The 46,806-nt window shown below is 31.8% G+C and carries 39 protein-coding genes and 1 riboswitch; of the genes, 38 read left to right on the plus strand and 1 reads right to left on the minus strand.

Annotated features, from left to right (window positions below):
* Nucleotides 1–321 precede the first annotated feature (321 nt).
* From DWW96_RS12780 to pfkB, 26 genes are all read left to right on the plus strand, one after another.
* The gene (locus tag DWW96_RS12780; RefSeq protein WP_022089129.1) at nt 322–1,272 is read left to right on the plus strand and encodes a restriction endonuclease; all 951 of its coding nucleotides are present in this window, start codon (nt 322–324) and stop codon (nt 1,270–1,272) included.
* Nucleotides 1,273–1,274: 2 nt separating this feature from the next.
* Complete coding sequence (locus tag DWW96_RS12785) at nt 1,275–2,699, plus strand: aminotransferase class V-fold PLP-dependent enzyme (protein WP_117910681.1); 1,425 nt, start codon at nt 1,275–1,277, stop codon at nt 2,697–2,699.
* Between the two features lie 139 nt (nt 2,700–2,838).
* On the plus strand, nt 2,839–3,429 hold the full coding sequence (locus DWW96_RS12790) for a hypothetical protein (protein WP_022089131.1): 591 nt from the start codon (nt 2,839–2,841) through the stop codon (nt 3,427–3,429).
* A 43-nt stretch (nt 3,430–3,472) separates the two neighbouring features.
* Nucleotides 3,473–4,486, plus strand: a complete 1,014-nt coding sequence (locus DWW96_RS12795; protein WP_022089132.1) for a DNA polymerase III subunit — start codon at nt 3,473–3,475, stop codon at nt 4,484–4,486.
* The gene (locus tag DWW96_RS12800; protein ID WP_022089133.1) at nt 4,483–5,379 is read left to right on the plus strand and encodes a stage 0 sporulation family protein; all 897 of its coding nucleotides are present in this window, start codon (nt 4,483–4,485) and stop codon (nt 5,377–5,379) included. Before DWW96_RS12795 ends, DWW96_RS12800 begins: the two co-directional genes overlap by 4 nt.
* Nucleotides 5,372–6,118, plus strand: coding sequence for a tRNA1(Val) (adenine(37)-N6)-methyltransferase (locus DWW96_RS12805; RefSeq protein WP_117910682.1), 747 nt, complete (start codon nt 5,372–5,374; stop codon nt 6,116–6,118). Before DWW96_RS12800 ends, DWW96_RS12805 begins: the two co-directional genes overlap by 8 nt.
* 44 nt (nt 6,119–6,162) lie before the next feature.
* Complete coding sequence (gene rsmI, locus DWW96_RS12810) at nt 6,163–7,020, plus strand: 16S rRNA (cytidine(1402)-2'-O)-methyltransferase (protein WP_022089135.1); 858 nt, start codon at nt 6,163–6,165, stop codon at nt 7,018–7,020.
* A 438-nt stretch (nt 7,021–7,458) separates the two neighbouring features.
* On the plus strand, nt 7,459–9,021 hold the full coding sequence (locus DWW96_RS12815; protein WP_022089136.1) for a hypothetical protein: 1,563 nt from the start codon (nt 7,459–7,461) through the stop codon (nt 9,019–9,021).
* 5 nt (nt 9,022–9,026) lie between these two features.
* Complete coding sequence (locus tag DWW96_RS12820) at nt 9,027–10,640, plus strand: MBOAT family O-acyltransferase (RefSeq protein WP_117910683.1); 1,614 nt, start codon at nt 9,027–9,029, stop codon at nt 10,638–10,640.
* Nucleotides 10,641–10,777: 137 nt separating this feature from the next.
* A complete protein-coding gene (locus tag DWW96_RS12825) occupies nt 10,778–12,262 on the plus strand; it encodes a class I adenylate-forming enzyme family protein (RefSeq protein WP_117910684.1) in 1,485 nt (494 codons plus the stop codon).
* 55 nt (nt 12,263–12,317) lie between these two features.
* Nucleotides 12,318–13,739: an SLC13 family permease gene (locus DWW96_RS12830; protein ID WP_022089139.1), complete on the plus strand. Its 1,422-nt coding sequence runs from the start codon at nt 12,318–12,320 to the stop codon at nt 13,737–13,739.
* A gap of 120 nt (nt 13,740–13,859) precedes the next feature.
* Nucleotides 13,860–15,557 carry a DUF4886 domain-containing protein gene (locus DWW96_RS12835; protein WP_117910685.1) on the plus strand — a complete coding sequence of 566 codons (1,698 nt, stop codon included), beginning with the start codon at nt 13,860–13,862 and terminating at the stop codon, nt 15,555–15,557.
* 213 nt (nt 15,558–15,770) lie between these two features.
* Nucleotides 15,771–15,927: riboswitch (FMN riboswitch) on the plus strand.
* A gap of 196 nt (nt 15,928–16,123) precedes the next feature.
* On the plus strand, nt 16,124–17,251 hold the full coding sequence (gene ribD / locus DWW96_RS12840; protein WP_347496385.1) for a bifunctional diaminohydroxyphosphoribosylaminopyrimidine deaminase/5-amino-6-(5-phosphoribosylamino)uracil reductase RibD: 1,128 nt from the start codon (nt 16,124–16,126) through the stop codon (nt 17,249–17,251).
* A complete protein-coding gene (gene ribE / locus DWW96_RS12845; protein WP_117910686.1) occupies nt 17,233–17,883 on the plus strand; it encodes a riboflavin synthase in 651 nt (216 codons plus the stop codon). The genes ribD and ribE (DWW96_RS12845) overlap by 19 nt, the downstream gene beginning before the upstream one ends.
* An 18-nt stretch (nt 17,884–17,901) precedes the next feature.
* Complete coding sequence (locus tag DWW96_RS12850) at nt 17,902–19,104, plus strand: bifunctional 3,4-dihydroxy-2-butanone-4-phosphate synthase/GTP cyclohydrolase II (protein ID WP_117910687.1); 1,203 nt, start codon at nt 17,902–17,904, stop codon at nt 19,102–19,104.
* A 288-nt stretch (nt 19,105–19,392) separates the two neighbouring features.
* The gene (gene ribE, locus DWW96_RS12855; protein ID WP_022089144.1) at nt 19,393–19,854 is read left to right on the plus strand and encodes a 6,7-dimethyl-8-ribityllumazine synthase; all 462 of its coding nucleotides are present in this window, start codon (nt 19,393–19,395) and stop codon (nt 19,852–19,854) included.
* Between the two features lie 69 nt (nt 19,855–19,923).
* Entirely contained in the window at nt 19,924–20,568 is a 645-nt protein-coding gene (locus DWW96_RS12860) for a nucleoside recognition domain-containing protein (protein ID WP_117910688.1), read from the plus strand.
* Nucleotides 20,569–20,639: 71 nt separating this feature from the next.
* Nucleotides 20,640–21,836 carry a hypothetical protein gene (locus tag DWW96_RS12865; RefSeq protein WP_117910689.1) on the plus strand — a complete coding sequence of 399 codons (1,197 nt, stop codon included), beginning with the start codon at nt 20,640–20,642 and terminating at the stop codon, nt 21,834–21,836.
* A gap of 30 nt (nt 21,837–21,866) precedes the next feature.
* The gene (locus DWW96_RS12870) at nt 21,867–23,375 is read left to right on the plus strand and encodes a prenyltransferase/squalene oxidase repeat-containing protein (RefSeq protein WP_117910690.1); all 1,509 of its coding nucleotides are present in this window, start codon (nt 21,867–21,869) and stop codon (nt 23,373–23,375) included.
* A complete protein-coding gene (locus DWW96_RS12875) occupies nt 23,362–23,865 on the plus strand; it encodes a DUF4430 domain-containing protein (RefSeq protein ID WP_117910691.1) in 504 nt (167 codons plus the stop codon). The genes DWW96_RS12870 and DWW96_RS12875 overlap by 14 nt, the downstream gene beginning before the upstream one ends.
* Nucleotides 23,862–24,758 carry an energy-coupling factor transporter transmembrane component T gene (locus tag DWW96_RS12880; protein ID WP_117910692.1) on the plus strand — a complete coding sequence of 299 codons (897 nt, stop codon included), beginning with the start codon at nt 23,862–23,864 and terminating at the stop codon, nt 24,756–24,758. The genes DWW96_RS12875 and DWW96_RS12880 overlap by 4 nt, the downstream gene beginning before the upstream one ends.
* Nucleotides 24,731–26,356, plus strand: a complete 1,626-nt coding sequence (locus DWW96_RS12885; protein ID WP_117910693.1) for an ABC transporter ATP-binding protein — start codon at nt 24,731–24,733, stop codon at nt 26,354–26,356. The genes DWW96_RS12880 and DWW96_RS12885 overlap by 28 nt, the downstream gene beginning before the upstream one ends.
* Nucleotides 26,323–26,964 carry an ECF transporter S component gene (locus DWW96_RS12890; protein ID WP_022089151.1) on the plus strand — a complete coding sequence of 214 codons (642 nt, stop codon included), beginning with the start codon at nt 26,323–26,325 and terminating at the stop codon, nt 26,962–26,964. Before DWW96_RS12885 ends, DWW96_RS12890 begins: the two co-directional genes overlap by 34 nt.
* A gap of 179 nt (nt 26,965–27,143) precedes the next feature.
* Nucleotides 27,144–28,409: a cation:proton antiporter gene (locus DWW96_RS12895; RefSeq protein WP_117910694.1), complete on the plus strand. Its 1,266-nt coding sequence runs from the start codon at nt 27,144–27,146 to the stop codon at nt 28,407–28,409.
* Between the two features lie 117 nt (nt 28,410–28,526).
* Nucleotides 28,527–29,048 carry a nucleoside recognition domain-containing protein gene (locus tag DWW96_RS12900; RefSeq protein WP_022089153.1) on the plus strand — a complete coding sequence of 174 codons (522 nt, stop codon included), beginning with the start codon at nt 28,527–28,529 and terminating at the stop codon, nt 29,046–29,048.
* 147 nt (nt 29,049–29,195) lie between these two features.
* A complete protein-coding gene (gene pfkB / locus DWW96_RS12905) occupies nt 29,196–30,104 on the plus strand; it encodes a 1-phosphofructokinase (protein ID WP_117910695.1) in 909 nt (302 codons plus the stop codon).
* A 307-nt stretch (nt 30,105–30,411) separates the two neighbouring features.
* Here pfkB and DWW96_RS12910 read toward each other — a convergent pair whose 3' ends face one another.
* Nucleotides 30,412–32,214 (minus strand): DUF885 domain-containing protein, encoded by a 1,803-nt coding sequence (locus DWW96_RS12910; RefSeq protein WP_117910696.1) that lies wholly within the window; start codon nt 32,212–32,214, stop codon nt 30,412–30,414.
* 199 nt (nt 32,215–32,413) lie between these two features.
* Here DWW96_RS12910 and manA point away from each other — a divergent pair, with 199 nt between their 5' ends.
* From manA to DWW96_RS12970, 12 genes are all read left to right on the plus strand, one after another.
* The gene (gene manA / locus DWW96_RS12915) at nt 32,414–33,340 is read left to right on the plus strand and encodes a mannose-6-phosphate isomerase, class I (protein ID WP_022089156.1); all 927 of its coding nucleotides are present in this window, start codon (nt 32,414–32,416) and stop codon (nt 33,338–33,340) included.
* A gap of 25 nt (nt 33,341–33,365) precedes the next feature.
* Complete coding sequence (locus DWW96_RS12920; RefSeq protein WP_117910697.1) at nt 33,366–35,324, plus strand: BglG family transcription antiterminator; 1,959 nt, start codon at nt 33,366–33,368, stop codon at nt 35,322–35,324.
* A 214-nt stretch (nt 35,325–35,538) separates the two neighbouring features.
* Nucleotides 35,539–35,982 carry a PTS sugar transporter subunit IIA gene (locus tag DWW96_RS12925; RefSeq protein WP_243003082.1) on the plus strand — a complete coding sequence of 148 codons (444 nt, stop codon included), beginning with the start codon at nt 35,539–35,541 and terminating at the stop codon, nt 35,980–35,982.
* 29 nt (nt 35,983–36,011) lie between these two features.
* A complete protein-coding gene (locus tag DWW96_RS12930; RefSeq protein WP_117910698.1) occupies nt 36,012–37,091 on the plus strand; it encodes a fructose-specific PTS transporter subunit EIIC in 1,080 nt (359 codons plus the stop codon).
* A 90-nt stretch (nt 37,092–37,181) separates the two neighbouring features.
* Nucleotides 37,182–37,490 carry a PTS fructose-like transporter subunit IIB gene (locus tag DWW96_RS12935; protein ID WP_117910699.1) on the plus strand — a complete coding sequence of 103 codons (309 nt, stop codon included), beginning with the start codon at nt 37,182–37,184 and terminating at the stop codon, nt 37,488–37,490.
* 275 nt (nt 37,491–37,765) lie between these two features.
* Nucleotides 37,766–38,029 (plus strand): HPr family phosphocarrier protein, encoded by a 264-nt coding sequence (locus DWW96_RS12940; protein WP_117910700.1) that lies wholly within the window; start codon nt 37,766–37,768, stop codon nt 38,027–38,029.
* Between the two features lie 22 nt (nt 38,030–38,051).
* A complete protein-coding gene (ptsP, locus tag DWW96_RS12945) occupies nt 38,052–39,746 on the plus strand; it encodes a phosphoenolpyruvate--protein phosphotransferase (protein ID WP_117910701.1) in 1,695 nt (564 codons plus the stop codon).
* Nucleotides 39,747–40,018: 272 nt separating this feature from the next.
* A complete protein-coding gene (locus DWW96_RS12950; RefSeq protein ID WP_117910702.1) occupies nt 40,019–40,855 on the plus strand; it encodes a Cof-type HAD-IIB family hydrolase in 837 nt (278 codons plus the stop codon).
* A gap of 58 nt (nt 40,856–40,913) precedes the next feature.
* Nucleotides 40,914–41,678: a DeoR/GlpR family DNA-binding transcription regulator gene (locus DWW96_RS12955; protein ID WP_117910703.1), complete on the plus strand. Its 765-nt coding sequence runs from the start codon at nt 40,914–40,916 to the stop codon at nt 41,676–41,678.
* A 385-nt stretch (nt 41,679–42,063) separates the two neighbouring features.
* Nucleotides 42,064–44,418, plus strand: coding sequence for a formate C-acetyltransferase/glycerol dehydratase family glycyl radical enzyme (locus DWW96_RS12960; RefSeq protein WP_117910704.1), 2,355 nt, complete (start codon nt 42,064–42,066; stop codon nt 44,416–44,418).
* A 149-nt stretch (nt 44,419–44,567) separates the two neighbouring features.
* Nucleotides 44,568–45,479: a glycyl-radical enzyme activating protein gene (locus tag DWW96_RS12965; RefSeq protein ID WP_117910705.1), complete on the plus strand. Its 912-nt coding sequence runs from the start codon at nt 44,568–44,570 to the stop codon at nt 45,477–45,479.
* Between the two features lie 79 nt (nt 45,480–45,558).
* Nucleotides 45,559–46,236: a transaldolase family protein gene (locus DWW96_RS12970; protein WP_022089167.1), complete on the plus strand. Its 678-nt coding sequence runs from the start codon at nt 45,559–45,561 to the stop codon at nt 46,234–46,236.
* Nucleotides 46,237–46,806: the final 570 nt, after the last annotated feature.

A 46,806-nucleotide genomic window follows, 5' to 3' on the forward strand; every position in this document is an offset into this window, starting at 1 on the left:
AAATCCTCGTGTCTCTGGTTCGATTCCGGAACTGGGCACTAACTATGTCCGAATGTCATTTGGTAAGAGAAGAACAAGAAAAACGGGACGGATAAGGGAACGTTAATAAGTAATGAAGTGATGGGAAGCAGGAATGCTTCTTTTTTTATTATATAAGTATATAATTTTTATACATATTTAGTGTTAGGTTGGTTTGAATAAATATAGAAATTAAATTAAAAAAATAATAATTATAGGAAATAATAAGATTTGATATAGTCTTGAAAAAATAGTAAAATATAAAAGGATGCACGCAAATAAACAAATGAGTAGGTGGTATATATGAAAGAACATCAGGCAAGAGAGTATATATTTGAGAAAAAAGTAAATAAATTATTAGAAGATAGTGGATATGTAACTATAAAAGAAAAAGAAATAAATGGAAATAGTTCACAACATGGAATATATAGTTATGGTATTTTAAATATGCCTTCAGCATTTACAACTCCAATAAGAATGATTTGCCAATATAAATTTTATGCAAAAAATAGAGTTGAATTGTCTCATATAAGAGATTTTTATGGAATTATTACAGATATTAATGAAAATAGATATTTAGGCGTGGATAAAAATGAAAATATATACAATAATGTAGGATGTTATTTTAGTGCGACAGGATTTAGTCGTGCTGCTCAGGAATATGCATGGGCACATAATATATTTCTTATTTCATTTGAAAAAATAGATGTTTTTAAACCTATATTAGAAAACATAAATGAATTTGTTAATGGATTAAATGAAAATGTAATAAATACGATTTCCAAAGAAGAATTATTAGTTGGATACGAAAATGCAGTAGATGAAACACATGTATTGCCTGATGCAATGGTTGGAATAGTCAATAACGTATATCCGATTATAATTTGTGGAAATGAAGGATGGTCTATTCCAGTTATTGAAGAGGCCGAAAAATCAGAAGTAGGAAGAGTTTATATAGAACAAGTTTATAGAACGGAAAATTTGTTTGAAGCCAAATTTGAATTAACATTTATGGAAAGTGTAGCTGAATTTTCTATACCATTGGCTATTGTAGAAAAATTGATGAAGCGAGAAGATAATCCGACAAAAGAAAATGTAATATTTAATATAGATGTACCTTATTTGATTAAAAAAGGCAGAAAAGAGTATGCGTCTATGGAAGTATTTTTAGAGGGATTTGAGAAAAATCAATACAATTACAAGCAGATTTCATTTGAAAATATGTTTGATAATGAGGAGTTAGAAGAAGAATAGTAATGTCAAAGGATTTATATGATAAATTAAAAGAATATAGTAAGTCTGATTTTTACCCATTTCATATGCCGGGACATAAGAGAAATGTAAATTTAATAAAAGAGCAGTATGGAATTGATATTGATATAACAGAAATAGATGGATTTGATATGCTCTACGAAGCAGATGACGTGCTTAAGGATGCGATGGAACGGGCAAAAAAATTTTGGGGGACGGAAAAAACATATTTTTTAGTAAATGGAAGCACAGTTGGCATTTTAACAGCAATGCATTCGTGTCTTACACAGGGGGATAGAATAATAATAGGAAGAAACTGTCACAAAGCAGTATATAATGCAAGTGAATTGCTTAAGTTAAATAATACATATTTGTATCCAAAGTATATACCTAAATATGGGATAAATGGGGGATATAGTGCAAAAGAATTAGAAAATTTATTTGAAAAAAATAGTAATATAAAAGCAGTTGTCATAACGTCGCCTACATATGATGGAATTGTGTCAGATATAAAAACTTTGGCAGATATTACGCATAAAAATGGAGCAGTGCTTATTGTTGATGAAGCTCATGGAGCGCATTTTGGAATATCAGATAAATTTCCAAAACCAGCATATGATATGGGAGCAGACTTAGTAATTGAGAGTATGCATAAAACTTTGCCGACTTTTACGCAGACTGCATTGTTACATTTATCTAAAGAAGGAAAAAAAAGAGTTGATGAGAAAAAAATAAAACATTTTTGGTCAATTTTTCAGACAAGCAGTCCTTCATATGTTTTTATGGCAAATATGGATAAATGCATATCATTTTTAGATAAAAATGGAAATGAAATATATGAAAAATTTAGCAATGACATAGAAGAATTTAGAAAAAAATGTGATAAATTACATGACATACATATTCCGGGAAAAGAACTTATTGGAACGAATGAAGTTTTTGATGTTGATTTAAGTAAATTAATAATTAACTCAAGTATGGGTGGAAAACCTATGAATGATATTTTACGTAAAAAATTTCATTTGGAAATGGAAATGGAAGCTGCAAAATATGTGTTGGCTATAACTACCTTTTGTGATAATAAAGAGGGATTTGATAGATTATATAAAGCATTAGATTATATTGATGCAGAACTCAAAAAAATTACAAACAAATCAGAAATAAAGAAAATTAAGAATACAAATTTTGAATTAGTAAGAAATATTCAGGAGATGAGTATTTCTAATGCAGTTAATAGTAATACAAAGTTGGTAAATATTGAAAATGCAATAAATAAAGTATCTGCGGAGTATCTTTATTTGTATCCACCGGGAATTCCATTAATTGTTCCAGGCGAAGTTGTTAATGTAAAGCTTGTTGAACAAATAAAGGAATACAAAAATAGAAATTATGAAATAGTTAGATATGATAAATTTAAAATTGTTGATTAATCTAATTATGTAATTAATATAAAAACAATTAAATTATTAATATTTAAATTCATAACATTTAAATTAATTTAATAATGACTAATAATATAATAAAAAATAGGTATGAACTATTTAAGTTGATTAAAGAAAAGGAAAGAAAATGGGAAAAATATTTTATATATTAGGAAAAAGTAGCTCCGGTAAGGATACAATTTTTCAGCAAATTAAAAATAATAGGCAATTGAATTTAAAGACAGTTGTCGGATATACAACAAGACCTATGAGAGTGGGCGAAAAAAATGGAGTAGAATATTATTTTGTTTCTCCTCAAAAATTAGAAGAAATGAAAGATAAGGGAAAAATAATTGAGTGCAGAGGCTATAATACTGTACACGGATTATGGAATTATTTTACAGCAGATGATGGACAAATAGATTTGGATAGTGACAATAATTACCTTTATATTGGAACTTTAGAGGCTTATAAAGGAATGAGAAAGTATTATGGAGAAGAAAATGTTATTCCGTTTTACATATATGTTGAACCAGGTGAAAGACTTTCTAGGGCGGTAGAAAGGGAAAGACGTCAGGAAAATCCAAAATATACAGAGTTGTGTCGTAGATTTATTGCCGATGAAGAAGATTTTTCAAGAGAAAAAATATTAGAAGTTGGAATTGATAAAATATATGAAAATGACAAATTATTTGAATGTGTAAATAATATTGAAAATGACATAAAGAAGTATTTATGATATATTTAATTAGTTAGTGTAAATAGATTATGAGGTTTGTTGTATGGCAAATGGAAAAGTTTTAGGTCAAAATCACATAACTCAACATTTTGAAAATGCAATAAAGATGGGAAAGATTTCTCATGCATATATAATCAATGGAGAAGCTGAGTCAGGTAAAATGGAGTTAGCGCTTCAATTTGCGAAAGCTTTACAGTGTGAGGATAATAACACTGTAGGAAAAACTCCGACAGGAGTTGCTTGTGGAAAATGTAAATCATGTCATCAGACAGATACCGGAAACCAACCGGATATAAGAATTGTGACATACGAGAAAAGTGGTATTGGTGTTGATGAGATAAGAGAACAGATTAACAATGATATTGTGATTAAACCGTATAGCAGTAAACATAAAATTTATATAGTTCCGGATTGTGAAAAAATGACAGAGGCAGCTCAAAATGCACTATTAAAAACTATAGAAGAACCGCCGGAATATGGAATAATTATTTTACTTACTACAAATGCAGATAAATTTTTGCAGACAATTTTATCAAGATGTGTTGTATTAAATATAAGAAGTGTAAAAGAAAGCACAATAAAGAATTATTTAATGAGTGAGTTTGGCATAGGTTCTTATGATGCAAGTGTTGCTGCGGCATTTGCTGAAGGAAATCCGGGAAAAGCTGTTAAACTTGCAACATCAGAAGAGTTTAAAGAACTAAAAAATTCTCTGGTTCAGACATTGATTGCAATGGAACATGGGGGAATAAATGTAATAACTCAGGCAGTAAAGACAGCGGGAGAACTAAAAAAGAATATAGATGAATTTTTTGATCTTATGTATGTGTGGTATAGAGATATGCTTGTGTATAAGGCATGTAAAGATTCAGAAAAGCTGATATTTCAGGATGATTATATGGCTATAGTTAATCAAAGTGAAAAACTAAGCTTTAGAGATATAAATATTATTTTAGAAGAAATAGATAATGCGGAGAAAAGGATTGGGTCAAATGTAAATTTTGATGCAACTTTAGAAGTATTGTTTTTGATTATTAGAGAAAGGATTCAAAAATGACAAAAGTAATCGGAGTAAGATTTAGACAGGCAGGAAGAATCTATAATTTTGCAGTAGGTGATATAGAAGTTGAAAATGGCCAGCATGTAATAGTAGAGACTGCAAGAGGAATAGAATATGGTGAAGTTGTTGGAAAGATAAAGGAAATTAATGAAGAAGAACTTTCAGCACCACTTAAGCCAATTATAAGAGTGGCTACTCCAGAAGATGATGAGAAAGAGTTAGAAAATAAAAAGAAAGAAAAAAAGGCATATAAAATCTGTCTCGAAAAAATAAAGAAACATGGATTGGAAATGAAACTTATTAATACAGAATATACATTTGATAATAATAAAGTTTTATTCTATTTTACAGCAGATGGAAGAATTGATTTTAGAGAGTTAGTTAAAGATTTGGCATCTGTTTTTAAAACAAGAATTGAATTAAGACAGGTTGGAGTTAGAGATGAAACTAAAATGCTTGGAGGAATAGGAGTGTGTGGAAGACCTTTATGTTGTCATACATTTTTACCGGAATTTGCACCGGTTTCAATTAAAATGGCAAAAGAACAAAGTCTTTCATTAAATCCAACGAAGATATCAGGTGTATGTGGACGTTTAATGTGTTGCTTAAAAAATGAGCAGGAAACATATGAATACTTAAATGCGAATCTTCCAAGTGTAGGTGAAAATGTAAAAACATTTGACGGATTACGAGGAGAAGTATACAGTGTAAATGTTCTTAGACAGAAAGTAAAAGTAATTGTAGAAGTAAATGACGAAAAGGAAATCAGAGAATATAATATTAAAGAATTAAAATTCAAGCCTAAGAAAAAGAAAATCAATTTGGCAGCAGATGAAATAAAGGCGCTAAAAGGGCTTGAAGATAAAGAGGAATCAAAATTAGATGATTAATTTAAAACAGGGAGAACGAATTGATGACCTTAATCGGAATGGATATAAAATAATTCAGAGTAAGGACAAGTTTTGTTTTGGAATGGATGCAGTATTATTGTCAGGATTTGCAGACGCTAAATCAGGGGAAAATGTACTAGACTTAGGAACAGGTACAGGAATAATTCCTATTTTAATGGAAGCAAAGACCAACGGAGAGCATTTTACAGGACTTGAGATTCAGCATGAAAGTGCTGAGATGGCTACAAGAAGTGTAGAAATGAATGAACTGCAGGATAAAATTAATATTGTGACAGGTGATATAAAAGAGGCTTCGGGAATTTTCGGCGGAGCCACTTTTCACGTTATTACTACAAATCCGCCATATATGAATGAAAATCATGGATTGAAAAATCCTGAAATGCCTAAGGCGATTGCAAGACATGAAGTTTTGTGCAATTTGGAAGATGTAATAAGAGAATCGGCAAAGATGTTAAAGCCGAAAGGAAGATTTTATATGGTACATAGACCACACAGGCTAGTTGACATAATATCACTAATGCGACAGTATAGAATTGAGCCTAAAAGAATAAGAATGGTTCATCCATTTGCAGATAAGGAAGCAAATATGGTTCTTATTGAAGGATGCCGTGGAGGTAAGTCCATGGTTAAGGTGGAAAAACCATTGATTGTATATAAAGAACAGGGCGTATATACAGATGAGATATATGATATATATGGTTATAATGAAGAAAAATGATTAATGTTTAAGTTGTGAATAGAAAATAAACATGGAGAAAGTCTATGAGTGAAGAAATTAAGCAGGGAAAATTGTATTTATGTGCAACACCAATTGGAAATTTGGAGGATATAACGTACAGAGTTGTAAGAATTTTGAAAGAAGTTGATATAATTGGTGCCGAAGATACAAGAAATAGTGTAAAATTATTAAATCATTTTGAAATAAAGACTCCAATGACAAGTTATCATGAATTTAATAAATATGATAAGGCAAAACAGTTGGTTCAAATGATGCTAAACGGGAAAAACGTAGCAATTATTACGGATGCCGGAACGCCTGGAATATCAGACCCCGGAGAAGAGGTGGTGAGACAGTGCTATGAAGCGGGAATAGAAGTTTCATCTCTTCCGGGAGCAGCAGCTTGCGTGACGGCACTTACAATGTCGGGACAAAAAACAAGAAGATTTTGTTTTGAGGCATTTTTACCTAGTGATAAAAAAGAAAAATCAACTGTGTTAGAAGAGTTGAAAAATGAAACAAGGACAATAGTAATTTATGAAGCACCACACCGCTTGGTAAGAACACTAAAGGAATTAAGAGATGCGTTAGGAAATAGAAGTATTACATTATGCCGCGAACTTACTAAGAAATATGAAGAAGCTGATAAAACAACAATTGATGGTGCAATAGAAAAATATAATGAAAAAGAACCAAAAGGAGAATTTGTTCTTGTAATAGAAGGAAAATCTCAGGAGGAGATTAAGGAAGAAAAAAGAAAACAGTGGGAAGATATGAGTATTGAAGAACATATGGAATATTATGTAAACCAAGGCAATGATAAAAAAGCTGCTATGAAATTGGTAGCAAAAGACAGAGGAGTTTCAAAAAGAGACATTTATAATACATTAATAAAAGAATAAGATGTCTGTTTTTATAAAAAATTATTACGAAATAAATAAAAATATGCTAATTAATAAAACTATTTGAATTAATTAAAAAGAGATATTTAATAGTAATAATAAAGGTAAAAGAATTTAGAAATAATTGTAATCAAAAAATTATAACAATTATGTTGTAATGATTAAATGATTTTGTTATAATTTTATGGTTTAATGAATTATAGTGTCAATTCTTAGAGAGTTTAATGAAAAAGTAAACATGTTAATTTAGTGAAAATGTGCTTTATGATGACATACAGTTAGACAGAAGTTTATGCAGAAATAGGTAGTAGTTTTTGGACAAGAGCATATCAAGTTTGGAAACTATTATTTTTTTGAGACTTAAAATTCTTATAATTTTATTAAATGTTATATAAGTTTATTTTAAAATACAAAAATTATTTACTAATGGAGAAAAAAATGAAACAGAAAATAGGAAGAATAGTAAAAATTATTTGTTTTTGTCTAGTGGCAGTATTAATGGTAAATGCTTTAGAAGGATTATTTAAACCAAAGTGGTTAGAAAATCGTTGGGCATCATCAAAAACAAATAAGAGCTTTTATGAATTGGAAAAAAACAGTACAGAAGTTTTATTCTTTGGAGCAAGCGTTATTGCTGCAACAGCAGATCCGTATCAGTTATATGAAGATTACGGTATTTCTTCATATAATTTAGGTGTTATGTCACAGCCGATGATAGGAACATTTTTTTGGTTCAAAGAGGCATTAGACACACAGGATATTAAAGTAGCAGTTGTCGAAATTAAATCTGCCGGAAAATCATCTGAAAAGGCAGAGGAAAAAGCAAGAAAATCATATGATTATATGAGAATTGGAAAAAACAAACTTCAATATGCAATTGAATACAATAGTGTTCAAAGAGACGAAGATGAAGTAAAACCGGATTTATTTTCATATTTATTCCCATTATCTTTATATCATTCAAGATGGTCAGAATTAAATTATGATGATTATGATTTCTTCTTAGGAAATAACAAAAGTTATACTAGAGGCTTTTCAGTATTATCAACACAATTTAAGGATATGAATACTTATATTGAAGAGGATGCACAAAAAGGCTTATATGATGGATTTGAAGTAGAGTCAGATAAAATTGAAAGTCCAAATGAAGTTAATGCTAAGTATGTGAGAAGAATAATTGAATTAGCTAAAGAAAGAAATGTTAAGTTATTATTCGTAAAGAGTCCTGACACAGGCTGGAAAGAAAAACAGCATAATTATATTCAAAAAATTGCGGATGAAAATGATATTCCGTTTATAGATATGAATCTTAAGAGCGTTAGAAAAGAACTTGATTTTAATTATAAAACAGATTTAGCTGATGCAATTCATTTAAATATAAAGGGAGCAAAAAAGACTTCAGAATTTTTGGGAAAATATTTAACTGAAAATTATGATCTTACTGATTACAGAGAAGGAAATAATAGCGTTAAGAAGAGTTTTGAAAAATATAAAAAATATTATGAAGCATCTATAAAAGAAGGTGAATTAAGTTTCCCGACAACTTTAGATGAATATTTAAAAGAAGTACAGGATAAGAGTAATGGAAATTATGAAGTCATTTTAGCAGCAGGTTCAAATGTTAATAATATTAAATTTACTGATGAACAGAAGAACACTCTTATAAATATGGGTGTTAGTAAAAAGATATTTGAAGATAGCGAATTTGGTACAAATATAGTAAGTGTTACAAATGATGGTAAGACATACAATGAAGTGGCTAAGCAGAGTGAAGACAGTGCAGTAAGTGTTTCATTAGGTGGAACATTTAGTGATGGAACAGACTATCTTGTGAAAGCTGATGCAACAGGAAGCACACTAAAGTTAAATGACAATGAATGTACAAGTTTAACATCTTATGGTTTTAATATTATAGTATACGATAAGCAACTAAAAAGAGTTGTAAGCACAGTTTATTTGTATTCAAATAATGGTGAAACTACATTGAACAGAGGAGAGTAGCTAAAATGGGCTTTAATACACTATCTTTTATCCCATTTCTATTAATAGTAATTTTATTGTATTTTACAGTTTTTAGAAAATGTCAGTGGATATTTTTATTAATTGCAAGTATTGCATTTTATTTATTTGCAGGACCTAAATATATTGTTTTTATAATTATTTCATCGCTAAGCACATATTTTTTCGCAAGAAAAATTCAGAAAATGCATGATGCTGAGGATAAAATTTTAAAGGAACGTGAATTCTCTTCAAAAGATGCAAAGAAGGCTTTTAAGAAAAGACGTACAAAACAAAGAAGAAGAGTCCTCGTAGTTGATTTTATTATTAATTTAGGATTGTTATGTGTAATTAAATATACAGATTTTATTTTATCAGGTGTATCCACAATCCTTTCAAAATTTGGAATGGATTGGAGTAAAGAGTTTAATTTCATACTTCCACTTGGAATATCTTTTTATACATTTATGCTTGTTGGATATATACTTGATGTTTATTGGAAGAGATATAGAGCAGAAACAAATTATTTTAAACTTGCCTTATTCTCAATGTATTTCCCTCATATTGTGCAGGGACCAATTGGAAGATATAACAGGTTAGCACCACAGTTTTTTGCAGATCATCCATTTGATTACAACAGAGTAACTAAAGGATTTCAATTAATCTTATGGGGTTACTTTGAAAAAATGGTAATATCTGACAGAATACAGGCATTTACAAATGGAGTATTAGCAAATTGGCAGCAGCTTACAGGTTTTCCACTTTTACTTGGAATATCATTATTCTCAATTCAGTTATATTTAGACTGGATGGGATGTATGGATATTGCCCATGGTGTTTCTGAAATATTTGGAATTAATCTTGATAGAAACTTCTGGCATCCGTTCTTCTCAAAGAATATGCCTGAGTTCTGGAGAAGATGGCATATTTCACTTGGTGCATGGTTCAAAGATTATTTATTGTATCAGGTTTCAATGTCAGGATTATGTAAGAAAATTAATAAATTCACAAGAAGAAAATGGGGAAACCAGGCTTCAAGAGCATTTTCAGCAGTTATACCGGCAGCAGTTGTATGGATTGTTACAGGTGTTTGGCATGGTGCCGCAAGTTGCTTTGTGCTTTGGGGCGTATACCATGGAATTTTAATTATAACAAGTTCGTTATTTGAAATTCCAATACAGAAACTGTGTAAATTCCTTCATATTGATACAGAATGCTTTAGTTTTAATTTATTTAGAATGATTAGAACATTTATGCTTTCGACAATAGGTAGAATTTTCTTTGCAGTTTCAGCAGGATTTACAACAATGATTGAATTTACAAAGAGAATGTTTGACTTTAGACAGTTTGGACTTCACACTCTTTGGGATGAAAGTTTATTCTCATACGGATTAGACAGACATGGATTTACATTAGCTATGCTTTTAGTTGTATTAGTATGGTGTGTAAGTATGTTACAGGAAAAATTCGATAAAGATAATAAGACAGTCAGAGATGTAATTGCAGAACAGAATATTGTTTTCAGATGGGTTTTATATTTAGGACTTATTGCGGGAATTCTTATTTTTGGAATGTACGGTTCAGGATATGATGCCGGCGCATTCTTCTATGGTAAATTCTAATCTGAAAATATAATGATGTCCGGAGTAAAGACGGTATGATAATTATTTTGTATAAATACAGAATAATTTTAGTCTTATAACTCCGGCATCTATAAATTTAGTAACATATGTTGAAGAGATAGTTTTAGGAGGATTTCATGAGTTACAATTCAATTTTGGAAGCGATAAAAACTAATTCAGAAATTAATCCCGGCAAATTATGTGTGGGAGACAAAAAGAATAAGGCAACATACGGGCAGTTTTGGAAAATGATAAATAAGGGAGCTGCTTATTTGGAAAAGAATGGTGTAAAAAAAGGTGACGTTGTAGTTTTAAGAGGCGCACAAAAGGTTGAATATTTATTTTCAATATTTTCAATTCAGCTTCTTGGAGCGATTGCATGCCCATTAGAAAAAGCTGTAAAAGAGGACAGAATTCTTGAAATTATGAATTTTGTAGAAACAAAGTATTTTCTTGATACTAAGAAATTAAAGGATACTTCTGCAGAATGCATTAGTTTAAAGGAAATGTTTAAAGAGGCAATGAATGATGAAACTGAATGTGATGTAAACAAGTATGAATTGCCTAAATCAGATGATTTATCAGAAATTTTGTTTACTACAGGTACTACAGGTAAGTCAAAAGGAATTAAGATAATCTGCAAAAACAATATAGCAATAGCGCAGAATGTAAGTGAAGCTATAGGAATAACTTCAGATGATGTTGAAATGGTTACAGCACCGTTAAATCATTCTATGGGACTTAGAAGAACATATTCCGTTTTTTATAAAGGTGGAACAGTTATAATGACTGACGGAGTAAAATTTGTTGAGGATTTCTTCAAATTATTGGACTTATACCATGTAACAGGACTCACATTTGCTCCTGCAATTCTTGAACAGTTATTGAAATTTGCAAAGGATAGATTTGGAACATATAGCGAACAGATTCATTATATACAGTTAGGTTCAGCACCTTTATCTGAAAAAGCAAAAGAAACATTAAAAGAAATGTTCCCAAATACAAAATTATTTAATATTTACGGCGCAACAGAATCTGGTTGTACTGTTAGTCTTGAATTTAGCAAATACGGAGATAAAAAAGGAAGTATTGGAATTCCAAACGTAAATGCAAATATAATTTTTGTAGATGACAATAGAAATATAGTTAATGCATCAGCAGAAAACCCGGGAAATCTTGCATTTAAGGGTGCAATGAACATGCCTGGTTATTTAAAAGAACCTGAAATTACTAAAGAGGTTTTAGACGATGAAGGTACTTTATATACAAACGATTTAGGTTATATGGGAGAAGACGGATTTGTATATTTACTTGGAAGAAAAGGCGATGTAATAAATATGGGTGGAATTAAGATTGCACCTTCAGAAATAGAAGAAGTTGTTGCACAGAACGAAATGATAAAAGAATGTGCATGTATTCCTATACCTGATGAAATTACAGGAGAAGCTCCTAAATTATTTATAGTTATAAATGAAGGATATGAATATGATGAAAAAGCATTACATAAATTTATGACTGATAAATTAGAAGCGATAAGAGTTCCAAAAGTTGTTCAGGTAATAGATGAACTCCCAAGAACTTTTAATGGAAAAGTAATTAAACGTAAATTAAAAGAAATGTAACTTATAAATAGAAAATCACAGTGATTTTAAGAGTATTTTGAGATGAGGAATTAAAATGACAAAGACAAAACAGCGTATTTATTTATTAATAGGACCGTTATTATTTGTTTTATGTTGTTTAGCAATACCGGAGAGTGCATTTCCGGCTTTAGCTGAAAGAGCAGCAATAGGAACGGTTGCATGGATGGCATTTTGGTGGGTAACAGCGCCTATCGATTATGCAGTAACAGCATTTTTACCAATAGCAATTAACGCTATTGTCACTATGTGCGATATGTCTGCAGTAATATCAAATTATGCATCTGAGACAATTTTATTATTACTTGGAGCATCAATATTGACTGTATCTTGGGAAGAAACAGGACTTGATAAAAGAATTGCAGCATCATTACTTGGATTAATTGGTGATAACTTAAGAATTCAGTTAATTTTCTGGTTTATGTTATCTACAGTATTATCTGCAATTTTACCAAATGCAGTAGTATGTGCAACAATTACACCTATTGCAGTTTCGATGTTAAAGTACATAGGTGAGGGTGATATTGAACATAGTAGAATTGGTTCAAAATTATTATTATACATAGCTTACGGTGCAGGACTTGGAGGATTGACATCACCACTTGGTGGAGCAATGAATCTTGTAACTGTTGATTATTTACAGCAGCTTACAGGAAAAGAATACATGTATATTTCATGGGTAATCCGTTTCTTACCAATTATGATTACATTACTTGTTATTAACATTGTTTTCATGATTAGGGATGTTAAAAAATCAGAAAGCCTTGGTGGATCAAAAGAATATTTTAGAAATGAATATAAAAAATTCCCACCAATGAGCATAGAAGAGAAGATTTCTCTTGGATTATTTGCAGTAGCAACAATACTTGCATTCACAAGACAGTTCTATCAGACATTATTACCGGGATTAAAACCGGCATATGTATTTATTATTTGTGCAATTTTATCATTCTTAATAACACGTTCTGATGGAGAAAGACTTATGCTCTGGAAATCAGTTCAGACAAAAATTATTTGGGAAATGATTTACATTTTTGCAGGTGGTCTTGCAGTAGGAACATTAATAAATGAATCAGGTGCAGCAGAAAGAATTGGTGAATTGGTTTCAGGAATGGGACTTACAGGTGGAGTTACAACAGTATTTGTAATTATAACAGTAACTTTACTTATGTCTGATGTAACATCAAATACAGCAACTGCAGCAGTTGCAATACCTATAGTTATATCTATAGTAAAGGGAATGAATTTAAATCCAATACCTTACGTTTACATTGCATCAGTAGGAGTAAATTTATCTTATATGTTACCAACATCAATCAGAGCAATACCTGTTGGATATGGTTTACAGCCAAAGTATATGCTTAAAGAGGGTTGGAAAATGACAGTAATCATTATAATAGCAATGACAATAGTATGCTCATTATTGTTAAAATATTGGCCGGCATTTAGTACAACGTAAATATTTACAGATTAACTTAAGATGGAAACTAAATTAATGAAGTTTATATTTAATAATGTTTCCAATAACTAGTCGCCGACTAGATAGAGAGGCAATACATGTTAGACGAGGAGCAACGAAATGAAAACCAGATTTAGAAAATATAGTAAAATATTGTTCGGTGTAATTATGATGTTATATTTTGTGGCAGTAAGTAATAACGTATACGCCGATGATGTTCAATTTACACAGAAAACATATAAAATATTGTTTGTAGGAAACAGTCATACATATTACAATGATATGCCAAAAATGTTTAAAGGACTTTGTGATGCAGATAAAATAAATTGTGAAGTTACATCTATTACATCAGCAGGATATAAACTTAGCCAGTTTGCAGATAAGACTAACATGTATGGAAGTCAGGTTTATCAGGCATTAACAAATAATACATGGGATTATGTAGTATTACAGGAAAACAGGGCAGTTTTAGTAGAAAAAGAAGAAGAGGCAGAAGTAGCAGTTAATACTCTATATACTTTAATACATAATGCCGGAGCAAAAATGGTTATATATGCAACACAGCCAAATAATATTGGAAGTACTTTTAAAGTTAATTCAATGTCATTATTTTTGAGCGACTTTCAGATTGAACAGATTTTAACAAGAAATAACTTTAAAATATCTGATGAATATGATGGACTTGTTGCAGCATCAGGAACTAACTTCATGAGAGTAATGCAGGATTATCCTAAAATTACAATGTATAAAACAGATAATCTTCATCCATCAGTAACAGGAAGTTATTTGGCAGCATGTACTATTTACAATACAATATTTGACAGAAGTCCATATGGAAATAAATATTTACCAAATAGTGAATATGATAAAGATAATTTAATATCAAAAGTTTCAATGGAAAATGCCCTTATAATGCAGAAAATTGCAGACAGCAGATTAAAAGTAGATAGTTATTATACAACCGTAAGTAAGGGACAAAATTCTAAATTGACAGCAACATTTACATCAACTCAGACAGATGAATCAGAGACTACAGAAGATACTACTAAAAAAACAGAAGATGTAACAAAAACCTCAGATGAAAAAGAGACAACAGTTACTGATAAGAAAGATACTACACCAACATATACAAATAAAATAATGTGGGATGCTGTTGATGCAAACAGTATTTCAATCAACAGAATTACAGGTGAATTTACTGCATTAAAGGCCGGAAAATATCAGGTAATGTCAACAACAGACAGCGGTTTAATATGCTATTCAACAATTGATGTAAAACAGCCATCAACAGCTTTTAACATTAATGAAAGCAAGATTTTAAAAGTTGTAAAGGGATATGTAGGAAAATATACTACTACGATAGCACCTGATGATACAACAGATACAATTACATGGAAGAGTAATTATCCGGATATAGTTTCTGTTGATGCACAGGGAAATATACAGGCCAAAAAAGTAGGCATAGCAAAAATAACTGCTGTAACTACAAGCGGAATTAAGTCAGAACGTTATGTGCGTGTAAAGTTAAAGACACCAGGTAATGTTAAGCTGACAAAAAAGGTAAAAAAAGTTAAGAAAAAGAAAGTATATCGTGTAAATGTAAAATGGAGTAAAAATAAAAATGCCACTAAATATTATGTATTCCGTAAAATGGAAGGCAAAAAGGTATTTAAAAGAGTCGCAACAACTACTCAGGCAAAATACATAGATAAAAATATTAAGAAAAATAAAACTTATTCTTACAAAATACAGGCAATATATTCAAATAGCAAACTTAATAGTGATAAAACAGCAGAGCATAGTATAAAAGTAAAATAATAAAGTTTTAAGAATATTTGCAAATTATAAAAATTAATTATAAAGACCTCTAAAATGTGCAGATTATATACAAAAATCTGTTATTTTAGAGGCTTTTTATGCCCAAAAAATTTAGCAAATATAAATTAAAAAAATATTTAATAAAAATAGTTTGTTGGAAATTTTGTTGACAAATAAAAAACAGGTGACTATACTTTAAGCAGAAATTAAATAGAAATTCTTCGGGGCAGGGTGATATGCATAACGCATAAATTCCCAACCGACGGTAAGTGTACAGAGCGTAAAGATGCACGAGTCCGTGACCTGCGAAAGCAGCTGATTTGGTGAGAATCCAAAACCGACAGTATAGTCTGGATGGGAGAAGAATAGATGATGTAATTAATCTTCATCAGTAATAAGGATTTAATCTGATTATAGATGGTTATCCGGTTAGATGTTTGTATGATTTACACAACAATTAATTATATAAATACAACTGATGATAATTTGCTAAAAACCATACGCGAATAGGAATTAGCGATGAATAGATTAATAGACATTTTGTATTTGTGCGAAAGCCCCTTTGAATGAAAGGAGGCTTTTTTTTGAACCCAAAATACATGAAAAGAGCAATTGAATTAGCAAAAAAAGGTATAGGTTATACAAATCCAAATCCTATTGTAGGATGTGTTGTGGTTAAGAATGACAAAATTATTGCGGAGGGTTATCACAAAAAAATAGGTGGATTTCACGCAGAACGAAATGCACTTACAAATTGCAAAGAAGATACAACAGGAGCAGAACTTTATGTAACGCTTGAACCGTGTTGTCATTATGGAAAAACACCACCATGTACGGAAATTATTATAGAAAAAAAGATAAAAAAAGTTTATGTGGGGAGTATGGATCCTAATAAACTTGTAGAAGGAAAGGGCGTGAAGATTTTAAAAGAACACGGAATTGAAGTTAAGTGTGGAATTTTAAAAGATGAATGTGACAAGTTAAACGAAGTATTTTTTCATTATATTACAAATAAAACACCTTATGTTGTAATGAAATATGCGATGACGATGGATGGAAAAATAGCGTGTGAAAATGGTGATTCAAAATGGGTTACAGGTGAAAAGGCAAGAGAAACCGTTCAAAATATGCGAAAAAAGTATATGGGAATAATGGTTGGAATTAATACTGTATTAGAAGATAATCCAATGTTAAATTGCAGAATAGAAGAAAATGTTAATCCAATAAGAATTATATGTGATTCAAATTTAAAAATACCATTTGAAAGTAATATTGTTAATACTGCTAATAAGATACAAACAATAGTTGTTTGCACAAATGAGGCTGATACAGATAAACAAAAATATTTAGAAGAATGTGGGGTTGAAGTCGTAAGGCAGAAAAGGAAAGGAAGAGTTGTTTTATCCGATCTTATGAAAATATTAGGGGAGAAAGGAATTGACAGCATATTGCTTGAAGGTGGTGGAACACTTAACGCGCAGGCATTAAAAGAAAATATTGTAAATAAAATCTGTTGTTTTATAGCACCTAAAATTGTAGGTGGAGCTGATGCTAAATCACCAATTGAAGGAAAAGGCGTAGAAAAAATGATGGAAGCTTACAACATAGAAAATATGGAAATTCAAAAATTAGGAAACGATATTATGTTAACCGGATATTTGAAAAGAGGTAGTCAATGTTTACAGGAATTATAGAGGAAACCGGTCAGATAGAATACGTTAACAGCAATAGTGAGAAATATCAGATTGGAATTAAATGTGAAAAGGTTTTAGAAAAAACAGTAGTTGGAGACAGCATAGCAGTTAACGGCATTTGCCTTACAGTCACAAAAATGTGGAAAAATGGATTTGAAGCGGATGTGATGTCAGAAACGTTAAAAAGAACCGGTTTAAATGGAAGCAAAAAAGGTACATGTGTAAATCTTGAAAGAGCTATGGCAGCAGATGGACGATTTGGAGGACACATCGTTAGTGGTCATATAGATGGAACCGGGATAATAGGAAGTATACGTGAAGATAAAAATGCAGTATGGTATGAAATTTTGACAGATAATGAAATTATAAAATATGTGGTTGAAAAAGGATCAATATCAATTGATGGAATAAGTCTTACAGTCGCTTATGTTGATAAAAAAGGATTTAAAGTATCCACAATACCACACACAAGGATAAGCACAAATTTAAAATACAGAAATGTTGGAGATACAGTAAATCTTGAGTGTGACATTATAGGAAAATATGTAGAAAAGTTATTGAATTTTTCTAACAATAATGAGCAAAAGAAGTCAAAAATTACAGAAAGCTATTTGATAGAAAATGGATTTTAAAGAAAGAAGGAATATAAAATGAGTAAAACAATAGGAACAATAGAAGAAGCAATTAAGGATATAAAAGAAGGAAAAGTTATTTTAGTAATAGATGATCCTGATAGAGAAAATGAGGGGGATTTGGTATGTGCAGCAGAATTTGCAACAACTGAAAATGTAAATTTTATGGCAAGTTATGCAAAAGGACTTATTTGCATGCCTATGGAAGAAGAACTTTGTGAAAAACTTGATTTGGAACAAATGGTAAAAGTAAATACTGATAATCATTGTACAGCGTTTACCGTTTCGATTGACCATGTATCAACCACGACAGGAATATCAGCGGTTGAAAGAGGTATTACGGCAAGAGCAATTGTAGATGATAATGCAAAACCTGAAGATTTTAGAAGACCGGGCCATATGTTTCCACTTAAAGCAAAAAAAGCAGGAGTATTAGAAAGAACAGGTCATACAGAAGCTACAGTTGACATTGTAAAATTAGCAGGACTTAAACCTTGTGGATTATGCTGTGAAATAATGAGAGAAGATGGAACAATGATGAGAACAACAGAACTTCTTGAATTTGCACAGGAACATAATCTTACGGTAATTACAATTGCTGATTTGGTTAAATACAGAATGGAAAGAGACAGTTCAGTAAAAAGAGAAGCAGTTGCAAAGATGCCAACGAAATATGGAAATTTTAATATCGTGGGTTATCAAAATAAAACAACAGGGGAACATCATGTTGCATTAACTATGGGAGATGTAGGAAATGGAGAGCCTGTTCTTTGCAGAGTACATTCGGAATGTCTTACAGGAGATGTATTTGGTTCTAAAAGATGCGATTGTGGACAACAGCTTGAGAAAGCAATGGAGATGGTTGCAAAAGAGGGAAGAGGAATAATACTTTACTTAAGACAGGAAGGAAGAGGAATAGGATTAATAAATAAACTTAAGGCATATGAGCTTCAGGAACAGGGACTAGATACAGTAGATGCAAATCTAAAACTAGGATTTCCGGCAGATATGAGAAGCTATGGAATGGGAGCACAGATTTTGGCAGACCTTGGAGCAAAAAAACTAAGAATTATGACAAATAATCCGGCAAAAATTACAGGCTTGTCAGGATATGGAATAGAAATAGTTGAAAGAGTTCCGATACAGATAGAAGCACAAAAATATGATGAATATTATTTGAGAACAAAGCAGTTAAGAATGGCACATATGACAACTTACTAAGATTATTTGCTGAACCCGATTTCTTAAATTTAACGAAATAACGCTCGCGCTGCTTGTCGCTCGTAGCGGTTCTAAAGTTTTAGCACACAGCCTGACTTTGTAACTTACAGTTTCAAGTCAGGCTATGCACCAAAGCTTTGAACCGACGGCCACAAATGCTATTTCTTTTAAATTTAAGAAATCTGGTATAAGCAATTTAGTGTTAAGTGTAATAATGTCAGAACTTATAATTTAAACCATACTTAAAAAAACTGACATCAAAATATATTATACAAGAGGAGATTTAAAATGAGAACTTTAGAAGGAAAATTAGTAGCAGAAGGATTAAAAATTGGTATTGTAGCAGCAAGATTTAATGAGTTTATTGTAAATAAACTTGTAAGCGGTGCAGAAGATGCATGCGTGCGACATGGAGTTAATGATGACGATATTACATTAGCGTGGGTTCCGGGTGCATTTGAAATTCCTATAGTAGCAAAGAAAATGGCTCAGTCAGGAAAATATGATGCCATTTTATGCTTAGGAGCAGTAATTAAAGGCTCGACAGATCATTATGATTATGTATGTGCAGAGGTAAGCAAAGGAATTGCAATGGTAGGAATGGAAACAGGAGTGCCTACAATGTTTGGAGTATTAACAACAGACAACATTGAACAGGCAATAGAAAGAGCAGGAACAAAAGCAGGAAATAAAGGATTTGATGTTGCATGCTCAGCAATTGAAATGGCAAATTTAAATCGCATGCTATAAATTATGTAATTATTATGTCTGACTTGCGTAAAATATAATAATTCATTTAATAATAAAAGGAAAAATTAAGTGCTAAATTATATTTGGGCAGGAATGATTATATTGTCAGTGCTTTATGGAATGGCAACAGGCAGGATGGAACAGGTAGGAAATGGAGCAATAGAATCCACAAAAGAGGCTGTGAGTATGTGCATTACAATGCTTGGAATTATGAGCATGTGGATGGGATTTATGAACGTGGCTTCTAAAAGTGGAATGATAAAAAAACTGGAAAAAATACTTGAACCGATTATTATGTGGCTGTTTCCGGGTCTGCCTCATAACCATAATGCAAGAGAACCGATAGTAACTAATATAATTGCAAATATATTAGGCTTGGGATGGGCGGCAACACCGGCAGGACTAAAAGCAATGGAGGCATTAGCAGAAAATCCATTAGAACAGAGTGGATACGTATTAAGTGAAAATAAATCAGAGATAAAGAGGCAAAGAAAAAGAAAGTGTACATTTCCAAAGCATATTGCAACTGATGAAATGTGCACTTTTTTAGTATTAAATATTTCTTCACTTCAAATTATTCCTGTAAACATTATTGCGTATAGAAGCCAATATGGTGCAGTAAATCCGTCAGCAGTTGTGCTTCCGGCAATTATTGCAACAAGTTTCAGCACAGGAGCAGGGATATTGTGGTGTAAAATAATGAGTAGAGAGTAATGTCAATCGTTTGACATAACTAATTGATTATTATAAAATTAGTTGATTAATTATACATGGAGGAAATGACAATGAGAAATACAGTAAAAAAAGCAATGGCGATAGCAATTGCAGTCTCAATGACAACAAGTATTGCAACAGTAGGTTATAACAAGATTCAGGCACAGGAAACAAATAAAACAGTAACTTTTTCAGTAGAAAAGTTTACAATTGGACAGGGTTATGTAGTTGAGCCTGTAAGCGTTGAAGTTAGTGACGATATGACAATATCTGATGTATTTGAGAAAGTAATGAATGAAAAAGAGATTAAATATACAGGTTCAAAAAACTATGGATATTTATATTTGCAAAGCATAGAGAATGCTGATACAGGAATTATTGACATACCGGAAGAAATAGCAAAAATGCCTTCTTATGAAAGTTCATATGAGTATGAAGGAGAAACTTATACAACATCATATTCAGCTCCGTCAAATGAAAAAAATGATGGTAATACACAGCCAAACAATGGTTTAGGAGAATATTCATATAATAGTATGGCTGGATGGATGATTTCTGTAAACGGAGATAATGATAATGGAAATCTTACACCGGCAGATATTGTAAAAGATGGTGATGTAATCAGATATCAGTTTTCAGTATATGGATGGGGAGCAGATGTTGGATTAAGCAATTATGCAGGAATGGAACCATTAAAGGTTGCCGATAAAACAACTCTGACAAAAGAATTAGCAAAAATTAATGGAAATAAAGCATTATGGATGAATAATGAAAATGTTAAAATTGCGTATAAAAATGCAATTAAAGTTGCAACAAAATTGATGGCAACTCAGGATGAAGTTGATGAGGTGATTGCAGAATTAAAGAAAGCTGAAAACGAAACAACTACAGCACAGGATGCAACAACAGTACAACCTACGACAACAATTCAGCCTACAACAGCAGAAACAACAGTGCAGGCTACAACAACAGAAATACAGACATTAGGAAAAGCAACTGTAAACTCAGTAAAGAAAGTAAAAGCAGGAAAAGCAAAAATTTCAATTAAGAAAATTGCAGGTGCAGAAGGATATCAGTACAAATACTCTTCAACAAAGAATTTCAAAAAAGGAACAGTAATTGTAAAGACTACTAAAAAGAATGTTTTAATAACAAAGAAATTTAAGAAAAATCAGAAATGCTACGTTAAAGTAAGAGCTTACAAAACAGTAAATAAAGTAAGGGTTTATGGAAAATGGAGCAAAGTTAAATCAGTAAAAATTAAGTAATAAATATTTATATTAAACAAGAGGAAACACATGAAAAAATTATTAGCAACAATTGCAATATTCTTTATGTGTGTCTCAACTTCAGTTATGGGAAGTCAGACACCGTCAAAGGATGATATAGAAAACACAATAAATAAAATTTCATATTATCAGATGAATACGGTAAAGAATCCGACGTATGGAAGCGTAGGCGGAGAATGGACGGTGTTTGGACTTGCCAGATGTGGAAATATTAATGATGAATATATAGAAAAATATGTAAGCAATGTATCAAAAGCAGTTACAGAGAACAAAGGAATTTTATCAACAAGAAAATATACTGAATATGCAAGAACAATTATTGCATTAACTGCAATTCAAAAAAATCCTCAGAATTTTTCAGGATATAATTTATTGCAACCTCTCGCAACATTTGAAAATATAATGATACAAGGTGTAAATGGAGCTGCTTACACACTTATGGCTTTTGATTGTGGCAATTATGAAATTCCGGACGCAACGACAGGAAAACAGACAACAAGAAATAAGTTAATTGATTTCTTAGTAAAACAACAACTGAACAATGGCGGATGGAATTATATGGGAACAGAAGCAGATGTTGATGTGACTGCCATGGTTATTCAGGCACTTGCTCCATACTATAATGAAAAACAAAATGTAAAAGAAAGCATTGATAAAGGACTTGCAATTCTTAGCACTTTACAGAAATCTGATGGTGCATATGGAAATACAAGTGACTCAAACTGTGAAAGTACAGCACAGGTTTTAACTGCATTATCTGAAATGAGAATAAAAATTGATGATAGCAGATTTGTGAAAAACGGCAAAACCGTATATGACGGTTTAATGACATTTTATAAAGATAATGGTGCTTTTTGCCATACGAAGGGAAAAGGCGCAAATCAAATGTCTACAGACCAGGCAATGTATGCAATAACAGCTTATTACAGAAGTATATCAGGAATGAACAGACTCTATGATATGAGTGATGGAATTATTAAAATAGAAAATACAAAGGTAGAAACAACTAAGGCAGATAATAAAGAAGAAATAAAAAGTAGTGCGTCTGATAAAAATAAGAATGATGCAAATAACAACGATAAAAACAATTCTACAAGTAAGAACACAAAAAAGAATGCATTATCAAATTCAAAAAATAATAGTAAATCAAATGGAAATACGTTAAATAATAGCGATGATACCGACAATAGAGAAAATAATGAATCTAAGAATAGAAAAGATAACAATGTAGAAACGGAAGAAAATACTAATACTACAGATAACTTAGAAAATGCTACAGATGTTTTAGAAAATAATGATGAAGAAAATAAGATAGCTACAGACAATAATAAAGAAGAAACAGAAAATAAAAATTCAGTTAATAATAAAGAAAATGTTACTAAAGAAACAAAACACAAAAATAGAAGACCTTATATTATACTTATTTTTGGAATATGTTGTGGTATAGCCGGGAAATTTGGATTTGATGTTTATAAATATAAGAAGAAAAGAGTGACAAATAAAGATGAACAAAACTAATTTGAGAAAATTAAGCATATGTATAATTACAATACTTATGACATTTTCCTTGTGGGGCTGTGGAAATAGTAAAAGTGTAAAATCTGAAAAGGCAACACAAAAATGTACTTTGTATGTGACTTGTATAAATGCAATAAATAGTAACAAATTACAGGATAATATACGAAAAGCACAACCAAAAGATGGCGTGATATATGAGACAAAGGAAGTTAAATTTACAGAAGGGGAATCCTGCTTTGATATTTTAGAGAGAGAATTGAAAAATGAAGGAATACTGATTGAAAGTAGCATAACGCCGGCAACAAAAAGCGTATATATAGAAGGAATTAATAATTTATACGAATTTGACTGTGGAAAACAGTCAGGTTGGATGTATACTGTAAATGGAGATGTACCAAATGTAAGTTGCAGTGAGTACAAGATTAAAGAAAATGATGAAATAAAATTTCAATATACATGTAATTTAGGAGAGGATATAGAAAAGAAATGAGAGAAGAATTCGGAAGATTTCACCCGGTAGTAAATATATTATTTTACGCATTTATATTGGGAATTACTATGTTTGTGAATCATCCGATTATGATATTCATTTCTTTTTTATTTGCCACGGTTTATTTTGTAATTGTATACAAAAACAAAAAAATAAAAAAGTTAACAGGGTTATTAGGCTTGTTTATTTTTGCAGGGCTGATAAACCCTCTTTTTTCTCATAGAGGAATGACGGTGCTATTCTTTTTGCCAACAGGAAATGCAGTCACTTTGGAATCTATTATATATGGAATGTTTGCAGCAGGAATTTTAGTTACGGTAATGATTTGGATTTTTACATTTCAAAAAATAGTAACGGAAGATAAAATTATAGCTGTATTTGGGAAGATAGTACCTACGCTTGCTTTAATTTTTTCAATGGTATTAAAATTTGTACCGGCATTTGTGGCTCATGCAAAAGAAACTTCGGATGTAAATAGAGTTATGGCAATTGCAAATGGAAGTGATATTAACAAAATGAATTTTATTCGAAAAGTAAAAATGCAGGTGAAAAATTTCTCAATTACAGCAACATGGGCATTGGAAAATTCAGTGGATACGGCTGATTCGATGGCATCAAGAGGCTACGGAGTAAAGAGAAGGACAAATTTTAATAATTATAAATTAACATTAAGGGACATAATCGCCTTGATATGGATTATATTTTTGGGCGGAATTGTAGTTTTAGGGTGTATATTTGGATGTGTCAAAACACACTACTATCCGATGTTCTATATAGAAGAAAATAAGTACGCAACGTTGGTTTACATAACATATTCAGCACTTTGCGCAACACCAATTTTAATAAATATTATGGAGGAGATAAGATGGCTCAGATTGAAATCAAAAATTTAACATTTAAATATGCTATGGCAGATTCTTCATGTTTAAAAAATGTTTCATTAAATATAGAAAATGGTGATTTTGTTGTTGTATGTGGAAAATCAGGCTGTGGAAAGACGACATTGCTCAGATGTTTAAAAAGTGTACTTACTCCAAATGGAGACAAAGCTGGGGAAGTCTTATTTGAAAATAAAAAAATTGAAGAAGTTGATGAAAGAACTCAGGCAATGAAAATTGGATTTGTAATGCAGAATCCTCAACAGCAGATTGTAACGGACAAAGTATGGCATGAGCTTGCATTTGGTTTGGAAAACATGGGAATGGCAAGAGAAGAAATAGGGGCAAGAATTGGCGAGACAGCAGAATATTTTGGAATAGCAAAATTATATGAAAGGACGACAAACAGCCTTTCAGGCGGACAAAAACAGTTACTTAATCTGGCGGCAGTTATGACAATGCAGCCTAAAGTAATAATTTTAGACGAACCTACAGCTCAGTTAGACCCTATAGCGGCAGAAAAATTTATTCAGATGTTACATAAAATAAATGATGAACTTGGAACTACGGTTATTATTTCTGAACATAGATTAGACCAGTTGTTACCTGTTTGCAGTAAAGCCGTAGTTATGAAAAATGGAGAAATTTTAGCTGATGACAATAGTTATAAAGTCGCAGATAAACTTTATAATACAGAAGAATTTCAATTTATGCCCATACCGGCTCAAATTTATAAAGAGATTGGAGAATTATCTGAAAATATTCCACTTACAGTAGGTCAGGGAAGAAAATGGATTGAGAATTATGTAAACCAAAATCAGATAATAAAAGAAAATATAGCAAAACAAAATAGATTAATCAACTTAGAGTATGAGAATAAAGATAAAAATAAATCTGCGAAAGACATTGCAATCAGTGGAAAAAACATATGGTTCAGATATGAACGTGATAGAGCAGATATAATTAAGGGGATTAGTGTTAATATAGAAAATGAGCAGATTTACTGCATATTAGGAGGAAACGGTGCAGGAAAATCAACATTAATCAAAATATTGTGTGGAATATTGAAGCAATATAGAGGAAAAGTAAAAATAAATGGCAAAATTGTGTACATGCCACAGAATGTCCAGACAATGTTCCTTCATGACACGGTTATAGATGAGGTTGATGGAAATAAAGATATTTTAACAAAACTAAATCTGGATAAATATGAAAAAACACATCCATATGATTTGAGTGGAGGCGAGCAGCAAAAGCTTGCAATGGCAAAGGTGTTGTTGTGTAATCCTGATATTTTACTTTTAGATGAACCAACAAAAGGAATTGATGTAATTTATAAAAAAGAAATGGGAAAAATAATTCTTGATTTAAAAAAACAGGGAAAGACGATTGTAATAGTAAGTCATGACGTGGAATTTTGTGCAGAATATGGAGACAGATGTGCTATGTTTTTCCAAGGAAAAATTATTTCAGAAAGCAGTATAAGAGAAATGATTTGCACAAACAGATTTTACACAACAGTTTCTCATAAAATGGCAGGAGAATTAATTGAAAAAGCAATTACAAAGGAGGAAGTGGTATGGTCAATGACAGCCGGTTCTATTACGGAGTAGGTTTATTAATTATACTTATTTCATTTGTTGTATTTGCGTTAGGATTTGAAAAAAGAAAACCGAGGGCAAGAGAAATAGTAATGCTTGTGTGCATGATTAGTTTTGCAGTTATCGGAAGAGTTATTTTTTACATGACTCCACAGGTAAAACCTTGCGCTGCAATTATAATTATTACAGGAATTGCATTAGGTAAGAAGGCAGGATTTTTAACAGGAGCCATGACGGCATTTGTGTCAAATTTTTTTATGGGTCAGGGTCCCTGGACACCATGGCAAATGGTAGCCTTTGGACTTTTAGGATATATTTTTGGAATTGCATACAGTAAAAGGAATGTGGGAAGTTATATTCCTAAGAAGCAAAAAAATTTTATTTGTTTTATGGGGATGCTTGCAACAATAGTTGTTTATGGTGTTATTATGGATACGGCAACAGTTCTTATGTCTACAGACAGTCCAAGTGTTCAGGCTTTTATAACAGCTTATACTGCAGGATTTATTATGAATGTAATACATGGTATATCAACTTTTATATTTTTATGGTTTATGTTAATTCCGATGCTAAAAAAGATTGATAGAGTTAACATTAAATACGGAATGTATGTAAAATAAGTAGCAAAAAGTATTTACAAAAAACGAGTAAAAATAACACAAAAACAAGTAAAATAAATATGATTGACATTTGTAAACAAAGTGTTAAAATAAACGTGGTGCGAAGATGTACATAGTGATACTTCGCACTATATTTTTGTTTCGTATATAAGAAACTAATGAGAAAAGAGGTAGGAAAAATGGATTACAAATTTCTTTTAGACATAGCTATTATTCTAGCTAGTACAAAGATTCTTGGTCTCTTCACAAAGAAAGTTAATATGCCACAGGTTGTTGGTGCTCTTTTGGCTGGTGTTATTTTAGGACCTGCATGTGTAGGAGTGTTAACAGAAACAGACATGATACAGAATATGGCAGAATTAGGTGTAATTGTTCTTATGTTCTGTGCAGGTATGGAAACTGACATTGAAGAACTTAAACGAAGTGGAAAAGCTTCATTTGTAATAGCACTTTTAGGTGTTATAGTTCCTTTAGTTGTTGGTGGTGGTGTTGCATATTTATTCATTAATAATGGATATATTGACACATCAGATGTTACAAGTTCAGTATTTTTACAGTCAGTATTTATTGGTGTAATTTTAACAGCAACTTCTGTAAGTATTACAGTTGAAACTTTAAAAGAATTAGGTAAATTAAAAACTAAATCAGGAAATGCAATTCTTGGAGCTGCCATTATTGATGATATTTTAGGTATCATAGCTCTTACAATTGTAACAAGCTTAGCTGACACATCAGTAAATATTGCAGTTGTTTTATTTAAGATAGTATTATTCTTCGTATTTTGCGGAGTTGTCGGAGTTATTGTTTATTATGCATTTAAGAAATGGTGTGAAATTAGTGGTAAAGGAATGCACAGACATGCAATTATTGCATTCGTTATCTGTCTTGTAATGGCATTTTGTGCAGAACATTTCTTTGGAGTTGCAGATATTACAGGTGCATTCTTCGCAGGCTTAATTATATCAATGACTCAGAAAGATCAGTTCATAGCATCAAAATTTGATGTATTATCATATTTGCTTTTAAGCCCAATTTTCTTTGCAAGTATCGGTCTTAAGGTTGAACTTCCAAAGATGGGACCTGCAATCATTGCATTTGCAGCAGTAATAACAATAGTTGCATTGTTAACAAAGATTATCGGTTGTGGACTTGGCGCAAAGGTTTGCGGATACAAGAATTATCAGGCACTTAGAATTGGTGTTGGTATGATTTCAAGAGGTGAAGTTGCCTTAATCGTAGCCAGCAAAGGTGCAGCAGTAGGTCTTATGAGTAACAATATTATGGGACCAATTATTATAGTCGTTGTTATTACAACAATCATTACACCTATTTTATTAAAACCTGTATTCAATAAGGAAATTATCCCTATTGAAGGAGAAGTATCACTTGCAGATAATTACAAGAAGATTGATGAATACAGAACAGGTGAAAAACAGGATAATTAAAATTGACATAATGGATTTTAATACATGAAATGTCATAGCTTAATCAAATGGTTAGGCTATGGCATTTTTTTTATGTAAAATTCATATTATTTATAAAAATAAAATGGCAGGTGCTAAGTGAATATTGCAACATTGTCTAATTACATAATTCCCATTTTAATATTAATAATAGTTTTATATGGATTAAAGAAAAAAACGAAAGTGTACATTGATTTTGTAGATGGGGCAAAAGATGGATTTGCGACAGTAATAAAAGTTATGCCGACTTTAATAGGGTTAATGGTGGCGGTAGGAATGCTTAGAGAGTCAGGAGCAATGGACTTTTGTGGCAAACAGATTGGAAAAGTAACAAAATATATTGGATTTCCGGGAGAGTTAGTGCCGTTAAATATAGTAAAAATATTTTCGTCTTCGGCAGCAACAGGAATGCTTCTTGATGTTTATAAAAAATATGGAGTAGATTCATATATTGCAAATGTAGCTTCAATCATATTGAGTAGTACAGAAACGGTTTTTTACACGATGTCGGTTTATTTTATGACTGCAAAGGTAACAAAGACAAGATGGACTCTTCCAGGAGCATTATTTGCCACTCTTGCCGGAACAATTGCAAGTGTAATGGTAGCTAAATTAATGTAGCTGATAAATAATTTAACTAAACTTAGTGCAAAATTAATATTAGAGACAAGTTGAAATGAAAAAAATATAAAATTATAATGTAATAAATAGTGTTAGGACGAATAGTCTGTGTATGTGAAATATAGTAATAAATTCGGAGGTGCATCTATGATTTATACGGTTACATTTAATCCTTCTATTGATTACATAGTAACAGTAGAAGATTTCAAAGAGGGATTTGTAAACAGAACATCTGAGGAGTTAATGTTCCCTGGTGGAAAAGGAATTAATGTTTCAATGGTACTTAGTAATCTTGGATTTGAAAATACAGCTTTAGGATTTTTGGCAGGATTTACAGGCGACAGTGTTCAGGGAATGCTTACAGCAAATGGTGTAAATGCTGACTTCATAAAAGTTAATGAAGGTATAACAAGAATAAATGTTAAAATCAGAGCTCAGAAAGAAAGTGAAATAAATGGTATGGGCCCTGGAATAAAACAGGACGATATCGATGCGTTATATGAGAAATTAGACAAAATTCAGGATGGGGATATTTTAGTTTTAGCAGGAAGTATACCATCAGTAATGCCTGAAACAATGTACAGTGATATTATGGAACACTTACAGGGAAAAGATATTAAGATAGTTGTTGATGCAACAAAAGATTTACTTGTTAATGTTTTAAAATACAAACCATTTCTTATTAAGCCAAACAATCATGAATTAGGTGAAATATATGGAGTTACATTAAATACAAGAGATGAAGTTGTGCCTTATGCAAAGAAAATGCAGGAAGCCGGAGCAAGAAATGTTTTAATTTCAATGGCAGGCGAAGGTGCAGTATTAGTTTCAGAAGATGGACAGGTTTACAAGAGTGAATGCCCAAAGGGAAAAGTTAAGAATTCTGTAGGAGCCGGTGATTCAATGGTAGCGGGATTTATCGCAGGTTATTTGGAAAGTGGCGAATACAAAGAGGCTCTTAGAAAGGGATTGTTAACAGGAAGCGCAAGTGCATTTTCTGATAATCTTGCAACAAAAGAAGAAGTAGAAGAATTAGGAAAGACATTCCAACTTTAAATTAAAATAAACCTACAAAACAGTCCGGCAGATTTTATGCCGCAAACACGTTGATTTTTTTATTTTGCTACGCCGCTTATTATAAATTAAAAAGTTAAACTCGCTTTTTGGCTCATACATAACTTTTTAATTTAAGCTATGCTCGCAAAATTTCAAAAATCTGCCTATCGTTTGCAACATAAAATCTGCCGGAATTTTTTGGCGTATATTTATTTCTTATCAATAAAAACTAAAGCAAATGAAAATATACACTACAATTAAGAATATATGAATTGTTATTTTGTCGCTGGTAGCATCAACAATTATTTTATAACATCCATTTTTGAATTACGTCAAATGGTGCAGGACCAAACTTCAAAAGAAAGCTATGGAAGTCGCGCAAAGCATTTTTTTGGGAATGGTTTTGCAGGTACAAATTTTTGAGTTCTGTTATTTCCAAATAACCAACATAATACTGCAGATAATTTGCCGGGGATTCAGTAACGGAATTATATATTTCAGTCTGTATATCAGGCTGGGAAAATCCATAATGTTTTAAAAATGCTCCGGTGTCTTCCGGTGTCCAACCTTCATAGTTAACCCCAATATCTACAAGAGAATACAGTCCAAGAGAAAATGAAGCACTACAACTTAATGCTTTTGCAAGAGATGGATCAGCTACTTCATAACTGTAAGACAAAAATTCGGCATAAGTTGCCCAACCTTCGGTATATCCACCAAAACTTAAAAGAGAGCGAATTGCAGAAGGATTAGTAGTGGAGAAAACATGGTTTTGGTACAAATGTCCGGGAAATCCTTCATGGGCTAAAGTTGTATATAAATCCTGATTCTTAAATTTGTCACTTTTGTTGACATAAATAGTGTTTTTGTCAGGCATATCAATCGGTGGAGAAAGATAAAATGCCGGACTTAAATAGTCCTGAAGAGAAGGTTCAACATATTTTAAATCATATTTAATGGAATCTAATTTGCAGATTTCATAAAATGAACTGTCAGGATTATTTATTTTGTCTTTTAAATCCTTAAGTATATCTGTAGGTTCTGTAATAGTAGTTGAAGTTGAATTATAAAATTGTGATTCAAGTTCAGGATTAGAAGTAAATAAAGAAGAAACCTGAGTCATATCGGCGGCAATCTGACTTTGAATACGTGCTTTTAATTCAGAAACCGTTTTGGTACTTCCGGTTTTAGAGGAAACAAGATATTCATAATAAGCTTTACCTTGTTTAGAATCTGCAAGAGTATAGTATTCTAAGTCTTTGTTTATATAATAAGAAGAATTAAAATGGGATAATTTGTCAGCAAGTTTTTTATAGGAAGATAAAACATAATTATTTACATAATCTTCGTTTAAATTTAAGTAAGCAGTAACTGTTTTGTCTGACAGGAATTTGCATTTTTTTAATCTGGAATTAAATGTTTCTATTAATAAATTATTTTTTTTGGAACTGTCGTTAATTAAGGAAAGACATTGAGCAATAATTGACTCACAATTTGATTTAGACATAAATGTTTTATTATCAATTTTTTCAGATTCAAAATTTATAATGCTATCAAAAAAATCGGGAACAGTTTTTAATAGCAAAAAATAGTTTTTTATGTCTTTTTCGGAATAAAATTCGTATTCAGATAATAAAATAGGAAGTTGAGCCTGAATTCCGGTTGTAGGACTAAGACAATCATAATATTCGCATAAATCACCAAAATCTAACTCGGTTTGAAAATGAGAAAGTAAGATGTCATATGTAATTTGCCGGGACTTAGAAAGAGATTTATAATCAAATTTTTTTAATGTGTTAATCTGTTTAATGCAATCAGTCTGGCTTTCCTTCATATCTTTTAAAGAAAAATTTCCCAATGACTGAGGAAAATCAGTTTGAAAAAAATCATTTGCGTTGGCAATATAAAAATGCATACTTAGAGTGTCATTGGATAGTGATGAGGTAACAAGAGAGGCTGTGTAATTATCAAATTCGGTTTGAACAGAAGGATTACTTAATACGTTAGGAGATTTAAAATATACTGTTTTTAAAAATAAAAATAAAAAAAAGATAATTGGCAAAATAACTTTTATGAGTTGTTTTTTACCTGAAAAAAATTTTAAAATCATAGAAAATCCTTATATGGCTATTATTATAGAATATATTTTTTATTTAATAGGTATGATAAAAAATATAAATATGATAAAATAGTTCAATAGTGGGACAAATTATTTTAATAAATTTAGTTAAAATTATATGTCTGGCTTAATAAAATAAACACTTAATTAGTGTATGTATACATAAATAGGAAATTGAAAGGAGCATAATATGGAAATATTATTTTTAAATCCGGTATTCAAAGAAGCTATATGGGGTGGCAAATTATTAAAAGAATTTGGTTACGAACAGGCGACAGATAAGACGGGTGAGTGTTGGGGAATTAGCGCACACAAGTCAGGTGATTGTACTATTTCAAATGGTGAGTTTGAAGGAAAAACTTTATCATGGGTTTATGAAAATCACAGAGAATTATTTGGAAACATTCAGGATAACATATTTCCATTATTAGTAAAAATAATAGGTGCAGAAGACGATTTAAGCATTCAGGTTCATCCAAATGATGAATATGCAGCGGTTCATGAAAATGGCTCACTTGGAAAAACAGAGTGCTGGTATATTTTAGACTGTAAAGAAGATGCAAATATCGTTATCGGACATCATGCAAAAGACAAAAAAGAACTTGCAGACATGATTCACGAGGGCAGATGGAATGAATTAATTAGAACAATACCTATTAAGAAAGGGGATTTCTTCCAGATTAATCCAGGTTGTCTTCATGCTATTAAAGGTGGAACACTTTTAATTGAAACACAGCAAAGCAGTGATATTACTTACAGAGTTTACGATTATGACAGATTAAGTAATGGAAAGCCTAGAGAATTACACGTACAGCAGAGTATTGACTGTATTGAGGCACCACATCATGATTATGATGGGAAAATTACAGTTGAAAATGAAGGAGATTTGACAAAGACAACTCTTGTTAAATGTGATTTCTATACTCTTGAAAAGTGGGATGTTGCAGGTAAATATAAATTTACGATGGACAAACCGTTTATGAATGTCAGCGTTATTAACGGTGAAGGTGAAATAAACGGAAGCAAAATTACAAAAGGTGACCATTTTATTATTCCTTCAGGAATAGGCGAATGCAAAATATCAGGAGACTTAACAGTAATGGCTTCATATTTGTAATGTTGCCATGTAGGAGAGGGTAATTATGTTATCAGAAAGAGGAATGCAAATAGTTGAAAAACTAGTTGAAAACAATGCAAAGCCGGTAACATCAAAAGTTTTAGCATTAGGTCTAGGTGTGTCTGAGAGAAGTGTAAAAACTTATATAAAAGAAGTTTCAGATTTTTGTGATGAAAATGGAATGAAACTTGAACGAAAACCGGGAATAGGATTTGTTGCAAATTTCACAGACGAACAGATAGCTCAGATTGAAGATATGAAAAAGGACAAGAGAACAGTCTTGTCGAAGAATCAGAGAATGAGCTATATAATGTTTATTCTTTTAAGCGGATGGGATACTTATACATTAGCACTTTTTTCAGATGAGCTAAACGTAAGCAAAAAAGTTATAAGTGATGATATTGACTGTGTTGCGGAACGTTTACAGAAACATAACATAACTGTAAACAGAGTAGCAGGGCATGGTGTATTTGTTACGGGAGATGAATTTTCAATAAGAAAAGCATTAAAAAAATATTGCGTATTTCCTATTGGAAATCATAAAATTACAAAACCAATTGATTACAGGTTGTCAGTACTTGATGAAAGTATTTGTGTAAATAATTTTGGACGAGACAATTTTGAAAGAGCGATACAAACTGTAGAGGCAATAGAAAAAGAATATAATATTGTTTATACGGATTACTCATTTAAAGCGTGTGTGAAATATTTATGCATTCAGCTTTTAAGAGTAAGAATGGGACATCTGCTAAAGGAAAATATAGCTGAATGTGAAGAATATATTAATGAAGAAATCACAAATAAAGCTGTTGAAGAATTAGAGAAAATAGGCAAAATCGAATTAAATGATGTTGAAAAGCATTATGTGGATATTATATTTGCTTCTGCAGCAATGCAAAGAGCAGAAGTAGAATTTGAGCAGTTTCATAATGAAGGTTTTTATGATTTAAGCGATAAAGTATGCGATGAAATGCTTGAATATATGTCTGAAATTTTAAATATTGATTTTATGGAAAATGATTTGCTTGTTAATAGCCTGAAGGCATTTCTTCCAGCTTCATTCATTAGAACAAAATATGGAATAGAGATAGCAAATCCATTTTTATATGATGTAAAAGAAATGTATTCAGGAATATTTGCAACAACATTTACATTATCTAAATTTTATGAAAAATATTGTCACGCATCACCAACGGAGCATGAAATGTCATTCTTAGCTTTGTATTTTGGTGGAGCAATGCATAGAAATCAAAAAAATGTAAAGGCTATCTTAATAGGAACAAGTGGCGTGGCAGCTGCAAGCATTGTTGCCGGTAAAATAGAAGATAAAATAGAAGAAGTAAAAATTGTTTCGATTTTATCATCAGAAAAGATAGCAGAAATTGATGAATACGAATTTGACATTGTTTTGTCAATGCTTCCGGGATTTGAATATGAAGATAAGGTTGTAAATATATCACCTCTTGTAAGTAATAATGATATAAAGAAAATCAAGGATGCCTGCTTTGAATATATGACAAATTCAATTGCAGACAATTATGAATTATATTCAGTAATAGATAGAAAATATATAAGTGTTGTAAGTAAAAAAATGACAAAGGCAGAAATTTTGAAAGCTGCAAGCGACAAGTTGGTAGAAGATGGATATGTTACTGAGGACTTTTATTCAGATGTAATGCAGAGAGAAGAAATCAGTTCTACTGCCATTGGAAACAAAACAGCAATCCCGCATGGAAAATCTAAAAATGTATTAAAACCAATAGTATATATTATTAAGGTTAATTATGAGATTGACTGGGGAGAGGATAATGTAGATATTATTTTCCTTTTGGCACTTAATTTTGACAATATTAATACAACAAAAATGTTCTTTGCAGATTTGTCAAGATTTTTGAACTCTGAAAGTAAAATTCAGAGAATCAGAAAAAGCAATAATGAAATGGAAATTGAGAAGAGCATTATGTCAGATTTGCACTGGAGTTAGGGCAAAAAATGACTAGAGAATCATAAAAAGTAAAATTGTTGTAATGCCTATAAATAAAGGGCTACAAGAAAAACGTTTCACATAAGAGATACAGAAAAATTGCACTAGGAATAGTGCAATTTTCTGTTTTGTGGGGCGTTGAAAACAAGAAACGAAATTAGTAAAATTAATGTTGTAAGAAAGGTAATAATTTTATTTAAGGAGGTACAAGAAGTTGGCTAAAGACTTAATGAGCAAAGAGATTGTAATGTTCGACGTAGACGCGAAAGACAGAGACGAAGTAATTAATTTAATCGCTGATGCAATGGACAAGGACGGAAGACTTATTGACAAGGAAGGATATGTTGCAGACGTAATGAAAAGAGAAGCAGGTTCAAGTACAGCAGTTGGATTTTCTGTTGCAACACCTCATTCTAAATCAGTACATGTAAAAGAACCTTCATTGGCATTTGTAAGACTTAGTCATCCAATGAAATGGGACGACTCAGAAGAAGTTGAGTTAGTGTTCCAGATTGGTGTTCCGTCTCCGGGACAGGGAGACAGACATCTTGAAATTCTTGCAGGCTTATTTAGAAAAGTAATGCATGACGATTTCAGAGAAAAATTATTTAGTGCAAAAACTGCAGATGAAGTAATTGAATTAATCGGTGCAGTTTAAGAGAAAACATAATAAGAAAGGACAATATTATGAAAGATTTAGTTGATATTTTGAAAAACACGAGACAGCATCTTATGAATGGTGTTTCACACATGATTCCGGTTGTAGTTTCCGGTGGTATTTTATTTGCTATTGCAGCAATGTTATCTATGAATTCAGTACAGACAAGTGCTTCAGTTTCATCAGCAGGTTTAGCTGGTTTCTTAAGCAACGTTGGTGGTGTTGGTTTAGGACTTATGGTTCCTGTACTTTCAGCTTATATTGCAGCATCTATTGCAGATAGACCTGGTATTGCACCTGGTATTATTGGTGGACAGTTAGCAGTAAATGTTGGAGCAGGATTTATCGGTGGTATTATTACAGGTTTAGTTGCAGGTATTGCAGCACATTACTTAAAGAAAATTCCACTTCCAAAATCAATCCAGTCATTAAAGGCAATCTTTATTGTTCCATTACTTGCAACATTGATTACAGGATTTGTTATTGTAGTATTAGTAGGAAACCCTTGTGCAGCACTTCTTAAGTTCTTAGAAGGATGGTTAGGAGATATGACAGGTAGTGCAGCTATCTTAGTAGGTGCAATTACAGGTGCAATGATTGCATTTGACCTTGGTGGACCACTTAATAAGGTTGCTTATTCAACAGGTGCAGCTTTAGTAGGTACAACAGTAGCAGCTGGAGATAATTGTTCATTTATGGGACCTATCGGTCTTGCAATTTGTATTCCTCCAATTGGAGCAGGTGTTGCATCATTAGTATTAAAGAAGAAATTCTCACAGGCAGAAAGAGATGCAGGTATTGGTGCAATCGCAATGGGATGTTGTGGTATTACAGAAGGTGCTATTTCTTACACAACAGCTGACCCGGTTAGAATGATTCCTATTAATATGGTTTCATGTGCAATCGCAGGTGCAATCGCAGGTGCTCTTGGAGTATATGACAATGCAGCTTGGGGCGGACTTGTAGTTCTTCCAGTAACATCAATAGCAACATATTTTTTATGTACAGTAATTGGTGTAGCGATTTATGTAGCACTTTGTGCAATATTCAAGAAAGATTATGTAGAAAAAGAAGAAGTTGTCGAAGATATCGATATTTCATTCGAATAATATAATAATTAATTAGTGAATGATAAGAAGCCACAAAGATAATTGGTTGTGGCTTCTATAAAATAAAATCTAAGAAAGTGAGTGAGTGATATGAAATTTTTAGCAGTTACAGCATGCCCTTCAGGGGTTGCACATACTTATATGGCAGCAGAAGCTATTCAGCAGGCTTGTGAAAAAGCAGGTGTTGAATGTAAAGTTGAAACACAGGGCTCAATTGGGATTGAAAATGAAATAACAGCAGCTGATATTGCAACAGCAGACGCAGTTATTCTTACAACAGATATGCCAATTAAGAACGTAGAACGTTTTGACAATCTTAAAAAGGTTAAAATCGGTGTTGGCCCGGCTATTAAGCAGGCAGACGCAATTGTAGAAAAAATGATATCAATGCTTAAATAAATTCCCGAAAAAGAACGGATTATTTAGTCAAAATAAAACCTTATAAATTATTACCATAGGGGATTGAAGATTTGAAGGGTACACAGTAAGCGTAGAATCAAAATGGGCAGACATGCAAAATGCCTGCCCGTTTTAAACTGAAAATAGTAGTAGTATTAGTATTTGTGAAAGAAAAATATAAAATTTAAATAGAACAATGTGGATTTGGAAATAATACAAAAGATTGTATTGATGTATATATTAAGATTTATTTAGAAATTAAGGAGGAAAAAGAAATGGTAAGTAGAACAGTTAAAATTGAAAACGCAGAAGGATTACACATGAGACCGGCAGGAGTTGTAGCAAAGGAAATGGGCAAATTTGTATGTGACGTGACAATCGTATTTGGAGATAAGAGAATTAATGCTAAGAGTTTAATTAACATTATTTCAGCATGTATTAAATGTGGTTCAGAAGTTACATTTGAATGTGATGGAGAAGACGAAGCAGCAGCTATGGCTAAGATTGAAGAATTAGAATCACAGAACTTTGGTGAATAAGATTAGATTGTGAGGAATGCTTATGTATAAAGGTATTGCAGGTTCTGAAGGAATCGGAATCGGAAAAGTAGTGTTAATTGAAGAACATGATTTAACAGTTGAAAAGAAAAGCGTTACAGATACAGATGCAGAATTAAAAAGATTACAGGATGCTATTGAAAAATTTGTTGCAATAACAAATGAAATGGCAGACAAGATGGCAAAGACTGTTGGAGAACAGGATGCTGATATTTTAAGAGGTCATATTATTATGCTTCAGGATCCAATGATTGAAGAACAGATTTCAGCATTGATGATAAGCGAGAAGATTTCAGCAGAAATGGCATTAGAACAGGTACTTGACCAGACAGCAGAAATGTTTGCAGCAGTTCCTGATGAATTAATTCAGCAGAGAGCAACAGATTTAATGGATATTAAGTCACGTATGCTTAAGATTTTGATGGGTATTGAAGAAGTTGATATTTCACAGGTACCTGAAAATACTGTATTAGTTGCAAGAGATTTAACACCATCTATGACAGCAGGAATTAATCCGGCTAACATTGCAGGAATTTTAACAGAAGTAGGTGGAAGAACATCTCACTCAGCAATTCTTGCAAGAGCAATGGAAATACCTGCGGTATTAAGTATTGAAGGAATTTGTGGAATTGTTAAAAATGGAGATACAGTAGTTCTTGATGGAAGCAAGGGAGAAGCAATTGTTAATCCTGATGAAGCAACAGTTAAAGAATTTGAAAAGAAATTTGCTGATTATGCAGCAGAAAAAGAATTGTTAAAAGCATACAAGGGTAAACCATCTCAAACAAAAGACGGCGTTAAGGTTGAATTAGTTTCAAATATTGGTAAGCCTGAAGATGCAGATAAAGTTGTTGAATGCGACGGCGAAGGAATTGGTCTTTTCAGAACAGAATTTTTATTTATGGATAGAGATAGTGTTCCAACAGAAGAAGAACAGTTTGAAGCATACAAGAAAGTTGCTGAGACAATGAAAGGAAAACCTGTAATTATTAGAACGCTTGATATAGGTGGAGATAAGGCAATCCCTTACTTAGGATTAGAAACAGAAGAAAATCCGTTCTTAGGATTTAGAGCAATTCGTTTCTGCTTAAAGAGAAGAGATATCTACGAAGTACAGTTGAGAGCACTTCTTAGAGCAAGTGCATTTGGAGATATCAAGATAATGGTTCCACTTGTAACAGGAGTAGATGAACTTCGTGCAGTTAAGGTAATTCTTGAAGATATTAAGCGTCAGTTAGATAAAGATGGAATTGCTTACAATAAAGATGTTAAAGTCGGTGTAATGATGGAAACACCTGCAGCATGTATGATGGCAGATGCACTTGCTAAGGAAGCAGATTTCTTTAGTATTGGAACTAATGATTTGACAGGTTATACAATGGCTGTTGACAGAGGAAATGCGAAAGTTGCATATCTTTATTCAACATATAATCCGGCAGTTCTTCGTGCAATCAAGAGAATTATTGAATGTGGTAAAGCAGAAGGAATTATGGTTGGAATGTGCGGTGAAGCAGCAGCTGATTCAAAACTTATACCATTATTACTTGCATTTGGCTTAGATGAATTCAGTGTAAGTGCTACAAGCGTATTGAAGACAAGAAAGACAATCTCAGATTGCAACATAGATGAATGTAAAGCATTAGCTGAAAAAGTAATGAAATGTGTAACAGAAGAAGAAGTATTAGAATTATTAAAATAAAATTTTAATAAAAGGCTATGAATAAATAGCCGGAATTAATTATAAAAACTCTCGTTTGATTATTCATTCGAGAGTTTTTTATAACAGAGAATAAAAGATAAATTGGTAGTGTATACAATTAAATGCCGGTTATAACCATAAATTTAATTGTAGAAAATAATAAATTTATATAGTATTATGTGGTTGTATGTGTCGCAAAAGATGCATACCGGATTTGGAGACGAGTGTATGTCTCTAATTAAAATGGACAAATCAATCAAGAGGAGAAAGAAATGAGTATTAAATTAATTGCATTTGATGTTGATGGAACTTTTGTAGGAGATGATCATTTAACGATTAATGAAAAAAATATCGAAGCTATGAAAATGGCACATGAACAGGGAATAAAAGTTGTTATGTCGACAGGTAGAACACAATCAATTTCACAAAAAGAAATAGATGATGTCGGATGCGTTGATTATATGGTATTGTCAAATGGTGCTATTGTAGTTGATAAAGCAACAAATGAAGTTATAAAGTCTAGCTATATTAGTAAAGAAGCAGGTAAGAAAATATTAAAAATATTGGTTGAACATAATGCAGTATTTCAAATCTATGCAGGACAGGAAGCTTATGTTAATAAATATTCATATGACAATTTCCTCAATACTGAAGGATTACCGGAAGTATTTTTGGTTGAATATAGAAAAAGAATGAAATTAACAAAAGATTTACAGGAAGTAGTTGATAATGTTCCAATTGAAAAGTTTAATGTAGATTATGTTGATACAAAGGTAGTTCAGGAAATAATGGATGCCTTAAGTAAAATACCTAATCTTGTATATACTGCAGGATTTGTAGGGAACATTGAAATAACAGGGATGGGTGCCGACAAAGGAAACGGACTTGCATGGCTTTCTGACAAATTAGGAATAAAAGCAGAGGAAGTAATGGCGTTTGGAGATTCAGGAAATGATGTGACAATGCTTAAATGGGCAGGAGAGTCATATGCACTTGTAAACGGAAATGAAAAAGCAAAATCAGCTGCAAAGCATATAACAAAATCGGACAATAATGCAGGTGGAGTTGGAGAGATAATTTTTGAAAACTTGACAAAAAATGTAAAATAATCAACAATATTGTATATTAAAAGAAAAATGATTTAGGGTCATATGACAGGAGGTACATATGTTAGCATCCGAAAGACATGAAAAGATTGTTGAAATTTTAAATAGAGAAGGCTCAGTGTTAGTAAAAGACTTAAGTAAAAAGTTTGATGTAACACAGGATAGTATAAGAAAAGATTTGACAATATTAGAGCGAAAAGGACTTCTCAAAAAGACTTATGGTGGTGCTGTTAAGGTAAGAACCAACATTCATGATTTATATGTTTCGCAACGTATTGGAAAATTTACAAAAGAAAAAAATAGAATTGCCGAAAAAGCATTAAGTTTGATTGAAGAAGGAGATGTAATATTTCTTGATATATCTACAGCCAATATTGAATTAGTTAAGTTAATAGTTCAGGCCAATCTTAAGATAACAATAGTTACAAATATGATTGATGTAATGCTTACATTCACATCTCCGGTTGATACTAAACTTGTATTTTTGGGAGGAACATTAAGCAGAGGTAGAGATGGTTTTGTTGGAACACTGACAAATAATCAAATTAAGGAATTCAGATTTGATAAAGCGTTTATGGGTTCAGCAGGAGTAGATTTGGAAAAAGATTGTGTTTATACATATGCTGTTGATGATGCAATGACAAAAAAAGCAATCATGGAAGCAAGTAACAAAAGTTATGTGATGCTTGAGAACAGAAAATTTTCCATAGATGGAAATTACAGATATTCAACAGTTGGTGAATTTGAAGGATTCATTTTAGACAGCAAACCTGAAAAAGAAATAAAAGAAAATATAGAGAGATATGGAATACAGTGGTTTGCATAAACAAAAAATTGAAACAGATAAAATCTATAATTGATAAAAATTTTTAGACGTATTAATAAAAATATGTTTTAGTTAAAATTTAGTATCATAATGGATTTTATCTGTTTTTTTATATTAAAAAATATGTAAAAACGTTTCATAATAAAATCGCAGTTTGTACAGAAGAAATTTCATCATCGATAGTGCAAATTAGGGATTAAAAAACAATAACAAACAATAAAAAGTAATAACAAACAATAATAAATACATTGACATACGAGAAGGGTTATTATAGAATAAAATTACAGTGAATAACGAATAATCCTGGAAGAAATACAGAATATAACAAACAATAATAACTGGGAAAAAATAATAAATGAAAAACATATATTTGAAAGGAGTAATTATGAGCGAATTGGTTATGAAAGAAAGAATTTCAGTTTTAAAAGATAAGATGCTTTCTGAAAAGAGATATGCGTCAATTGAGCAGGCTAAGATAATTACTGACACATATAAGCAGCATGAGGATGAACCAAGAATCATGCAGAGAGCTTATTCTTTAAAGAATTGTTTAGAGAAAATCAATATTAGTGTTGAACCTGAAGAAATGATTGTAGGTAACAGAACAGCAGGAGTTCGTTATGGAGTAGTTTTCCCGGAAAGCGGAAGTACATGGGTAAACAAGGAATTTGAAACATTACCTACACGACCACAGGACAAATTTAATGTACATGAAGAAGACATCTCATATTTTAGAGAAGTTATTTATCCATACTGGCAGGGAAAATCACTCGAAGATGTTTTAAGAGAAAGATATGGAAAAGAAATAGAAGAAATTGCTAAGATTGTAAAAATAAATCAAAAAGACCATGCACAGGGACATATCAATCCTGACTGCAAGGGATGGCTTGAAAAAGGACCTGCTGGATTAAAGGCAGAAGCTGATGAACATTACAATAAAGAAACAGATGAAGAAAAGAAATTATTTTACAAGAGCGTAAGCACAGTTATGGAAGGTGTTATTAATTTCATAATGAGATATCATGATTTATGCCTTGAGAAAGCAAACGAATATCCTGAATATGCTGACAACATGAAAAAGGTTGCAGAAAACTGTAAGAATATTGCAGAAAGACCGGCACAGGATTTCCATGAAGCAAATCAGGCAATCTGGTTCTTATTTGTAATTCTTCAGATGGAATCAAATGCATCATCATTTTCACCGGGAAGAATGGACACATTTATGTATCCATATTTTAAGAAAGATATCGACGACGGTGTTATGACAGAACAGGATGCATTAGAAATAACAGAATGCTTATGGTTAAAATTTAATGAAATAGTATATATGAGAAATTCAAACAGTGCTAAGTTCTTCGCAGGTTTCCCAATTGGATTTAATATTGCAGTTGGTGGACAGGATGAGAATGGAGAACCATTTGAAAATGAACTTTCATATATTTACTTAAAAGCGCAGGAACACATTGGTCTTCCACAGCCAAATCTTTCAGTAAGATTGTGTGAAAAGACTAGTGATAAATTATTAAAGGCAGCAATCAAAGTTGTATCACTTGGAAGTGGTATGCCACAGTTCTTTAATGACAAAGCAGTTGTTCCGGCAATGATTGAAGATTTAAAGGTTGAACCTAAAGATGCAAGAAATTACGCAATCGTAGGTTGTGTTGAACTTACAACACAGGGAGATAACCTTGGATGGTCAGATGCAGCAATGTTTAACTTAAATAAAGTTCTTGAAGTAACATTAACAGGTGGAGTTGATTTACTCACAGGAAAACAGATTGCACCTGATAGAGGAAAACTTACAGAATATGAAACATTTGAAGATTTGGAAAATGCATTCAAGGCACATGTAGATTACTATATGGACAAGATGATTCTTGCATGCGAACAGGTTGAAAAAGCTCATGTGGACTTACTTCCAACACCTTTCCTTTCAGCAGTAATTAACGATTGTATGGATAAAGGAATGGATGTAACAAGAGGAGGAGCTCATTATAACCTTTCAGGAATTCAGATGATTCAGGTTGCTAACTTAGCTGACAGTTTGGCAGCGGTAAAACAGTTAGTATTTGATGAAAAGAAAGTATCAAAAGAAAGATTACTTAAAGCACTTGAAACGAACTTTGAAGAAGATGAAATTTTAAGAACAATGTTACTTAACAAAGTTCCTAAATACGGAAATGATGTTGAGTGGGTAGATGAATTAGGTGCTAAATGGGCAGGATACTTTAGAGAAAGATTAAAAAATTACAAAAACTACCGTGGTGGTTTATATCACACAGGTATGTATACAGTTTCAGCTCATGTACCAATGGGAGAAAATGTAGGCGCATCACCTGATGGAAGATATGCAGGAACACCGTTAGCAGATGGAGGAATGTCACCGGTATACGGACGTGATACAAACGGACCTACAGCAGTATTGAAATCAGTTTCAAGATTAGATAAGAGCTGGACAACAAATGGCGGACTATTAAATATGAAATTCCTTCCTGAATTCTTTAAGACAGAGAATGGAATAGACAAATTTGCAAAAATGCTTCGTACATTTGTTGATTTGGAAATACCACATATTCAGTTTAATGTAGTTAGAAAAGAAGATTTACAGGCAGCTCAGAAAAATCCTGAAGCATACAGAGGATTAACAGTTCGTGTAGCAGGTTATACAGCATATTTTGTAGAATTGGCTGACGAACTTCAGAATGAAATAATTGCAAGAACAAGTTACAATGATATTTAAAATAGATGTTTAAAAATAAACAATAAAAAGGTAAAATATAAATATCAGGAAAACGTAAAGCAGACAGGTTAGACCGCCTGTTAGAATATAATTTGATATCCTAAAAATTCATCATGTATTCTTAGGACAAATGAAAAAAGGTGGAATCTATGAAAGGATATGTATTTGATTTTAAAAGATTCTCGACACACGATGGAAAAGGAATTCGAACAACCATATTTTTAAAAGGATGTACTTTAAAATGCGTATGGTGTCAGAATCCTGAGGGAATTTCAATAAAGCAGAGACCTTTGTATTTCCCTAATAAATGTATTCATTGCAACACATGTGTACACACAGCAAAGAATGGTGGTGTATACGAACATGACGGAAATATTAAATTGGATATTTCTAAAGATGAAAATTGGGAAGAAATCATAGATGCATGCCCGGCAGTTGCATTAACAATGGACTCGAGAGAGATGACAGTTGAAGAGGTAATTGAGGAAGCAAGTAAAGATGAACCTTTTTTCAAATACGGAGGTGGAGTTACGCTGTCAGGCGGAGAACCATTATTCCAACATGAATTTGCAATAGGAATACTTAAAGGGTTAAAGGAAAAGAAAATTGCAACATCAATTGAGACAGCGTTAAATGTAAAGTCGGAAGTTGTAAGAGAAGCAATAAAGTATTTAGACCATGTATTTGCAGATTGCAAAATTATTGACGAAGAACAACATAAAAAATATACAGGAGTAAGCAATGAATTAATTAAGAAAAATCTTGAAATTCTGCTTACCTCTGATTTAAGAGATGAAGTAGTTATCAGAACTCCATTAATTCCGGGAATTACCACTAATGAAGAAAATATTGCCCAAATTGCAAAGTTTATTAGTGGTATTTATCCGGATGTGCATTATGAATTGCTGAATTATAATCCATTAGCGGAAGCAAAATATGACATGGTAGACATGAAGTTTTGCTATGAAGATAATCCACCAATGTATAAAGACAGCGAAATGAGAGCATTTGGAAAGATAGCGACTGATAATGGAATCAAAAATCTGATTCTGGAGATTTAAATAAAACTAAGGCAACTATGATATTTGCGAAAGCAAATACCCTAAATTATACAATCCAATATTCTAGGAGGAAATTAAGATGAAATTTATTATTGACGATGCAGACATTGAAAAAGTAAGAGAGATTTGGGATTTATATCCATGTGATGGTGTAACAACAAACCCATCAATTTTAGCTAAGAGTGGAAGAAATCCATACGAAGTATTAACTGAACTTAGAGAAATCGTTGGAAAAGACGGTGAACTTCATGTTCAGGTTGTTTCTAAGGATGCTGAAGGCATGGTTAAGGAAGCAGCTGTAATAAGAGAAAGACTTGGAGAAAATACATTTGTTAAGATTCCTACAACTCCACAGGGACTTAAGGCAATGAAGATATTAAGCGCTCAGGGTGTAAATATTACAGCAACAGCAATTTACACACCAATGCAGGGATTTTTAGCTGCAAAGGCAGGAGCAAAATACGCTGCACCTTATGTAAACAGAATTGATAACATGGGATATGATGGAATTAAGACAGCTATGGATATCCATGATATTTTTGAAAACAATGGTTTAAACACAGAAGTATTAGCAGCAAGCTTTAAGAATTCACAGCAGGTTCTTGAACTTACAAAATACGGAATCGGTGCTGCAACAGTTGGAACAGCAGTTATTGAAGGATTAATTAAGAATGCAGCAATTACATCAGCAATTGACGCATTCGTAGATGACTTTGCCGGATTAGTTGGCGAAGGAAAAACAATGATGGATTGCTAGAATTTCATAATAATATACATCACTATTAGGAGGCATATATGCGAAAGCATATGTGCCTCCGCTTTTTTATTTGGATTTATTAAAATCATGCGGATGGGGATGCTATATTAGGCTTTTTTAGAATAAATGGCAGTATGTTATATTAGGCTATTTATAGTTATGCGAATGGGTATATTATATTTAGTTATTTAGAATTATGCGAATACGGATATTTTAGAAATATGAATTATAATCCGTAATATAGAAATTACAAGAAAAAAAGCTCTAAATATTATAAAAATTTTCATTAAAATGTGTTCGGTTTTGTGTTCTAATATCGTTTATAATATAGGGGAGAAATTTTACTAGTGAAAAAACAAATAAATATAATTGTTTTTTCAAAGTAATGATAGATTGGTGTTGGTTAATAATGGTAAAATAAATTGATGCGTAATAAAATAGAAAAGATGTTGACACATACTTTATAAAACAATATAATGATTATATAACTAGTGTATATACAATAAAGATACTTTGCGGCTAGTTTTATATGGGGGATTAGACATATCTAACACAATTCTTAACAAAAAT

It is taken from the genome of Eubacterium sp. AF17-7 (genome assembly GCF_003461285.1).
In the GTDB taxonomy this organism is placed as follows: Bacteria; Bacillota; Clostridia; order Lachnospirales; family Lachnospiraceae; genus Eubacterium_U; species Eubacterium_U album.

Bases quoted from the DNA above. Each gene is read 5' to 3' on its own strand.
- DWW96_RS12780 (WP_022089129.1), top strand. From the start codon at position 322: ATGAAAGAACATCAGGCAAGAGAGTATATATTTGAGAAAAAAGTAAAT.
- DWW96_RS12785 (WP_117910681.1), top strand. From the start codon at position 1,275: ATGTCAAAGGATTTATATGATAAATTAAAAGAATATAGTAAGTCTGAT.
- DWW96_RS12790 (WP_022089131.1), top strand. From the start codon at position 2,839: ATGGGAAAAATATTTTATATATTAGGAAAAAGTAGCTCCGGTAAGGAT.
- DWW96_RS12795 (WP_022089132.1), top strand. From the start codon at position 3,473: ATGGCAAATGGAAAAGTTTTAGGTCAAAATCACATAACTCAACATTTT.
- DWW96_RS12800 (WP_022089133.1), top strand. From the start codon at position 4,483: ATGACAAAAGTAATCGGAGTAAGATTTAGACAGGCAGGAAGAATCTAT.
- DWW96_RS12805 (WP_117910682.1), top strand. From the start codon at position 5,372: ATGATTAATTTAAAACAGGGAGAACGAATTGATGACCTTAATCGGAAT.
- rsmI (WP_022089135.1), top strand. From the start codon at position 6,163: ATGAGTGAAGAAATTAAGCAGGGAAAATTGTATTTATGTGCAACACCA.
- DWW96_RS12815 (WP_022089136.1), top strand. From the start codon at position 7,459: ATGAAACAGAAAATAGGAAGAATAGTAAAAATTATTTGTTTTTGTCTA.
- DWW96_RS12820 (WP_117910683.1), top strand. From the start codon at position 9,027: ATGGGCTTTAATACACTATCTTTTATCCCATTTCTATTAATAGTAATT.
- DWW96_RS12825 (WP_117910684.1), top strand. From the start codon at position 10,778: ATGAGTTACAATTCAATTTTGGAAGCGATAAAAACTAATTCAGAAATT.
- DWW96_RS12830 (WP_022089139.1), top strand. From the start codon at position 12,318: ATGACAAAGACAAAACAGCGTATTTATTTATTAATAGGACCGTTATTA.
- DWW96_RS12835 (WP_117910685.1), top strand. From the start codon at position 13,860: ATGAAAACCAGATTTAGAAAATATAGTAAAATATTGTTCGGTGTAATT.
- ribD (WP_347496385.1), top strand. From the start codon at position 16,124: ATGAAAGGAGGCTTTTTTTTGAACCCAAAATACATGAAAAGAGCAATT.
- ribE (WP_117910686.1), top strand. From the start codon at position 17,233: ATGTTTACAGGAATTATAGAGGAAACCGGTCAGATAGAATACGTTAAC.
- DWW96_RS12850 (WP_117910687.1), top strand. From the start codon at position 17,902: ATGAGTAAAACAATAGGAACAATAGAAGAAGCAATTAAGGATATAAAA.
- ribE (WP_022089144.1), top strand. From the start codon at position 19,393: ATGAGAACTTTAGAAGGAAAATTAGTAGCAGAAGGATTAAAAATTGGT.
- DWW96_RS12865 (WP_117910689.1), top strand. From the start codon at position 20,640: ATGAGAAATACAGTAAAAAAAGCAATGGCGATAGCAATTGCAGTCTCA.
- DWW96_RS12870 (WP_117910690.1), top strand. From the start codon at position 21,867: ATGAAAAAATTATTAGCAACAATTGCAATATTCTTTATGTGTGTCTCA.
- DWW96_RS12875 (WP_117910691.1), top strand. From the start codon at position 23,362: ATGAACAAAACTAATTTGAGAAAATTAAGCATATGTATAATTACAATA.
- DWW96_RS12880 (WP_117910692.1), top strand. From the start codon at position 23,862: ATGAGAGAAGAATTCGGAAGATTTCACCCGGTAGTAAATATATTATTT.
- DWW96_RS12885 (WP_117910693.1), top strand. From the start codon at position 24,731: ATGGCTCAGATTGAAATCAAAAATTTAACATTTAAATATGCTATGGCA.
- DWW96_RS12890 (WP_022089151.1), top strand. From the start codon at position 26,323: ATGGTCAATGACAGCCGGTTCTATTACGGAGTAGGTTTATTAATTATA.
- DWW96_RS12895 (WP_117910694.1), top strand. From the start codon at position 27,144: ATGGATTACAAATTTCTTTTAGACATAGCTATTATTCTAGCTAGTACA.
- pfkB (WP_117910695.1), top strand. From the start codon at position 29,196: ATGATTTATACGGTTACATTTAATCCTTCTATTGATTACATAGTAACA.
- DWW96_RS12910 (WP_117910696.1), bottom strand. From the start codon at position 32,214: ATGATTTTAAAATTTTTTTCAGGTAAAAAACAACTCATAAAAGTTATT.
- manA (WP_022089156.1), top strand. From the start codon at position 32,414: ATGGAAATATTATTTTTAAATCCGGTATTCAAAGAAGCTATATGGGGT.
- DWW96_RS12920 (WP_117910697.1), top strand. From the start codon at position 33,366: ATGTTATCAGAAAGAGGAATGCAAATAGTTGAAAAACTAGTTGAAAAC.
- DWW96_RS12930 (WP_117910698.1), top strand. From the start codon at position 36,012: ATGAAAGATTTAGTTGATATTTTGAAAAACACGAGACAGCATCTTATG.
- DWW96_RS12935 (WP_117910699.1), top strand. From the start codon at position 37,182: ATGAAATTTTTAGCAGTTACAGCATGCCCTTCAGGGGTTGCACATACT.
- DWW96_RS12940 (WP_117910700.1), top strand. From the start codon at position 37,766: ATGGTAAGTAGAACAGTTAAAATTGAAAACGCAGAAGGATTACACATG.
- ptsP (WP_117910701.1), top strand. From the start codon at position 38,052: ATGTATAAAGGTATTGCAGGTTCTGAAGGAATCGGAATCGGAAAAGTA.
- DWW96_RS12950 (WP_117910702.1), top strand. From the start codon at position 40,019: ATGAGTATTAAATTAATTGCATTTGATGTTGATGGAACTTTTGTAGGA.
- DWW96_RS12955 (WP_117910703.1), top strand. From the start codon at position 40,914: ATGTTAGCATCCGAAAGACATGAAAAGATTGTTGAAATTTTAAATAGA.
- DWW96_RS12960 (WP_117910704.1), top strand. From the start codon at position 42,064: ATGAGCGAATTGGTTATGAAAGAAAGAATTTCAGTTTTAAAAGATAAG.
- DWW96_RS12965 (WP_117910705.1), top strand. From the start codon at position 44,568: ATGAAAGGATATGTATTTGATTTTAAAAGATTCTCGACACACGATGGA.
- DWW96_RS12970 (WP_022089167.1), top strand. From the start codon at position 45,559: ATGAAATTTATTATTGACGATGCAGACATTGAAAAAGTAAGAGAGATT.